A 45,162-nucleotide genomic window follows, 5' to 3' on the forward strand; every position below is an offset into this window, starting at 1 on the left:
GCTTCTAAAGGATTCAACTCAATATAATTAATTTGGTTAACTCGACAGAACCGAACCATAGCTCTTGAATATATACCTGTGGATTCAAAAATTAATTTTGGCTGATTTACACGATTCAAATAATTTAATAAATAATTATAACCATTTTTGTTATTTTGAATAGTAAATTCCTTTTGGAATTTTTCATCGATATAGTGTGCAATCACACTATCTTTTTTACTAATATCAATGCCTAAGTAATCGATAAATAAAACCTCCTTAATAAATTTGAGAAGTTATAACTTTACTGAACCTTTCTCATTTCACTTTCCTATACACGGTTTCAAGAACCCAACATACTACAATCGAATTTCAAAAGGCGAGAGTAAAGCTGACTAGTTTTTTTTACGGATTTCAAACCCAAGAGATCGCACAGTCTACTCCTCTCTATAACTATAAAAAATAGCTATGAAAAAATCTATCGTCATAGATTTCTTCATAGCTAATCTTAGTATGTTTTATTTTATCCTTCTTTAGTTCCGAATATATATGAAGCATTTGTTTCGCTAATCATAATCGTCTTACCATTTAAACTTAATTCTATTAATTGATTAAGTTCATCTTTCTTAGTGATTTCAACGATATCACCTATTAGTAATTCTTCATTACTTAAATAGTCTAATAGATTAACATAGTCCATAACACGTTTGATTTTTATTTTATCGCCTACTTCAAATGTACTAAGTGGCGTATTATAAATCTCTTCGATTTGATTTTCTCTCGGTATAATTCCACCGTGTGGACATGTTTTAGGATAATCCATCAATTTATCTATTTTCTCAATGAAGTGTTCAGAAACTCTATGTTCTAAAATTTCCGCTTCTTCATGTACTTGATCCCATGTGTATTCTAATTCCTCTATTAAAAATCGTTCTATCAGTCTATGACGCTTAATAATATTTGCAGTATGATTTAAACCTTTTTGAGTTAATTTAACACCTTTATATGGACGTATATCCACATAATCCTCTTTCTTTAAACGTAACATCATCTCACTAACAGATGAGGGTTTTATATTTAAATCTTGTGCTAAATTTTTATTAGATACATAATCTGTCGTCCCGTTTAAACCAAATATTGCTTTTAAATAATCTTCTTGTTCTTCAGTCAACATTTGTTCTGACCTCACTTTTTTTAGCATATTTTTATTGTACCACGATTTATTTTTCCTTGCTATCTCTTGACTTTAACATAATTTACAGTTATATTAAAAACATAGTTTAGGTTACCCTAAACTTATTTTCGGAGAGAGGTGATAACATGTTACAGGTTAAGAATTTGAATTTATCATTAGGACATCAGCACATATTGCATGATATTAACTTAACAATTGAATCATCGGGAGAGTTAATTGGTATCATGGGACCCAATGGTGCGGGTAAATCATCATTGCTTAAATCTATCCTTGGTGAATTCAAAGCAACTGGTGAAGCATTATGGAATGATAAGCCAGTTAAACAACAGCTGACGGAACTAACTTATATTCCGCAGAGAAATTCATTAGACTTGGATTTCCCTATTACTGTGAAAGACAGTTTAATTACTGGCTATTATCAAACTTCAGGTTGGTTCAGACCTATGAAGAAAGAAGCTTATATTAAAAGAGATGAATTATTAAATGAACTTCAGTTAACTAATTTAAAAGATAAAATGCTAAATGAGTTAAGTGGTGGTCAATTACAACGTGTTCTTTTAGCGAAAGCATTAATGAAAGAGAGTGACTTTCTATGCCTCGATGAACCGTTTGTTGGTATTGACTTCAAAAGTGAAGAAATCATGATAAATCTGCTGCGACAATTAAAATCAGAAGGTAAACTGATTCTAGTTGTTCATCATGATATTCAAAAAGCTAAAGAATATTTTGATAGAATAATCCTCCTCAATCGATCATTAAAATTCTTTGGCTCTGCTAACGAAGCATTATCTGACGAAAACATAAAAGAGGTATTTTTAAAGGATGGCGTTGTATTATGATGAATGAATTTATTTCATCACTCGTAAATTATAATTTTTTAAGTAGAGCTTTGATTACTTCAATCATCGTCGGAATCGTTTGTGGTATTGTAGGTAGCTTGATTATATTAAGAGGTCTTTCATTAATGGGAGATGCAATGAGCCATGCTGTATTGCCTGGTGTAGCGCTCAGTTACTTATTTAACATACCAATGTTTGTAGGTGCTCTTTTTACAGGTATGCTGACAAGTTTTTTAATTGGTTTTATTTCACAAAACTCTAAAACAAAAAATGATGCCGCAATAGGTATTACTTTCACAGCATTCTTTTCGATAGGTATTATTTTAATTAGTCAAATCAACTCCTCTACAGATTTGTATCATATTCTATTCGGAAATATATTAGCAGTAACAAAAAGTGCATTTTATACCACAAGTATTGTGAGCATTATTGTAATTTTATGTGTTGTGATTTTCTATAAACCACTGCACTTGTCTACTTTTGATCCAATTGCAGCTAAAATGAGTGGTCTAAATACAAGATTAATTCATTACTTTGTCATGATGTTATTGGCATTAGTAACAGTAGCAAGTTTACAGACTGTCGGTATTATCTTAGTAGTAGCGTTGCTTATAACACCTAGTTCTACTGCTTTCCTTATTACTAAGTCATTAAAAACTATGATGATTGTTGCAAGTACATTGAGTGCAATAAGTGCAGCCTGTGGCATGTATATTAGTTACCTATATAATTTGCCAAGTGGAGCTTGTATAGTCCTAGTAAGTTGTGCATTTTATATACTAGTATTTACTATACATAAACTTAAAAATAAAATTCAATTTAATTAGGAGGCATCTATGAAAAAATTATTATTACCTTTAATAGCAATTATTTTAGTTTTGGCTGGTTGTAATCAATCTAACTCTAAAGACGATTCAAAACTAAAAATTGTTACGACGAATTCAATACTTGGTGATATGACTAAAGAGGTTACTAAAGGTAACGCTGAAATTACTAGCGTAGTACCAATCGGTCAAGACCCCCACGAATATGAAATTAAACCTAAAGATGTTAAAGCTATTACAGATGCTGACATTATTATCTATAACGGCTTTAACTTAGAAAGCGGTAATGGTTGGTTTGAAAAAGCATTAGAACAAGCAAATAAAAAAATCACTGACAAAAATGTTATTCAAGCTACTGAAGATGTAAAACCAATATACTTAAAAAGTGGCGAGGGAGATGAAAAGAAAATTGACCCTCATGCTTGGTTAAGTATTAAAAATGGTATTCAATATGTTAACACTATCGAGAAACATCTTAGTAAATTAGATGATGAACATAAAGATGATTATAAAGATAACGCTGATAAATACACTGAAAAACTTGATAAATTAGACGATGAAATGTCGAAAGCATTTAACGACATTGATAAGAAAAAACGTGCATTTATTACAAGTGAAGGTGCATTTAAATACTTTGCAAAAGCTTATGACATTACACCTGGTTACATTTGGGAGATAAACACGGAAAAACAAGGTACACCTGACCAAATGAAACAAGCAGTAAACTTTGTACGTGATCATAATCTTAAAGCATTAACAGTAGAAACAAGTGTAGATAAGAAAAGTATGCAGACTCTAGCAGAAGAAACAAACCTAAAAATTCAAGGTGAAGTCTATACAGATTCAATCGGTACTAAAGATTCCGATGGTAATTCTTACTACAATATGATGGAACACAATGTCAAAGTGATCCATGACACAATGAAATAATAACCCCTCCTCCTCATGTATATAATAAACGAAAAAGGGAATGGAACAGAAATCTCATTTTAATAAACAGGTTTCGTAGTCCCATCCCGGCAAGGATGACTAGGATTGGAAAAAGCTTGATATAGGCGCATTTTCAATCCAGTCAGCTACTTGCATTATAATTAAAGAGGCTGAGACATATATTTATGTCCCAGCCTCTTTTTGCTAATTCTTAAATCTACTATTTTTCTTATGTTTATTGTTATTATAGTAACCTCTAAATCATATTTCACTTTAGATTTTCTTGTGAAGATATACGAAAGTGATTTATTTTCAGGTCTGAACCAGAAGTAAAAGTTAATTCGTGAGTTTAGGCATTACATAATCCAATAGAGGTGTGTGTAGTTGGATTAATGTGTTAGTAAATCCAACAAGGGTGTGTCTAATTGGATTATTGAAATAGAAAATCCAATAAAGGTGCGTGTACTTGGATTAATGTGATAGATAATCCAATAAGGGTGCGTGTACTTGGATTAATGAAGTAGTAAATCTAATAAAGAGCGTCTAATTGGATTTAAGTAGTAGTATATCCAACAATAATATCAACTCTAGCTTTTATTGATCAATTTCATCCAAAACGATCTAAGGATTTATGTCCCTAACTCGTTTTTTTATATTAGCAGCGGTTGACTCGATCGAACCATACACTAGACAAGCATGCACGAACAAAATTCTAATTCACATAAAAATAACATCTGATTTCTAACTGAATAAATCATTGAAATCAGATGTTATTTATTTTGAATTGATATTTATGTTCCAGCTGTTTTATTTTAAAGTTGGGTCGTCTTTTTTCATAACTTGCTTATATTTACTGAATGTTTCTTTATCATTTTTAGAGAAAGCTTCGTTCATAATTCTTCTTTTTTCTGCTCTTCTTCGTCTATCTTTTTTAGATTCTTTTCGGTCATATCTAAAGTTCAACGAAGTTCCTTTTTTTGTAAATTCTTTCATAAACATATATGAACCAGAATTATATGCCGCTCGTATAATCATATGACCAGCAACTGGCGATGTTAAATATAAAAATAGTATAGTTAATAAAGTACGAACACTAAAGTAATCTTTCGTTACTAAGAAATAAAAAAATACACCCGTTAAACAAAGTAAAACAGATAATGTAGAGCTTTTTGTAGCAGCATGACTTCTTAGAAAGGAATCTCTAAATCTCACAATACCTATCGAACTAATTAAAGCAGTTATAGAACCTAATAATATTGATATAGCTGCAATTAAACTAACGATCTCGCTTAGATTCAAAGACACGACCCCCTTCAATGAAACGAGAAATTCCAACTGTACTTAAGAAGGCTAAAATAGCAATAATTAAACTCGCTTCTAAATAACTGAAGGTGTCATAAACAATGCTCAATATACCTACTGTAGAAACTAAGATTGCACCCATAGCATCAAATGCTATAACTCTATCAGCAGTTGTAGGGCCAATAATTGTTCTAAATAGAACAATTACAATAGATATACCATATATAACTAATGCCGTTTTTATGATAAACATGATAGCTATTTCCATTATTTAAGCACCTCCCAGATTAATTTCTCATACTTCTTAATTTGCTTTGTTAAAATCTTTTTCTCTCTTTCAGAAACATCAATCGCATGTATAAAGAATCGTTGTCCATCTGGTGATAACCTTAATACGACTGATCCCGGTGTTAACATGATTAACAACGTTAATAATGTTATAGCCCAATCTTGTTTTAATGTTGTTTCATAAGTAACAAGTCCTGGATTCAATTTATTTGTTTTAAATAAAATATAATTAATTGTTGTAATACTGGATGTCACAAGCTGATAGTTATAAACACAAATAAATTTAAAAATAACCCATACTTTTTTCATATAAAAAACATGTCCGAAAAATCTATGCATTAAGTAAACGATGAACATACCAATCAAGTAACCTGAAATAAATGTCGATAAATGAAATGTATCTTCGTCTTGAAATAAAGTCCACAAGAAGGCAATTAAAATATTTAATAATAGTTGTGCCATTATTATTTAGCCTCCACTTCTACATTTGGAATAACTTCTTTAAAATATTCAAGCTCATTCATGTTAAACTGAGCTGCCATTTCAGAAATATTTAATACATATTGAGAAGCAATACCTAATATTATTGTTGTTACTGTTAATATTATCATTGCATATAATTTATTCTTAACAAAAACAACTTTACCAACTTGAGGTACACTTTCTCTGCCGAAATACATTACTAAAAATACGCGTAATAAACTATACATTGCAATGATACTTGAAATAATCATCACGATAACGCCAAATGTATAACCATTTTCAAGTGCGCCTTTAATAATTAATAATTTCCCAGGAAATCCACTGAGTGGTGGTACGCCTCCAATTGATAGTATCGTAATAAAGAATATGACACCTAAACTTGGATAATGTTTAATTAAACCACCAAATTGGTCATAATATCTTGTACCTGTTAATAATACAAAAGTACCTATGATTAAGAATAATAAAGTTTTGATGATCATATCATGTCCGACATAGAATATAGCACCGGTAATCCCTGCTAAATTGTTTGCGCTCAATCCTAATACTGCAAATCCAATAGATAGTATCACTTGGTACGCTGCTATTTTCTTAATATCTTTAAATCCAAGAACACCTATTGTTCCAATAATCATTGTAAGTATCGCCATAATGTAAAGTAAGAAATGTGTTACTTCTGGCTTTTGATCAAACATAAGTACCATCACACGAATAAGTGCGTATACACCTACTTTAGTCATTAAACTCGCAAATAAAGCAGCTAATTCTGTATTCAATGCTGCATATGCTTTCGGAAGCCACATAAATACGACAAGCGCTGCTTTACCTCCAAATACAAATATCATGATAATTGCGACTAAAGTAGTCGTGGTAGGTTGGTTACTTTCACTAATTCTCATTGCAATATGACCGAAGTTTAAAGTACCTAACGTACCGTATATATAAGCAACGCCCATTAAGAAGAACCAAGAGCTCACAACGTTAATCACGACGTAAATGATACTTGCTCTTAACTGTTCTATTGATTGACCTAATGTTAATAATACAAATGAAGCTAATAACATTATTTCAAACATTACATATAAGTTGAATATATCAGCAGTTAGAAAACTACCATTAACCCCACTTAATAAGAACAATATAAATGATGGTAAAAAGTAGCGGTTAGCTAACCTTTCTCTCTTACCAAAACCAAAGTATATAATCACTGTGACAACAAAGCAGGAAATAGTAGTGAATAATAAGCTGAGCTCATCACCAACAAACTGAATCCCAAATGGTGGTTGCCAGTCTCCGAAGTTGATAACAAGTGCTTTATTCATACTGACATCGACTAATAACCAACCACTTACAATCGTCGTAAGTGCTAGAAAAGTGATGGCGATACGTCTTGTTAACGCTAATCGTTCTTTAAAGAAGAACAATATTAAACCAATAAATAGTGGTACGAGTAATGGTATAAGTATTAAATTATTCATCTACGTCTTCATCCTCACCGCGTAACGCCTCTATTCTGTTGACTTTCGTCAATTTAAATGTTCTATACACTAAAACAAGTAAAAATGCTGTTATCGCAAAGCCAATAACAATTGCTGTTAAAATTAATGCTTGAGGTAAAGGATCGACATAGTCTTTTCCTTCACCATTTATGAGTGGTACATTTCGACCACCAAATTCGCTCATTGATAAAATCATTAAGTTAGCTACGTGTGTATAAATAGCTGTACCGATAACAATACGAATTAAGTTTTTAGATAAAATCATATACGTTCCAACGAAAGTAAGTACACCAATGATAATGACTAATATTAAATTCAACTGTTATCACCACTTATCGCAAGCATGATTGTTACAATGGATCCTACTACTGTAAGTAATATCCCGAGTTCAAATAATGTTACGCTTGAAAGATGAATTTCACCTAATAGTGGGAACGTAATATATCCATCTTCATGTGTTAACATTGGATGCCCAAAGAACATTGGTATAATCGCTGTGCTCATTGACACTAGACACCCTATAATTGTAACTGCTCTAAAATCTATCGGTAATGATTGAACAACTGTCTCAACATCAAATGCTAAGAACATTAAGATAAACGCAGAACTAAAGACTAATCCACCAATAAATCCACCACCAGGATTATCGTGTCCCGCAAGGAATATATAAAAGCCGAATGTCAGAATGATAAATATTGCGATTTTTGATATGGTTTCTAATACTACATCATTTTCTTTCATCAGGCTCATCCTTTCTTATCTTAAATTTAACGAGTGTATAAATACCTAGTCCGGCAATCAATATAACGATTCCTTCTAACATTGTATCTAACGCTCTAAAGTCTCCTAAAATACCATTTACGATATTTTTAACACCTGCTAATTCATCAGCGTTATCATAATAATAAGAAATTTTATCGAATAGATTATCTTGTTGCATCATGATAACAAAAATTACGACAAATACCGCCATTAAGAGTGCGATTGCTAATTTAACGATTTCTGCTAAAACATTTGGTTTATCTTTCTGCACGTTTGGCAAATGGAAAAATACTAATAAAAATAAGACTGTCGTAATAGTTTCAATAACCAATTGCGTTAAAGCTAAATCAGGTGCTTTCATAAATATGAAAACAACAGCAATCGAATAACCGATTACACCATTTAAAATAGTCATTGTCATTCTTTCTCTAATAAACATTAATGCTGTCGCTGTAATCACAATGTTAATCAATATAATAATCTCGAATGTTGAAGCTTCTGTAATATGGTAATACGCAATATCGTAAATACCGACATGATATATGCCATATGCCATAAGTACGAAAAATATTACATAAATGATGTGTAAATATTGATTCAATCTATTATTCATTACAATTTGAATTAAATATGCGCTTACCCGATCCAGTAAAGTCATACCTTTATTATAAATTGTATTGATTTCTATATTTTTTGATACTTTGCTATAAATAAATGTCCAATTTGGCCATATTACTAATAATGTACCTATTAAATATATTCCTATAGTTAAAAACAATTCAGTTGTAAATCCATGCCACGCTTGAATATGAGGTATATATTCCATTACTTTATCCGATTGGAATATATCACGTAACGCTGGACCTATTAAATATTTTCCTAATACATTTGGAATAAAGAAAAATAACGGTACAAATATTACAATTAAAACAGGCGCTATAAGAAGTCCCCCGCCATCATGACGTGGTACTTTAGGCAATTGTTTTTCTTTCATTTCCCCAAAGAATGGCTCTTTTATTAACTTTAAACAATAAACAAAAGTAAAAATACTACCTATAAATCCTGCTGCTATCATCACGAAAGACATCGTTTGATTGAAAATATCCACTTGTCCTGTCTCTACCAGACTAGTGAAGAACTTTTCTTTACTCAAAAAACCATTAAATAATGGAATACCTGCCATAGATAAAGCAGAGATTGACATTACAATTGCTGTAATAGGCATTACTTTTCTTAACCCGCCCAATTTATTAACATCTCTTGTCCCTGTTTCATGGTCTATAATACCTACTCCCATGAACAGTACACTTTTGAAAATAGCGTGGTTAATTAAATGAAATAAAGCTGCAAATAAAGCTGCAATAAATATTTCATGTCCCGCTTCAAAGCTTTGATTTAAAGCTAACAAGCCTAAACCAATCATAGACATAATCATACCTAATTGACTGATTGTAGAATATGCTAATAAAGCTTTTAAATCTTTTTTACTTACTGCAAAGAAAGATCCTACTAACATTGTAACTAACCCGACTGTTACAACTGTATACACGACCCATTCACTTTGACCAATAATAGGTGTAAATCTAAGTAATAAATACAAACCAGCTTTAACCATAGTAGCTGAGTGTAAGTAAGCACTAACAGGCGTTGGCGCTTCCATAGCATCTGGCAACCATATATGAAATGGAAATTGTGCTGATTTTGTAAACGCACCGAGTAAGATTAAAATGACTGCAAGTACAAACCATGGTGATTGAAACACTTCATCAATCATACCGACTTGTTCAGTAATTGTATTCGTACCCGTAATGCTATATAACAATATCAACCCTACGAGCATAGCCATACCACCAAAAACGGTAATCAAGAAAGATTTAAGTGCCCCTTCTTGGCTTCTTTCTCTTTGATACCAATATGCAATGAGTAAGAAAGAAGATATACTCGTTAATTCCCAAAATGAATATAGCAAAATTGTATTATTAGAAAGTACAACACCTAACATTGCCAACATAAACATTAGCAAGTATGTGTAAAATCTTGGGAGATTATCTTTTTCATGAGAAAGATAATAAATAGCGTAAAGGAATACACCTGCGCCAATGAGTGAAATAAGAAGTGCAAAAATTAAAGATAAACCATCTAATCTCAAATCTAAATTAAAATCAATTATAGGTATCCACTCTTTAAAAAAAGAAACAGTATGCCCACTCGATATGTATTTAATTTGACTCAAAAAATAAATGGAACTTATTAGCGGCGCGATTAAACTTATCCAACCAGCAAAGCGGCTAAATTTAGTATTCATAGTCATAAGGACAATAGCCATTACAACTAAGATGGTGAAGAACAACCATATTAAAGCCATACACGAACTCCTTTCTTTTTATATATTTAGTTCTATTGTTGTTTCTTTTTTTATTGTGGTTACATCTATAAATTTTAAAGTTTCTAACAACGATTGATGACCTAAATATTTTTGTATTATTGAAACTGATACACCCGATTTAAATGCATGAAACGCAAAAGTTTTCCTTAAGGAGTATAGACCAATATTTTTCAATCCAACTTCTTCTGCAGCAACATGAATGACCCGATATGCTTGTTGTCTAGACAATTGTTTCTTCGTCTTGATAGATCTAAATACAAAGTCTTCTTTTCCTAACATTTCCATACGTATATAAGATGACAAACTTGATCTTAAGTGCAATGGAATCACTACTTTAATCAAATCCTTTTTATCATTTACCCAGTTAGAAATAATGTCATTATCTTCATCTAGTAAATCTTGAACAGTTAAATTTAATAATTGATTTACTTTAATACCTGTATGAATAGCAAGACTAAATAATAAATAATCTCTTTCACTGTGTGATTTTAATACTTCATACATCGCTCTAATATCATCTTTATTCTTAATTGGAGATACTTGTTGCATGCATTTCGTCCATCCTTCCTAATTAAGGTACATATTAATAATAATATATATTTGAGTAACATGAAAGAATTTTTAACTAATTTGTGGTCGTTTTTTTAATCTCATTTCGATATATAAAGTGAAAGGAGGTTAGCAAAATGGCAACAGTTAAAGACATCAACATCATATTGTTACATCAGTACTTAGATGAGAATGCCAAAGTGAAAAATGTTCAAAGAAAATTTAAAGCAATTAAATTAAATGTAACAAATGAACAAGTTAAAACTTTTAAAGGCATTATCGAAACGTTATCTGACGAAAAGTTCAAAGATGCTTATATCGTCAAAACAATTCAGATAGAAGATTAATTCTATCCTCTCAATCTACCAAGGAGGTGAATTTCATGAAACTCGTATTAGAACTTACTTTTAAAACTTCAACAGATAAAACTTTCACATTACAGATCCAAAACCCAAAACGTGATCTCACTGAAGAAAACGTACGCCAGGCGATGGATAGTATTTTAAAATTAAATTTATTTGATTTATCTAAAGGTGAATTAGTTTCTATTCATTCAGCGCACTACGTAGAACGCTCAACACGTACTGTAATCAAGTAATTTTATAATATCCTTTTAAATCATTTTTAAATTCTATAGAAAAACCCAAAGAAAATCTTTTCACTTGAAAGGATTTCCTTTGGGTTTCTTTTTGAATAATTAAACCTATTGTTGTTTTATATGTCTTTTGCTATTTGTTCGTATTGAGCCTTTTGTTCGTCTTCCATGTAATAGTAAACTTTTCTTTCATCTAGCTCACTTCTATATTTATTAATATAATCTTTTCTATATAATTTAGCTAAATTTGTTCCAATGTTAGAAGGTTTCGTTTGAAGTTCTGTTAGCTTCCCGTTAAGTATTTCTTTAATTGTAATTTCTTCAGATCTATAGATTTCTTCTAATATTATAAAATCAACTAATGTTAAACGTTTTTCGTTTTTTAAATTTGCGATTTTATTCTCATAATCTATCATATCTTGAATAATCTTGTTGAAATTCCCTGTCATTCTATATACCTCCATTTTAATATTTTCCCCGTTTTTAATAGTTTACAATACAACAATAGCATTAAGTATTATTGTAAACCGTTTTAATTTCAGATTTTGATTAAATCAATTCATTTATTTGATTTATTATCATCTTTCTTATAAAAATTATTTAATAATCCAACTTTTTCTTACTTTTTTTGATATAATAGTTTAAAATGTAATAAAAATATGACATTATTTGATATAAAATGTAATATCTTAGTGAAGATGAGGTGAAAAAGTGTACAATTACGACATTTCATTGCATAAAGAAGGCATTATTAACCCTAAAAAGTTAGGTTATGGTGCATTATGTTTTGTGCTAGAAGGAAAAGCAATATTAACTTTAAATCAAAAAACATACACATTTACCGTCGGTGACTTATTTTATTTACAGGATAATGACAATTACTTACCAGTAATAAACGACGGCTTAGTCGCAGTATTACATATTGGATATTCAATGATGGAAAGTTTAAGTGGCGAAGAGTCTTACCTATATTGGATACCGAAAACTACAAAAACAAATCAATTAAATAAATATAAACATCAAATAAAGGATTTATTTATAAGAGCTATTTTAGCAGATTTAACGAATATAAAGATTAGACGTAGCCATTATATCGTTGAAATTTATAAAATTATGTATGAGCGTTTTAAAGAAGAAACAAATTATTATGGACAAACAAAAATGGAATTAACAGGACTTATACGTAAAGTGAAGCAATATGTTGATAAGCATTACCAAGAAAAACTATCACTGAACCTCGTAGCTGACTTTTTCTTTATTTCTCCTGAACATTTATCACGTGAGTTTTCTAGACAAATAGGTACGACGTTCACTCAATATTTAAAAGAAACACGTTTGTTCCAAACTACTTACGCCTTGTTATTTACACAATTTAAAGTCGAACAAATTGCAGACTATCATGGATTTTCTAGTTACCATAATTTCAATCGTCAATTTAAAGAACAATTTCAATTAACCCCTAAACAATATCGTTTAATGTATCAACAGAAAAAAATAAGTAAAAAAACTGAGACAATGACAGAAGATGAGCGTAAAACTTTAATTTCTAAATTGCAAAAAATGATGCATAATAAGTCTCTCGTTCATGAGTACAAACATTTAACTTTTAAAGATTTACCTTTACAAAAATTAAAGGCTAACCATAAAACTTATTTACATATCGGTGACGTTAATGATTTTTATACTCCATTCCTTGGTACAATATTGGAAACTGTAGAAAATATACCTCGTAAGCCTATCATTGTTATTCACTGTTCATTAAAATCATTTTTCTGCGATATAGAAAAACATAAGTATCGACATAATTTAGCTTTTTGTTTAAGCATGTTTTCAGATACAAATATAACGCCATGTATAAAAATATATGATTTTGATGTACAAGATCATATGTTCAAAAGTAAATGGTCAGAATTTATAGATGTTATACATAACTATTTCGTTAATAAACAAGGTGAATTTTACTTTGATATCAAGTATGACGAACTCACGCATATACAATCTCAAATTAATGACTCTAAAGAAAGCTTACCTGATTTACAAATAATGATAAATGGACCTGATCCATTTAAACATGATTACGAGCAACTTGATATAGATATGCAACTATGTAAAAATGTCGATTCTTTTGCAATATCTTATAGCTTTAATGAGTTATTCGACTTTAACAAAATGAATAATCATGATATAGCGAAAATAAAAAGTGACTATACTGAAAAGCTTATTCACAATTTAAAATTCATGAAGAACAATAATAAAAACGTAGTACCTATAGAATGGAATGTCATTCATGGCGATTCGAGGACGACGAGTGATTTTTATTTCAATGCTGCTATTATTGTAGATCATTTATTAAGTATCACAACTTATGTGTCTGGTTTAGGCTTCTGGTTATTAGAGGAAACTTCAACCGATCTCACAACTATAAATCAACCTTTATCACTACATTTAAAACACCACTGTAAAAGTCCTGTTAATTATTTAATATATATATTAACGTACTTTAACCAACAAGAATTCGAAAAGGGACAAAATTATATTAAGTTTGAGCAACATAATAAAATATTTTTCCTTTTATTTAATTATGAACTATATAATCCAAATGATATCAACTACCAGAATAATGTTGGTATTAGTCTTTCTTACCGTGACATACCTTTTAATACTTTTAGAGTAACTAACATTACATTTGATCAGGATAACGGTAATATCTTCAAAGCAATTAGAAAATTAGATAACGAACGTTTTAATATTGATTATTTCAACACAGTTCTATTAGATAAATACTGTTCTCCAGATATAGAAATGGCTGATTATAATTCTAAGGATGTAGATGAGACATATTATTTAAAAACTAACGCTATCAAATTGCTTATTATTCAAAAAAGAAGTTAAATACAAAAATGCACCTCAAAATTTGAGGTGCATTTTTTTAAAAAGATTAATATTTTCTAATATTATACTTTATTCCAAACCTAGATTTTCTCTATATGAGTCTACTATATCTCTCTTGCTAGCGTCACTAGGTACAAAGTAATATAATCCATCATCTAAAATTGAATCTTGTCCTTCTAACTGATTACGATCTACATTATCTAAAGCATCATTATATTTAGATCTTAAATCATTTAGTTGTCCAATCTTCATATCTGTTTTAACATTATCACCTAAAGTATCAAAGATTTGATTAATTTTAGGTAAAGATCCTACGCTAACTAATTCATTAGCTAGTGCTTGAATCACTAATTGTTGACGTTCTTGTCGACCAAAGTCTCCACCAGCGCCTTCTTCTTTTCTACTTCTAATAAATGCTAACGCTTCTTCACCATTTAATTTGTATTTTTGGCCTTTAACATATGATTTTCCTTTAACCGTAAACGTAGCATTACTTGTAACATTTACGCCACCTGCATAATCTACTAAATCTTTAACCCCATCCATATTAATTGTTGCATAATGGTCTACCGGTACGTTCATTAATTTTTCTACAGAGTTAATCGCCATTTTAGGGCCACCATATGCATACGCATGGTTAATTTTTTCTACAGAATCATTGCCAACAATTTCCGCTCTAGTATCCCTAGGAATACTAACCATTACAGTTTTCTTCTTATCTGGATTTATAGATAATAAAACGATTGAATCCGAACGCTCTCCTCCACCTTCTGCTGATCTTGTAGAGTCGGAATCAATTCCAAATAAAGCTATCGAAATAGGATCTCCATTAGTATCTACTGCGTTCTTTCTAAGTTCAGATTTATCTCTATCCAGTGGGTTATGTATCGTATTACCTAATGCAAAAAACTTATACACAAAATAGCCAATAATAATTAAAAACGCAATTAATAACACAATAATAATAGTTGTTACAATTTTAAATGCTGCTGATTTAGGTTTCTTTGCAGAACGCTCATATTGATTTGCCACGTATTCTCAGTCCATTCTTATTTTATTTTTTCTTTATTATACATTTATTAGATGTAATTTGCCAATATACACATAATTATTTCACACTATAGATTTCTTTAAAAAATATATAATATTATCATATTAAATGATATATCTTTTTTCTGTAAAATATATACATTTATGTTAGAGTACTTATATAAGTCTACAACGTTACTTATTTAAATTTTTTTAGACATATTAAACGGGAAAGAGGATGAGATTCGGCGATCTCATCCTCTCTTTTTTCTGTTCTTTTTAGATTTATTAGATTTAATAACTTTTGTGGTCATTTGCATATCTTCGTCTTCAGGATATCTAATCCTTACAACATCTCCATAGAAGAGTCTTTCTTCTCCGTATCTTTTACATAAAGATAATTCAGGGTATACTTCTTCTATTTTCGCAATATATTTATAAGATTTATCTCTCTTTAATACATCTATAAAATAGCCAGGTTCTAAATATCTATCTGAACCTGCATTTACAACAAACGAGGTATCATCTAATATTCTTATAATTTCTACTTGTTTCATAATAACACGCTAACTTTCCTTAATTCTTAAAATATGATGTTTATGATGAGCAATTAGTTGACTGATTTTAAAGTTTCATAAAGTTGAAGAACGTTTAGTATAAGATTTCTCTCTTCGTTTCTATCAATTTTCTTAGAATTTATTAATTTTTTAATTGTTTTCTTTTTAACATTACATAATTTGGCAATTGACTTATTTGGTAAATTATACTCTTTTTTCAATGTTTTTTCAATAAAATATTTAGTATACTTTAAAGCATCTTCGTGCTTACCAATAGATTCAAAATAATTTAAACGCTTTTCAATTTCGTTTCTTTGTTTGTCTGTTAAAACACCTTGATTCCCATGCATAAGCAATTCATACTTTTCTTTAGGCAAGTTTAATAGCTTTCTCATTTGCTTATCTTCTAGACTAAATGCATCAATTACATTGTTAATTCTACTGGTGTAATTTTTCTTCTTAGATTTTGCCATCATTATGCACCTCCACTCATAATATATATACCCCGTGACAATCTGTATAAGCGGAGAAAGTGTAATAAATTACTTTCTTTCATCTTTTTCAGTTCTTACATATTATTTAAATACACTGAGAGTCCGGGACATAAATTGTTGTCCCGGACTCTATCAAACATTTATTCTGTATATAATTCAACTGCATCTCTCGTTTTACTCATCGTTATTACATGTTCATCATAATCTCTTGATAAATAGCTATAAAATAATATATCAAGCGTCATCAATTGCGATATAAGAGAACTCGTAGCTGCTAATCTTAAACTTTCTTCTGAACTTGCATCATGTGTTAATTGATAGTCAGATTGTTGTGATAAAGATGAACTTTTTGATTGAGTCAGACTTATTACTTTAACATTATATTTATGTGCAACTTTAGCTAAAGATAATGTTTCACTATTCTCACCAGAGTTAGAAATTCCTATCAAAATACAATCTTTATTATGTGAAGCTATTGCTGTAGCTAAAAAGTGAGTGTCTAAAGAATGAATAACTTGTTTACCAATTCTAGTAAATTTTTGATATAAATCTTGTGCTACTAAACTTGAAGCACCTACACCAAAAACTATAATTGTTTTTGCCTCATATAATTGATTAATAATGGCATTTACACTGTTACTCTCGATTAATTTTTCAGTCATTTCAAGTGTATGTGATGCTCGTGTAATAAGTTTCTTACTAATAGACGATACTGTTTCATCTTGTTTAATTTCTTGATATATACTTTTTTCATGTTGAGGCATATACCTAGAAATAGACAGTTTCAAATCAGTAAAACCTTTAAAATCTAATTTGTGCGTACAACGTATAACGGAAGCAGCACTTGTGTTTGTTATCGTGCCTAACTCCTTAGCGCTTAATTCAATTATCTTTTCAGGATAATCGACAAAGTACTGTGCTATACGCTGTTCTCGTTTAGTTAAGCGAGACATATTTTCTTTAATAAACATAAGTACGTGTTGATGTTCGCTCATATTAATCCTCATCCAATTCTTGTGGTGCTGTCATTTCTTTGTTCGTTCCAAATAAATATGTGAAAATAAAGCCTCCTAAATAAGCTGCTAATAAACCTGCAATATATCCTACATACATATTATGAGATATTAACGGTATAAGGGATACGCCACTCGGCCCAATTGCACTTGCACCAATATGTCCGATGGCGCCTATAACTGCACCTCCGACTCCACCACCGATACAAGCTGTAATAAATGGTCTACCTAGAGGTAAAGTTACCCCGTAAATCAATGGTTCTCCAATTCCTAAAATTCCTACTGGTAGAGCACCTTTTAGAAGGTTAATGATTTTTTTATTTTTTCTACATCTAACCCATAGGGCAAATGCTGCACCTACTTGACCTGCACCAGCCATAGCAAGTATTGGTAATAAGTAAGTAGCACCTGATTGATTAATCATTTCTATATGAATTGGTGTTAATACTTGATGCAATCCAAACATAACTAAAGGTAAGAACGTTGCACCTAATATAAATCCACTAAATGCTCCACCTATATTTAAGACCCAATCAATTACGCCTAACAAGCCGTTAGAAATAAAACCTGCTATAGGCATGATTACAAAGATTGTTCCTAACCCCATAATAAATAATGTAATCGTCGGAGTAACAATAATATCTACAGCAGTCGGTACAATTTTGTGTAATTTTTTTTCAATTAAAGATAGCAACCAAACAGCTATAATAACCCCAATTACACCACCTTGCCCTGCTTCAAGTGGTTCGCCATTAAAAATATTTTTCAGTGGACTTTCTAGATCCATGCCAGTCAACATAGTTGTACCACCAATTACACCACCTAAGCCAGGTGTTGCACCAAATTCTTTTGCAGCATTAATACCTACATAAATGACTAAATAAGCAAAAATACCATCTTTTATAATATTAAATACTAATACAAATTGTTCCCATGATGCTCCATCGATTGTGCCGGCTGTTAACAGGTTAGAAAGTACAGCAGAAATACCACCAATTAAACCGGCACCCACAAATGCAGGAATAAGAGGTACAAAAATATTAGCTATCGATCTCAACACTCTTTTGAAAGGTGTTTGATTTTTCTTGTTAATATTTTGTTTAAACAGATCCGCTTCTTGTTCTACTTTCTCTTTATTACTTTGATTTTTCTTAATTGTTTCGCCTAGTGGTACGCCAATAATAGTACTCATTTCATTGGCTACTTTATTTACAGTCCCCGGTCCAACTACCACTTGAATCATATCATCTTCTACAACCCCCATCACACCTTTGATATTTTTTAAACCTTCAATATCAACTTTAGTGTAGTCGACGATACTCATTCTAACCCTTGTCATACAATGAATGACTTTTTCTAAATTGTCTTTCCCCCCAACTTTATCAAGTATCTCTTTGGCCATTTCTTTTTCTTTAGACATATACATACACCCCTTGTTTACGTATTTCTCACAAACCCTTTAGCTTTTTCTAATTTCTGAATGGCTTCTTCTTTACTCACATTGTGCATGCCCATAACAATTGCCACTTTTACTTGTTCATCGCTTTCTTCAAAAAGTTTCTGGCTTTCTTCATATGAACACCCTAAAACTTCTTGAATCATATTAATAGCACGTTGTACAAGTTTTTTGTTGGTTGGTTTAACATCAATCATTAAGTTTTCATAAACTTTTCCTATACCAACCATCGCACCAGTTGAAATCATATTTAAAATGAGTTTTTGAGCTGTGCCTGCTTTCAACCTTGTTGAGCCTGTTAAAACTTCTGGACCAACATCAACTTGAACCGGAAAATCAGCGTAATTTCCTACTTCTGATTGTTGATTACATGTTACACAACCAGTAGGAACGCCTATGCTTTGGGCGTATTTTAATCCACCTATAACATATGGTGTTCTTCCACTAGCAGCAATACCTATAACCGTGTCATTTTCGTTTATATTTAAATTTCTTAAATCTTGTTCCCCTAATTCTAAATCATCTTCAGCCCCTTCTACTGCAACCGTCATTGCTTCTGGGCCACCTGCAATTAAACCTATTACGACGTCTGGCGTGACACCAAACGTTGGGACACATTCCGCAGCATCCAATACCCCTAATCTTCCGCTCGTTCCTGCTCCCATGTAAATTAACCTTCCACCATTGTTTAAGCCCGTAATAGCTCTTTTAATCAATTCGGCTATCGCATTATTCTCTAACTTAATTTGCTCGGCTACTTTTTGTTCTTCTGTATTCATCACTTCAACAAATTGTTCTGGCGTTAAAGTATCTAGTTTTGATGAATATTTATTTCTTGATTCAGTAGTTAGTTTTTTTATGTCCATCACATTATCCCCTTTTAATAAATTGGAAAGCCTGTCCAGCACCAATCATATTTATACAATCTAAATTGCTACTAGAAACATGCCCAATAACATTCACGGCTTCATTTGCTTCTAAATCTCTCTTGACGATTTGCAGTTCGTTCATGTATCGCCCATATTTCAAGTTATCTAATGTAACGGTCCCCTTAACTCTTTCAGTCGTATTATCTGGTTTAACTTCCCCTTGAAAACTCATCCTTGCCTCTTCCGCTCTTACTACATCTCTCGCTTTGTCTTTCCTATTATGAAAAATTCTCCCTGTTACATCTTTTAAAGCAGGTGTTTCCTCTTCAATATAAAGACTTACGATTCCATTATTAAAATAATCATGAAATTGATTTATGATATCTAAGTCTATGCTTGTGTCCCCAATACAAACAACGTCGATATCATATTTTAATAATTGATAAGCAGCATATAAAGGATGTATATTTCTGTGTGCTTCAAGTGTTGGTAATCCTCTAAAGATAGGCCCTCTTAATTTAGTACCAGGGACAAATGCCATAATTTTCACATCCGGAAAAACATCCCTTATTTCTTTGTTTTTAGAAATGAAAAACTCATTTTCTAAACCTGTTTCCGGTCGTGGGTAATAATTATGTGCAACCATCACTTTTGATATGTCTATATCTTTAGCTTTAAGTTGATAGAGCAATTCGACAGCGTCAGTACTTGCGTTACATACTACATTAACTTCATTTAATAAAGATATAATATCTTCTATCTCCAATGATATATCTAATCTTATAAAATCTATTCCAGCATCTTTTAAAGTAGTAGGCTTTTTATATGACAATCCTAAAGTCTTAAACGTTTTAGGATTTGCATCTGCAATAATCTCTGCTCTACCATTTACTATTTTATTTAACTCTTTTAATTTGGTTAAATAAAACATTGGATCATCTTCTGGTATTTGCAATGAAGTAAATACATATTTGGCACCTTCATTAAGCATTGTTTCAATATAAGTCTTATCAAATGGTTCTCCTAAATAAACAGAAAAGCCTAGCATTTCAACACACTCCTTATTGGAATCGCTTACATTATCTCACTTTTGGAATGGAATTTCAATATAATATTAAAATATAACTAGAAACGAAATGAAATTACAAAAAGCTTTAAAGTTCAAAATAAAAGTTCTGAACTTTAAAGCTTTTTAGATTAATAATAGTATTAAGGCAAGTATATTCTTGACATAGCCACTTTATAATATGATTTCATTTTCATTCTCATGAATCATTTCAATAAATTCATTACGTTCATTCATTACTGCTACTTTAGGTGATAAATTTTTAGCTTCTTCGTTTGTAACTTGTACGTAATTCATAATGATAATAACATCATCTACTTGAACTAAACGTGCAGCTGCACCATTCAAACAAATCTTACCGCTTCCTCGTTCACCTTCAATTACATAAGTTTCTAATCTTGCACCGTTATTATTATTAACGATTGCTACCTTTTCATTCGGCAAAATATCTACTGCATCAAGAATATCTGCATCTATAGTAATACTACCTACGTAATTTAAATTTGCTTCAGTTACCCTCGCACGATGAATTTTTCCATACATCATAGTTCTTATCATGCTTTTCATCTCCATATGTTTTTTTTTAGTTATTATCATCATACAATTATATTTTCATACGTCAACAATTAAATTCTGAGACGTCTTTCTTCTATTGTATAGTTGTTAGAGTGTATTCAAATATCATAATAAATGAAAAAGCACTAACTCGTTATATATAATTCAACGAATTAGTGCTCAAAATTTATATTAAAAAATATTTATTTCTTTTCCCACCATCTATCATTTTTGGCATACCTGATAGAAAGTGTACGACATCACTTTGGTGAATTGCTATTAACTTATTGTAAGTATCATTTATAAAGTTTAAGTCTTTATTATCCAAATACTTAAGAATCGGACTATAACTCTCATATAACGTACTTATATTTACATTATCTTCAGTTATTTTATTAACTAAATAATCATACAGATAAGTTCTAATTTGACTCTCTTTTCCTTCAATATGAAGGCCAATTTCCAAATTAGATTCAATTTTCAAATCATATTTTTCTAGATCTATACGTATTTGCTTCATATCTTTATCCATTGTGCTTTTTGATATTTCAAGTTCTTCGCATAATTCATAAACTTTTTTAAAACAAGTTTTATCTAAAGCATTTGTTATAATATATTCTCTTCTAAATGCTGGATTATATACTTGTTCTTCTATGTCATCAGAAATTAAAAATTTTAACTTTTCCTCCTCTTTATCCGATAATTTCAAAATATATGAACCACGATTTTTCCCCATTTCGTTAAGCTGATTAAGTAACAAAAATTCATTAATATCTTTCAAATCATTTCGTATAGTTCTTTCAGTCTTTTTGAAAATAATACTTAATTCTTTTGTTGATATACTCTCATTTCTACTAAGAAAAATATTTAAAATATTGAGCGGCCGACTTTTTAACATTTTTAACATCTCCCTTGTTTATATTGTAGTTTTATAATTAAACATTTGTTAGTATTTTTAAATTCATAAGCAATTCGGAAATAATGTAAGCGCTTAAATAAATCTAAGTTATACACTACCATTCAATTTGGTTTTCATTTCGAATTGTAAAAAAGCTGTCTCTTTCAATACAAAAACACTCCATTCAAAGATTTCGCTTTGAATGGAGTGTTTTATTATTATATAATGCTGCTTTATATCACGTCTTATGAATACTTTGTTCATTCAATGATAATGTTGTTAATGGTACTTTGTCTGTTTTCATAAGCATTGCTCCTAAACAAACTAAAACACCGATTATAACTGCCATTACTAAATACGTGTATTGGAATCCTATTTCTACATATAATCTACCGATTACAATTGAGAAGAAAGCGACTCCAAGTTGCTTCGCTACGTTAAAAGCTAACATATAAACTGTTGCTGATAATCTTACATCGAAAACGCTAATTATATATTTCATAATTGAAATAAGCATCAATGGCATTTCAATTGCTGCTAATAATCTAAAGAATGATAATAGCCACACTTCATCTGTAAATGCAGTTCCCACAACTCTAATGAATAATATAACGCCGTATAAAAACAGGCCATTTTTTGCACCTATTCTATTAATAATCCATGGCATAAATACCATCACAATTGCTTCAATGAATATTTGAGTAGATGTAAGTCTACTAAACAGTGTTTCACCTGATGAAGTATCATCAAAGAATCTGATAAAGTAATTAGGAAATTGTTGATCAAATACATCGTATAAACTTGCACTACCGATTATCAATAAACAAAGACCCCAAAAACTTTTGTTTTTAAATAATTTAAAGATACTTTCTTTGTTTACAAAATCTTTTTCATCTTGTACGTTATCGTCTTTTTGATAATTTAGTTTCTTAACTTTAATGCTCCAAAGTATAACACCTAGTAAAAGTGCTGATACTGAACAAACCCAAAAAATGCTGAATGGATTTTTTATAAACATAATTCCACCTATAAACGCAAATGAACCTCCTGCAAGTGAACCGAATAGTCTAGTATGTCCATATTCAAATTTATTGGCACGGCTTGATTTTTCACAATATGCTTCAACCACGCCTACACCACTATATAAACACAAACTTAGGAATGAACCTCCAATAATACTTCCCATTAGCACGTTCATATCTAATAAAGGTATAAATAAATATTCAAAAAACGGTCCAATTAATGCTAAACAAAAAATGACAAATGCAAACAGATACTTTTTCAATCCTAATTTATCTTGAATAATTCCATAAATCGGTTCTAATATAATCGCTACTACTGACATTGTAGCGAATACAATACCCGCTTGTGATGCATCTAAATTAGCTACTCTATTTAGCCAAAGTGGCAAAAAAGTTATTATTAAAGTCCAAATAGCAAAATAAAAGAAATTAATGCCCCCAAATCTCCAGAACACACTATCCTTAAATTTATTCATGGACTTCGCCTCCTAATACTTCCGGAGTTTCTGGTGTCCAACGATTATCTGGTAACGGTACCCCAAACTGAGGGTTATTATTTTCATCCCAATTAATTACCTGAGCTCTAGCATGACGATTAGGGTCAAATAAAGGGTCTCCTTTGATGTTTTGATAATTCCTTGCGTGATAAACGATAATATCATGTTTACCATCTTCAGATTTAGTGAATGAATTATGACCTGGACCATATTGTTTATTTTCAATACTACTTTCAAACACTGGTTTTTTATTTTTAGTCCAAGACTCAGCATTCAGCAAATCACTACTAATATCGGCACTTAACATCCCTACACAATAATCGATACCTGTTGCACTTGCTGAATATGTTAAAAATATTTTTTCATCTTTTATTAAAATAGCTGGTCCTTCATTCACCCAAAAACCTTTGATTTCCCACTCGAATTCAGGAACAGTTAGTAATGTGATTTTACCTTCTAAAGTCCAAGGATTTTTCATTTTAGAAATATAAATATTTGAATGTCCTTTAATGTTTAAATCTTGTTGAGACCAAACATAATAAAGTTCATTATTTAAAGTAAATACTGTTGCATCTAAAGCAAAAGTTTCCCATCCTGTATCAATTTGCCCTTTGTCTACCCATTCACCTTCTAAAATATTATCTGATTCATTTTCTAATACGTACATTCTATGGTTAAAAGTATCATCATCAATATTAGTATTAGGCGCAGCAGCATAATATATGTACCACTTGTTATTAACTCTATGTAATTCAGGAGCCCATATTAATTCGCTCTTAGGTCCTTTGGAATCTTTCAACCATACTGTGTATTCCTTTGCATCTTTCAAACCGTTTAACGAATTCGATATTCTTAAAATAATACGATCATATAAAGGATACGAACCTGTGAAATAATATTGGCCTTCATGTTGTAATACAAATGGATCTGCCCTTTGTAACACTATAGGATTATTTATATCTTCCATAAAAAATGCCTCCCCTTTTTGTAAACGCTTTCTAAAATGATAATATTACATGTACGTACATATGTCAAATGTTATTTTATTGTACGTACACGTTAAAATTTTAATTGTATGGTTGAAATAATAAGAAGCTATATTGAATGTAAGACGTGTATTACAACATTCGGGGGCTATGTAGCAGTGGACCTCGACTTACAACTTTCATAAGGTGCATCATCACATCATAAGCAGATTTTAAAACAATATTTATTTTTAAGTTATACTTTAGTTAAGAGTAAAAGGAGCGTGGTTGAATGAATTATAGATTAGCGACAGTAGAAGATGTTGAAGGTATTATTTACGTATGTTCTGAAGGTTATAAAGCCACATACAAAAACATTCTTCCTCAAAAATATATCACTCAAATTATTAATGAGTTTTATAATAAAGTTCGTGTAACAAATGAAGTTTTAAATATTAATCATTATTGGAATGGTTGGTTTGTAGCAGCAGATAAAGGTAAAATTATTGGAGCTGGTGGTGGAGGTTTTCGTAATGATAGTAGTTCTGAACTGTACGTCCTTTATTTAGATCCTACTCGTAAAAGAGAAGGTATTGGAACAAAATTATTACATAAAATCACAAGCGATCAAATAGAACGTGGTGCAAAAGAGCAATGGGTATCAGTATTAAAAGAAAACTACATCGGGATTCCTTTTTATGAAACAAACGGTTTTCAATTCCAATTTGAAAAACCAATGAACACACTCCCTAAAGAGGAAGGCTATCTTTCATTAAAATACAAACGTAAGTTATAAATAAGATTTATTCATAAAGGAGCGTGGTTGAATGAAACTCAGTGTACTGGATCAGGCACCCATTTCTAAAGGTGACACGCCTGAGGAAACATTAAGGAAGACTATTGAATTAGCTAAATGGACAGAGTCGTTAGGTTATCACCGTTATTGGGTTGCGGAACACCATAATACGAGTGGATTAGCGAGTTCTTCACCAGAGATATTAATGACAAATATAGCCGCTTCGACAAATCAAATTCGTGTTGGTTCTGGTGGTATTTTGTTACCTCAATACAGCCCTTATAAAATTGCAGAAAATGCTAAGACATTATCAGCATTTTTTCCTAATCGTATAGACATCGGATTTGGTAATTCACCTGGTGGTTCGCCTTCTACACAAAAGGCTTTAACGGATAATCACATTAAACCTATTGATGATTTCCCTAGACAAGTTAGTGATCTACAAGGTTTCTTATATAATTCACTTCCCCGAGATCATAAATTCAGACTTGTGAAAGCTGGACCTCGTATCGATAATCCTCCTCCAATGTGGTTATTAGGATTAACTGAAAATGGTGCAAAAAATGCTGCGAATTTAGGAATTGGTTTTGTATTTGGTCATTTTATCAATCCTAAGTATGGAAAAATAGCAATGGAGCGATATTATAATGACTTTAAACCTTCTGTTAGTCAGCAATCACCTTCTAGTATTGTATGTATTTTTGTAGTATGTGCTGAAACTGATGAAAAGGCTGAAGAACTTGCTCTAAGCCAAGATAAATGGTTAATTAATGTTAGCAAAGGTCGAGGGACTAAAGTATTGTCTTCTGAAGAAATCAACGTTGAAGATTTTACAGATGAAGAACAGGATTTAATTAAGAAAAATAGAAAACGTTGTATTATCGGGTCTCCAGAAACAGTCGTAGCAAAATTAAAAGAACTTGAAACATATTATCAAACTGATGAATTCATGATTATTACTAATATTTATAATTTTAAAGACAAGAAAAAGTCTTATAAATTACTTGCGGAAGCAATAACTGAATAATCACAATTTTTAGTCATTTTTAATAAAAGTTATATGCTTTTTTGTATAATTATACAAAAAACTTGAATTAATAATTTGATACAATTAAAAAGGAAAAGTGTAAAGGAGAGAACTTAATATGAGTGAATTGAAAATAGCAAAAAGATTAATTATGACACCAGGTCCTGTAAGTGTGGACCCACGTGTTTCACAAGCAATGAGCAACTCTATACTTGGTCAATTTGATCCGGACTTACAGCTATAATGGATGAAACAATGGAACTGATTAGAAAATCATTTTTAACAGAAAATACATGGTCATTCCCTGTTGATGGTACGAGCAGAGCGGGATTAGAAGCTGTTATTTCAAGTATCGTCGAGCCAGGAGATCGTGTTTTAGTTCCAATTATAGGTAGGTTTGGACATTTATTCGCAGAGCTAGTTCAACGTGCTGGAGGTATCGTACATACTATTGAATGTCCTGTAGGAGAAGTTCTACCACAAGAAGAAATTATTAAAGCATTAGATATCGTAAAACCTGAAGTATTAGCAATTGTTCACGGTGAAACATCTACCGGACGCCAGCAACCTATTGATAAGATTGGTAAAGCTTGTAAAGAACGAGGCGTTTATTCAGTAGTGGATGCCGTTGCTACATACTTAGGTACAACTATACCAGTTGACGAATGGGATTTGGACGCTGTTATTGGCGGTGCTCAAAAATGCTTATCTATACCGTCTGGCATCACACCAATTACTTTCAATGAGCGTTTTAGTGAAGCAATTAATACTAGAAAACGTGTTGAAGAAGGTATTAGAACAAACGAAGAAACAGAGAAAGAAGTTTTCATAAGAAGTAATTACTTTGATTTAACACAACTTCAAGATTACTGGAGTCCTAAACGTTTAAACCACCATACAGAAGCAACAGCTATGGTTTATGCATTAAATGCCGGCTTAAAAATTGCTGTAGGAGAAGGCGTTGAAAATAGAGCTGAACGTCATGCTTACCATCACGAAGGTTTAAAGCTCGCACTAGAAGCACTTGGATTAAAAATTTATGGAGATGCAAACCATGAAATGAAAATGGTCATTTGCGTTGAAATCCCTGAAGGTGTAGAGCCTAACGAATTTAGAAAATCATTATTAGAAAATTACGGTGTAGAAATCGCTGGATCATTTGGCGAACTACAAAATAAAATATGGAGAATTGGCTTAATGGGCTATGTAGTAGAAAAACAAAACATACTTACATTCTTATCTATTTTTTCTTTATTTTTACAACAACAAGGCGTACAAGGATTAAATCCTGTTAAAGCATTAGATACACTTGTTAAATATTATGAATCATAATTTTGATTAAAATAGGTAGTAGGACAGAAATCTCATTTTAATAAATAGATTTCGTAGTCCCACCCCGGCAAGGATGACTATGGTTGAAAAAAGCTTGATATAAGCGCATTTTCAATCCAGTCAGCTACTGCCATTATAATAAAAGAGTCTGAGACATGTATTTATGTCCCAGACTCTTCAACTCTTATTGGATTTTCTTTTTTATTAATCCAAGTACATGCTCTCTTATTGGATTTTCTACAACAATAATCCAAATAACCACACCTTTATTGGATTTTCTATATCATTAATCCAAGTACAACAAAAAACTATTACAATCCCTAATTATAAACAAATACTCCTAATCCGTTAAATCGGATTAGGAGTATTATTTTATAACTTTTATTGATCTTCTACATATACATCTTGTGCTGCTTGTATAGCAAATATAAACGTTAAAACAGATATAACAAGTAATGCGATTATACCTACGTCCCATCCGCCGAAGTAATCATGTAAATATCCAACGAAGAACGGTCCAATTGCTGCAATAAAGTATCCGATAGATTGTCCGAATCCAGACAATGACATGCTACCTGCACTTGTTCTTGCTCTTATTGAGAAGAATGTCATACATATACTGAAACATGCACCCATTCCTAGACCCGCTATAACCATACTAATTGCTAGTAAAACAATTGATTGGCTAAATAGTAAACTGAAGCCAACTAAGAATAGCACCGTTATAATTGTTACGAGTATTTTTTGATTTTTCATTTTAGAAGCAATTATTGGAAATAGAAATGTCATAGGTACTTGTGAAAATTGGTTCAACATAAGGAAATATCCAGCTGTAGTTGGTGATAGTCCTTTATCTATTAGGATGGAAGGGACCCATGCAACTACTGTATAAAACACCATAGATTGAAAGCCCATTGTTAACGCAACAACCCATGCTAACTTTGAAGTTACCATTTTAGGTTTAGGTCCTTGTGCTTTAGCTTGCATTTCTTTAGTAGCTTTAATTTCCTCAGCTTTTCCACCTTTAACTTGAGGCATCCATAATATAAGCGCTAATACTGCTAATATAATCCAAAACGCTAATGACAAACGGAATCCTAATGGTGAGATTTGGGATAAGGGATAACTTAGTCCACCACCCAGACCAGCAGTAAAGTTCATCGTCGCACTATAAATACCGGTGAATAAACCTATTTGTAATGGGAATTTCCATTTCACATAACTAGGTAGACAAACGTTTCCGAATGCGATAGCCACACCAATTAAGATTGTACCGAAAATAAATAAATTAATACCGCCAGATACACGTAAGAATAAACCAATCATTAATAAAATTAGTGCATAAACAATTGCACCTGACATCGTTAACTTAGTAACAACTCTCGATACTAACGGAGATACAATCCCGAATATAAGTAAAGGTATTGTTGTTAAAAATCCAGCCAAACTATTATTGATTTCTAATGTAGATTTAATTGAGTCAACAACCGGACCAACAGAAGTTAATGGTGCCCTTAACGTAGAAGCTACAAATATCATACCTAATAAAACAATCCAAATATCTTTAAAATGATATTTTTTCATTTGTTCTTCCAAATCCTCACCTCCATATAAAATTTTTAGAGTCTAAGACATAAATAATTGTCTCAGACTCTTTCATAATATTGACAGTAGCTGATTATTTTACAATGCGTGTGCCAGCTTTGCCTTCTAAAGCATCTACTGCTTCGCCTAATGAACAAATAATAGCTTCATTACCTGTCTTAGCAAATTCAATAGCAGCTTCAATCTTAGGTAACATACTACCTGCTGGGAATTGTCCTTCGCTCACATATTGTTCAGCTTCTTCAACTGAAATTTGTTCTAATTTCTTCTCATTCTCTTTACCATAATTAATATAAACATTTGGTACATCTGTTAACATCATGAACACGTCTGCTTCTACTTGTTCAGAAAGTTTTAAGCCTGATCTATCTTTATCGATTACAGCTTCTACACCTTCAAGATTTCCTTCTTCATTACGATATACAGGGATACCGCCACCGCCTGAAGAAATAATAATTGATTTACTTAGTAAACTTTTAATTTCTTCAACGCCATGAATAACAAGTGGTTCTGGAGAAGGTACTAATCTGCGGTAACCTCTACCTGCATCTTCTCCCATTGTAAAGCCTTTATCTTGTTCTAGGCTTTTTGCTGTATCTTCATCAAAGAATACGCCTATTGGTTTAGATGGGTTGCTGAACGCTTTGTCATCTTTATCCACTTCTACCATAGTTAATAATGTACTAACGTTTGCATTAATTTTATCTTTATTCAAATGATTTTTCAATGCCATTTCCATCATATAACCAATCATACCTTGTGATTCTGCACTACAAACGTCTATTGGTAATGCTGGAACGTTATCTTTAGCATACTCATTTTGAGCAATAATATTTCCTACTTGAGGTCCGTTACCATGTGTAACAACAATTTCATGGCCTGCTTTTCTTATTTCTATCATTTTCTCTGTAGCTGTTATGACATTGTTGTATTGATTGTCATATGTTGCTTCTTGTTTAGGTTGTAAAATAGCATTTCCGCCTAAAGCAAGCACGACTCTTTTACCCATTAATTCCACTCCTTCTGTAAAGCTAGAGAAATACCATAAAGTGTATCCATTCCTGAGGATGAATCAACTGATATTAATTCTTTTATCGCTTTTTCCGATGCTTCATGTTGAAGCTTTGTAATTTTCGAACTAAACAACCCGTCTAAAGCACAATTTAAAAAGGCTTCACTAACGACTGTTGTAAGATGTTCATTCAATAATTGTTTTAATTTTAATAAATTTGATGTCTCTATAAATGGTGTTAATTTATTTGGAAAAAGTATTCCAGTTATAATATCATCACCTGTTGGCGTCAGACCTTGTCCTCTACCAATGTAATATCTTAAATAAGGTTCAATATCTACTTCTTTCGAGCTCAGTGCTACTAAAAATTCATCTATTTTTGAACTTGTAAATTCTGATTCTTCATAATCTGCAAAAGAAAATTTATCCAATTGTTCTTTTAATAACGGTACATTACATTGATCAAAATCTTGTTCTAAATCGAGCACATCAACTTTCCAGTTTAACTTTAAATGATTAATGTTTAAGGTATGATGTTGAACTTTCAGTTGTGCCCCAATCTCAATTTCAGAAATGAGCTGATCTCTCGTAAATGAATCGACAAGTATACCGAAAGGGAACCGACCATTTTCGTCAGTACCTATGAATATTAAATCTTGTTGATCCGTTATGATATTAAAGCCTTTTTTAAATATACTGTGCACATAAAAAGCATCATGCTTTCTTAATAAATCAAGTGCGACACTACCTGTCGCACTTGCATTTAAAATCATCTTAGAATCCTAATTTCTCAGCATAAGCTGTAATTGCTTTTTCGAAACATTCGATTGGAGGATGTACAGTACCCGCTCCAATTTGTCCAAAGCCTGCTACTTTATGTGCAATACCAGTATTAATAACTGGAGTAATGCCTGTTTCTACTACTTTTCTAGCATCAATTCCTAATACAGCTCCTTTGAAATTCCAAGTTGGAATAGCAAAGTTAGGATTTTCACCAATAGTGATTTCTGTCATTTCATTACTTGTTTGTAATGCATCATCAAAGCCACCTGTGCCTACAAAGCGTGTCACTGCAGGAGCAGCAATCATTGCCATGCCTCCTACACCTATTGTTTCTGTAATTGCAGAGTCTCCCATATCTGGGTTTGCATCGTCTGCTGAGTAACCAGTGAAATACAGTCCTTGTGGTGTGTTTACTGGCCCAGTGAACCATTCGTCTCCCATACCAGCGATACGGATACCGAATTGATTACCGTTACGTGTCATAGCTGTAACTACTGTACCAGATTGAATAGTTCTTGCTGCATCCATCATTGCTTTACCAGTTGCCATAGCAACGTTCAAGAAGAATTGGTCTGTATCAGATAAGAACTGTATTACTTCTGTACGTTTTTCGTTATCAATGTGGTCTAATGAAGATATAACTGGTGCTATATCACGTAAGAATGCGTATGAAGAAGCAATATTACGTTGGTGGAATTCGTCACCCATAGCGATAGCTTTTGCGATAAGCACGTTAACGTTCATACCATCTTCTAGTGAACGAATTGCTTCACCTAATACAGGACCAAGTACATCTTTCATCCAATGTAGACGATTAATAACTTGTTCATTGTATGCACCGAAACGCATAACCGCACCGATACCTTCGTTCATTTGGCAATATGCTTCGTTACCATTTTCTCTGTTTTCTACAACAAGTACTGGCATGTTCATTGAAGTAATACCGCCCATTGGACCCACCGCGTTTACGTGGTGACATGGTATCAATGTAATTTCATCATTTTCTAACATTTTTCTAGCAGTTGCTTCGTCATCAGCCCATTCTTCAAAAAGAATCGCACCGACACATGCACCTTGCATTGGATCTGTCATATCGTCATATGTCATTGGAGGCCCTGCATGTAAAAGAACATTCTCTTTTAATTCTGGAATTTTAGTTTTTGCTGGGACTACATCTACTAAGAACGGTGCAGCAGCAACCATTTTATCTATAACGGCTTGATTGGCTTCATCAATTGTTTTAAATCCCATTATACTGACTCTCCTTCATAATTATTTAAAAATTGTAAGACTTTCATTAATTTTTCATTTCCACCTGCTATTGGACGCCAGTTAAATTGAACAACTTCTGATCCACTGTTTTCAACCGCTTCAGCGAAACTTTTCAGTCCTATGTTAATAACACTTGGTTTCATATTGATAAGGTTCATAATTTTTTCATCAACTGTTAAATCAACTTTAGTTGCTTCAAATGTTTGAACTTGTAATTCAGGTTGTTCTACTTTTCCACCTACTAATTCAATAGCTGTACGAACCATTTGATCGTTTGTATCACAAATAATTGCACCAGCTTCACGTAATGTTTCTTGTTGTTGTTCATAACCTTGATGATCATGTTCAGTACCAACTACAGTAGCTAAGATTGCAATATCTCTACCTTCTGATTGATCTTTAGATTTAATACTTGAGATTGTTGGTGCTAATTCATTTGCCATATCATCATGGCTACCATATCCAATTACGTTATCAAGCATAATGACAGCAGTTGTTTCTTGATCAGCAGATTTTTCTAACATTTCGATACGTTTTCCAGGATCAATCATTGGGTGTGGTCTACCTTGAGTATACATATCATCACCTAAGTCTATTACTTCGTGATTATTTGCTTTCAAAGTAAATCCTTCAGCTTCTTCACTTTCAACGTTTAAAGCATCTTTAACTAACATTGCTGCTTCAGAAGCTAAAGTACCGCCTGAATAATAACCTTTAATACCAGTTTGATTATCTTTTAGTTCAACATTAATATCTTTAAGTGTAGAAGCTGCAAAGTTCGGTTCTTCGCCGTTAGATAACTGTACAGAAACACGAGCTGTTTCTTCTAATGTGTATGCATGATGAATATTTTTCTCAGTAAATTCTGGTTTATGACCTGAGAATAGTGTTACGACTGGTTTTTCAATATTACGTAAAAGATTTAATACTTTTTCTTCTACTTCTTTAGCTGGGGGCTTAGAAATTACAGTTATCACTTTTACTTTAGGATCTTGGTTTAAAGCTTTGATTGAATCTAACATTGTAACCGCACCAACTTCTGTTGATAAATCACGGCCACCTGTACCGATTGCGTTTGTAACACCTTTGCCTTCACGGTCAATAATTGTTGTAACTTCTTGGATACCAGTACCAGATGCTCCTACAACACCAATGTCGCCTTCGTTCACGATGTTTGTAAATGCTACAAGATATTAAACACTTCACTTCACCATATATGTTAATACTGACAACTGCTATGAATTATCAAGAAGACCAAGATGGATTAATACAACTCATCAGTGATTTAAATGAAATTCAAACAGCTGGTCTTGGAATTAAAGTGTCACGTTTCTTAAAATCTATAGATCAAAAAGTTATAGATTATGCAAATTCCATAGAATTCCCTCTGATTGAGATTCCAGAAGCGTGGAATTTAGGAGATATTACACATCATATTTCATCATATATTTCAGATGATGAATCGGAAAAAATGAACTATGCTTTAAATATACAACAAGAATTAAATCATATGTTAATAAAAGGGTACGATGCTAACTTAATGGTCGAAAGATTCAGCAAGTTACTAAAGGTACCAATCATGTTAATTAATCCTTTTGATGATGTTGAAGCGGTTAGTCATCACTATACTCATAACAGACAATTACTAAATGAAAACTTAAAGTATTTTAAGCTTTATATGTCGACTCAAGACATCAAACAAAATACTAAATCTTCTTTTAATGAAAAGCATGTCATATTTGAGGTACCAGCTTTTAATTACTTTCCATATTATTTAATGGTTTCAAACGTTGATACTTTAAGCTATCCATTTAGTTTATTAACAATAGAACAAGCTGTTACAACGATAAGCTTTGCTATATATAAAAACAGTCGTATTAAAGCTACCGAACAACAAGATGTAAATAGATTTTTTGAATCGCTTATGACTGAAAATACATTATCTATTAAACAGCATCCAGATTTGTTCAAACGTTATAACATCCATTTATCTGATTTCTATCAAATTTTAATTTGTGCAATTGATAGTGAAGATGGCGTAGAAAATAGTGTTTATCTTAATGAACGATATCAAATGACATCTGAATGGTTATCAAATATGTTGCATGATATCGACAACACTATTTCTGTATTTACATTACCAAGTAACTATAGATTTGCAGTATTACTACAAACAAAACATCAATATTACTTGGATTATTGTAAATTCATACAAAATGAATACACAAAGTATTTCCGCGGAAATATCTCTATAGGTGTAGGTAACGCAGTATCAGAGTTTTCACAACTGCCTTCTTCATTTTTCGAAGCTAATGAGGCATACGAAGATGAAGCTGAAAAAGGTGAAAAAGCTTTCTTAAAAGTTTATAAATCAAAAAGTGTCCAAGAACTATTACAACTTATTCCTGAAAGTAAATTAAAACCTTTCATTACTTATACTTTAGGTCCGTTGGCATATCCTAAAAAGACAAAAGATAAAGAATTAAAATATACATTAAAAGTTTATATGGATAATCAATGCGATATCACTAAAACAGCAGATGAAATTTTTATTCATAGAAACACTGTGAAATATAGAATTAAAAAATGTGAAGAAATCATTGGTTACCCGGTTGAAGATCCCGTAAGATCTTTAGATATACGAATCGCTTTATATGCATCAGAACGTATCAGTTTTCATTAATAAAAACCCCCGCTCGTTAAATTATTCATAACGAGCGGGGGTTTTAAAGTTACATTGGATATTTATAATCCACTTACTTTATTATATTAAAATTGTTCTGAAAGAATTTTTTGCTCTAAGAAGTTTAACATGTAGTCTGGGCTACCTGTCTTGGCATCAGTTCCTGACATTTTGAATCCACCGAATGGGTGGTATCCTACTACTGCTGCAGTACAACCTCTATTCAAGTATAAGTTACCTACATCAAAGTCTTCACAAGCTTGTCTCCAATGTTCACGATTATTTGTAATAACTGCGCCTGTTAGACCATAATCTGTATCATTAGCTACTTCTATCATTTCATCAAAGTTTTCACATTTAGTAAAGCCTACGACTGGACCAAAGATTTCTTCTTGCATAATTTGATCGCTAGATTTTAAGCCTGAGAAGATTGTAGGGTTTACGAAGTAACCTTTACTATCATCAGTTTTACCACCTACTTCAAGCTTACCTTCTTTGCTACCAATTTCGATATAATTTTTAATTTTATCGAATTGTTTTTGGTTGATAACTGGTCCCATATAAACATCTGAACCTTTATCAGTATTACCTATTGATAATTCTTTAGTAAGGTTAACAGCTTTTTCTAGAACTTCATCATAAACTTCTTTATGCACAATTGCACGAGAACATGCTGAACATTTTTGTCCAGAAAAGCCGAACGCTGAGTCTACTATAGATTGTGCAGCTAAATCTGTATCTACATTATTATCTACAAGAATAGCATCTTTACCGCCCATTTCAGCGATAACACGTTTTAAGAAGTTTTGCCCTTCTTGTATTTTAGCAGCTCTTTCGAAGATTCTCGTACCAGTCGCTCTTGAGCCTGTGAACGTTACGAAATGAGTGTCTTTATGATCCACTAAATGGTCTCCGATTTCTTTCGGGTCACCAGGTACAAAGTTAACTACACCTTTAGGTAAGCCTGCTTCTTCTAACACTTCAATTAATTTATAAGCAATTAATGGTGTGTCCTCAGCTGGTTTAAGCAACACTGTATTACCTGCAATTATAGGTGCAACAGTTGTACCTGTCATTATAGCGAATGGGAAGTTCCAAGGTGGTATTGTAACGCCTGGCCCCATAGGTTTATAGATATACTGGTTATGTTCACCTTCTCTATCAAATACCGGTTTACCGTGAGCAAGTTCCATCATTGAACGTGCATAGTATTCAGTAAAATCAATGCCTTCATTTGTATCACCATCTGCTTCATTCCATGGTTTACCCGCTTCGTAAACCATCAGTGCAGAAAATTCATGTTTTCTTCTACGAATAATGGCAGAGACACGAAGCAATAATTCCGCTCTTTCATGAGGCGTCCATTTTCTCCAAGTCTTATATGCTTCTTTAGCCGCTTCCATCGCTTGATCAACTTGCTCTTTAGAAGCTTTTGAAACACGACCTAACACTTGTTGATGATCAGCTGGATTTACAGAATCGTACTTATCATCAGTGAAAATTTTCTCTCCGTTTATTACGAGAGGAATTTCTGTTCCAAATTCAGCTTGAACTTGAATTAATGCATCTTTAAATGCCTGTTGATTCTTTTGATTTGTAAAATCAGTTGCAGGTTCGTTACGAAATTCTACTACCATCCTTCATACCTCCTAAATATAATCAACCCTTTATAAGGTAATAAATACCTCTTATTACTATTGTACTATCGCAAAGTTTTTATATTCAAGTAAAGGGCTTACATTATTGATTCTACCCTATTTAGCACGATTTAAAAACCAATATACATCATTAAAATAAATTATCTTTTTCACCTTGTTAATAAGTGTAATAATACAAAAAATTCAATCGTAAATTAAGATATAAAGTTATAGAATTTGTTTAATTTAATAAGGATTTTTCTAATTTTTCTTGAATTGTTTCTTGATTATCTTCTACAGGATCAAAATCAAATCTTTCTCCATTAATGAATACTGTCGGTATACCCGTTATATCTTTTTCAAACGTTTCTCTATTAATGGCTAATGATCTATCATCTGCATGTTTTTGTGGCGCTAACCTTAATTCATCTTCCATTTTTCTTTCAATCGTTTCAAAGCTTACTGTCCATTCTTCTTGTGTTTCATATAAATCACGTATATATTTTATCGCTTCATCAGGGTCATCATAATCTAAATGGATGTTCGCTACCGTTCCTTTTAAAAGATGTTGCTTCGTCTTATCAAAATGTTTAACGATATATTTTACGTCTCCATTTTCTATATAAGGTGTTAACACTTCATCTGCAGCAAAAAAGTAATGTTTACAATATGGACACGCAAAATTAATAAAAGCTTCTACTGTAATATTTGCATCTTCTTTACCAAAAGTTAAATGTTGTAATTCTGTCATGATATAACCCCCTTTATGTCGTTAACTTTATTAAATCATTAAATATGTAATATTACCATTATAAAGGGTGATTAACTTTCTTATAAAAACAAAAAAGCATGAAACCATCATAATTGATGATTTCATGCTTTATATTTAGAACGATAACGTCCCAAACAGATCATTAACAGAAATATTAGTTTTTGTTAACGTTAACTGCTTGAGGTCCACGTTGACCTTCTTCGATATCGAAAGTAACTGATGCACCTTCGTCTAATGATTTGTATCCTTCAGTTTGGATTGAAGAGAAATGTACGAAAACGTCGCTTCCGTTTTCTCCTTCGATAAATCCGTAACCTTTTTCTGCGTTAAACCATTTTACTGTACCTTTATTCATATAAAAGTCCTCCTAGTGCTTATGCACAATATATTTGCAATAATCAATCTTCAAACTTAAATGGACTTTCATTAACAATGAATAAAACTACCAATTAATTTAATCTCGAAATATCACTTGTCTATTACTATACGCTACATATTATGAAAAGTAAAGCTTTTTGTTAAATTAAACTTTTATTTCCCTTTTATCTCTATAAATAGTATTTATCAATGACTTTCAATTCATCATCTAATTCATAGATAAGTGGCGCGCCAGTTTTAATTTCTAACTCTGATATTTCATCATCAGGTATATCTTCTAAATATTTAATCAATGCACGCAGTGAATTACCATGGGCTGAAACAAGTGTCGTTTGACCATTAACGAGACTCGTTGAAACGTGGTCAATCCAGAACGGAATCACTCTATCTAAAGTGTCTTTTAAACTCTCTGATAGTGGCATTACTCTACGATCTAACATTGCATACCTTCTATCGTTTAAATATTCTTCTTGCAACGCTTTATCAGCTTCAGGTGGTTTTGTATCATAAGAACGTCTCCATATATGTACTTGTTCTTCATCAAATTCTTCTCTTGCTTCGTCTTTATTTTTACCTTGCAAGCCACCATAGTGACGTTCATTTAAACGCCAAGTTTTATAAACGGGAATCCATAATTAATGAGAGTGTTTCAACAATAAATAAGTTGTTTCAATCGCTCTTGTTAACAATGAAGTATAGACAACATCTATTTCTATTTCTTGTTTTAATAATTTTTCCCCTGACAATTTCGCTTCGTTAAATCCTTGCTCAGATAATCCTACGTCAGCCCAACCAGTAAACAAGTTTTTCTTATTCCAATCACTTTGTCCATGTCGACATAATATTAATTTTGGCATTTCTCTCACTCCAATTTTTTCTATTAGTTTATTCTATTGAAACACTATTTCTTATTTTTTTAAAATAATAAGATAGACTTAATTTATAAAAATACCATTTTAAAAATAACCAATGCATTCTATAATTGAATGATATATGACAAACACAAAGTACTATAAAATACTTTTTATAAGGATATGAATAAACATGATTTTAAAGTCCATTAAAGTAATACTTCAATTATGCTTAATATATTTGATTACCTTATGTGGAAATTGGATTCAAGAAACATTACACATACCAGTTGCAGGAAGCATTATAGGCCTAGCTCTCTTTTTCTTATTATTACAATTTAAAATCATCAAGACAGAGTGAATATCTAGTGGTGCCAATTTATTATTAGGTACGATGATTTTCTTTTTCATACCTTCTATAGTTGGTGCTATGGATTTAGCTGAACAATTCAATTCGAAATACATAGCATTAATCATATTAATTATTGCGAGTACATGTATTGTCGCTCTCACTTCAGGTTATGTGGCAGAAAAAATGTTAAAATCCGCTCATAAAAAGGACGGTGACAACATTCAATGATGATTAAAACAATATCAATGATTGTCTTAACTTTACTCATGTACTTACTGGCAATATTTATACAGAAAAAGTTGAAAATAGCGATATTACACCCAGCGCTAGTATCATCAATTGCTATTATTTGCGTACTGCTCATTCTTGGCTATGACTATGATGATTATATGGTTGGTGGACATTGGATTTATGACTTCTTAAACTGTACAGTCGTGTGTCTAGCCTACCCTTTATATTTATATCGAGATATGATTGTAAAACATTTCAGAGTAATATTAACGAGTGTACTTGTTGGTATATTAACTAATATTGTATTAGTTTTTACAACCCTTAAAATACTCGGTTATTCTAAAGAAATGATTGCATCATTATTGCCGAGATCAATCACAGCTGCAGTTGGTATCCAAGTTTCAGAACAAATTGGTGGCGTTGATACTTTAACAGTATTATTCATCATGTTAACTGGACTTATCGGCAGTATGCTTGGACATTACTTAGTTAGACTAGCAAATTTTCAAACTTCCATTGCAAAAGGTCTTACATTTGGAAATGCATCACACGCTATAGGGACAGCTAAAATATTAGAAACTGACATTGAATCAGCAGCATTCAGCTCTATCGGAATGATACTAATAGCGCTATTAAGTTCTGTTATATTACCATTATTCATATTGTTTATATATTAAGAAGTAATATAAGAAAAAGAACTTGGTATATAATCTACAATTTTGTTCGTGCATGCTTGCCTAAGGGCATGGTTCAAGCCTGTAGTCTCTCACTCCTACTACTCCCTCGGGCTTCAGCACTTTACAAAATCGTGGAACATACTCTCTTCTTATCTTTATAAATAATAAGCTACTCTCGCTTATATAACACAAAATCCGAGACAATTGTTATGTCTCGGATTTTTTACCTATTCTAAATTCGCATGATTATTTTGCATTGTTGTTTCGGATACGTTTATTTCTTTCATTATTTCCATAATGATACTATCTAAAAATATTTGACTGCTTTGTTCAAACAAACTTCCTAACGGTTGTTCAGAGCCTTTTTCGTCATATTTAGTACCTGCTGGTAGTGTAATAACTTCTTTTGATAATTCAGCGATTTTTGACTCGCTTTGAGTTGATATTAAGATAATGTTTGCTTTAGCTTGGTTTGCTATTTCAGATAAAAGTTGTAAATGCGCTGTTTTACCTGATCCAGAAACAATTAATAAGAGATCATCTTCTTGAATAGATGGTGTTGTTGTCTCTCCTACAACATAGCTACGTTTACCTAATTGGTTTAAACGCATTGCAAAACTATTCGCAACAAATGAAGAGCGTCCTTTTGCTGCAACAAAGATTGCATTCGCTTTTAAGATTTCGTCTAAAAACTTTATATTCTTTTGCTCATCCACTTTATTGAGTGTATGTTCAATTTCACTAAGAATCAGTTTATATTGTGACATCTTGTTTGCCATCCATAATATTTCTACACGTTTTAGCTGCTTCTACAGGATCTTCAGCATTAGCAATTCCGCCACCTACGATAACTAAATCTGGGCCTTCATCTACAACTGATTGAATCGTTTCTGGTTTTATACCACCTGCTACCGCAAGTTTAGAGTTTTTAATAACTGATTTAACAGTACGTAAACTCTCTAATGGAGATACACCTTCTGCTTGTAAATCGTAACCTGTATGAATAGCGATATAGTCAGCGCCTAATTCGTCTAGTTCTTTCGCACGTTTTTCTAGATCTTGGACAGCAATCATATCAACTAACAGTTCTTTGCCACTTTTATGAGCTTCTTCGATTGCAGCTTTAATAGAAGCATCTTCAGCAACTCCTAAAATCGTTACAATATCAGCACCATATTTGACTGCTTGGCTTACTTCATAACCAGCTGCGTCCATAATTTTTAAATCTGCTAATACTTGTGCTTTTTTAACAGATTGGCTCATTAATTCAACTGCACCTAACCCTTCATTAATAACAATTGGTGTACCGATTTCTACAACATCTACATATTCCTCGACTTGTTGAGCTAATTTAGCTGCTTCTTCTTTATTTAATAAATCTATCGCTAATTGTAATTTCATATTTTATTTATCTCCTTAATATATATTAACTTGCACTTACAATCATGATACAATGGTTAAAAATACGCAATACTGACAAATATGTCACTTAGTGAAGAAATGGGGTTATATCATGCTTTTAATTAACTATAAAGAAACAGAATATTATAATTCGAAAGACCTGGCACTATCGGTAATTGGAGGTCGTTGGAAGATACCTATCATTTGGCATTTACTTCAAGAATCACCACTTAGATTAAATCAATTAGAAAAAAGATTACCTGATATTAATCAACGAATGCTCATACGACAACTTAGAGAGCTAGAAAATGATTACATTATACATCGAGAAGTTTACCCGGTTGTACCACCTAAAGTAGAGTACAGTTTAACTTCAATAGGAAAAGACTTAGAAGCGGTTGTCAACGGTATTTGTGACTGGGGTGACGAGTATTTGGCGTTTTTAAAAGAAAATCATGAAAACGAATAACATATTACTTTAAATAACATTCGTTTCTGGTAAACTATTACAAAAAGGAGCTATGACTATGTCATCAAACAAACTATCGCAAGAAGAACAACAACAACTTATTACTACTTTAAAAGAAAGATTTGAAAAATTTACAGAAAGACACGAAGGTATTAACTGGTCAGATGTAGAAGAAAGACTACTTAATAATTCTGAGCTATTATGGTCACTTAATGAAATGGAAAGAACTGAAGGTGAACCTGATGTTATCGGAATAGAAGATGGAAAATATCTTTTTGTAGACTGTTCAAAAGAGAGCCCTAAAGGACGTAGAAGTGTTTGTTATGACAGAGAAGCATTAGAATCAAGAAAGAAGCATAAGCCCGAAACAAGCGCTATTGATTTAGTAAATGAAATGAAAGTATCTTTATTAACAGAATCACAATACCGTCATCTTCAAACGTTAGGAGAATTCGATAAGAAATCTTCTAGTTGGATTGAGACACCAGATAAAATTAGAAATTTGGGAGGCGCACTATTTTGTGACCGTCGCTATGATACAGTATTTACATATCATAATGGTGCAGAATCATACTATGGAGCAAGAGGATTCAGAAGCATGTTGAGAGTATAAATAAAGAGGTTGAGACATGTGTTTATGTCTCAACCTCTTTATTTATTGGATTCCATACATTTATTTTACTCATCTTCATCAGGTTCAAGTTCCATTATCCAACTACTTATTAAATGTGAGAAAGTGAAAAATTTTGTATTTTCATGAAATATCTCATGTTCGAACTTAGGGAAGATATGCAACGATTTATGTTCTGAGCCGATTTCTCTATATAAATCAATTGAATCTTCTGGTGATACTGCTCCATCATTTTTTCCGTGGAGTATCATGATAGGGTCAACAAAGTCTTTAGCGTGTTCTTTTAAGTATTCGACTCCTTCCAGTAAGCTGTGTACTAAGCCTCCTGAAATATGTTTTTTAATTAGTGCATCAATTTTATATTCTTCAACAACTGATGCTTTACTGCATAATCCTTCTCCCATTTCATTAGGGAAGTATTCTTCTGGTCCTAATGACTCAGCACCCTCAAATAATTTCGTATGGTACCTAGTTAGCGCACCACTTGTAATATATCCATCTACGGTCCCTGGATACTTAGTGCCATACAGTGTTACTGCAAATCCACCCATACTATGACCAATTAAATAAATTTTAGGTCCTATGTTTTCTTTCACATAGTCTACAACAGCTTTAACGTCCTCAATAATTTCTTCATAAGAACCATAGTAAGTATCTTTTCCTTCAGAATGCCCATGTCCTCTATGATCAAACCTTACAATGTTACTACCAAACATATTTAATTCATCTACAAACTCATCATAACGTTCAGCATATTCAGCTAAACCATGCACAATAATAATTGTTGAATCATGCTCCTCTGAACGATTTACCTTAGTATATAATTTTGTTCCATCCTTAGATTCTACATAAGTAATATATGACATAAAATCACTCCTTTCATTCATTGTATCTTATATATAACTTGAAGTTAATTTTTCACAAAAAAGTTTGAAACAAAAATCTATTACCCTGACAAAGATAATTAGAATTGAAAAAAATAATCTAGATATAAACAAATTTGATTCACTTTATATTCTCTAGCATTATCAGCAGTCGATGATTGTTTAAAAATAATTAATGATTCTAATTCCTTCCCTTTAAAAATCTTTATATACACATTATTAATAAACTGTTCAGGATAAAGATAGTCTTCGTAAAAACGATCATTTAAATTTGCTTTCAACACTGTTAAGTCATAACAATCAATCACATTATACATTCGTTTCCTAACAATCCCCTTTTTACCATTTGTACAAAAGCCTTCAATATCTGTAATTTCAAAAGATAATTTAACCACTATTAACATCCTCCAAATAAAAAAAGCGTGTCCTCTGTTAAAACAGAAAACACGCCCTCTTCCCATATACTACTAAGTCTCCTATCACGAAAAAATCGCGATGATATATGCTACAACATAATAAATTAATATATTTTTATTGATTAATAATAATTATCTTAATCATTTTTGTTCCATCAATTTCTAAGAACTTACCAACTTTAAATAATTTAAAATAAAAGTATCGACCATTTATACAAAAATAAAACATCACAAATTCAAAAGCGACAAAATAAAATAGTTTTAGTCAGACATGAATTTTTAAATTGTTCAGAAATCCAATAATATAGTTTTGTAACCACACAATTCTATAAAGAAGAAATGAACACGATAATCTTTAAATATTATATTTAATTAAAATTATAAGAACTATGGAAAGAAAATGAGAAGAACAAAATATGCAACCTAGTCAAAAGAGTATGGTTTAGAACTTGTATGTTTATTGCCTAAATATACAAGCTTCATAATTACTGTAAAGACTAGAATTTACAGTAGAAGCGAGAACTTAATATAACCTTTACTAATAAAGCAATTAAGAGCTGAACTTTGAACGATCATTTAAAAAATCATTAAAACTTACAGAAAAGATTTATAAGTATATTAACAACAATTAAACGATAAATTATATAATCATCATGATATCTTAGCAATCATTATATAAACAATTACAAAATTCAGTGTATAAATGTTTATTCATTCCCCTTAAATAGAGGTTCAGTGAGATTACACTTAATATTATATATAATCTTTTTTTGATGTCAATACATTTATTTAATTTTTTTATAGAATTTTTAATAAAATCTATATGCTCAAATATCGAAAAAATAACCATCTTTTTCTACAGAAATATCATACAATGAAATATATTTCAGTAAACAGAATACCAACAGCCTCCGGATAACTCTTAGATTACTGTTTACACTTATATTATATAACCCAAAATTCAATTTCAATTATTTTTTTATAAAAATAACATAGAATATCTGTAAAT

The 45,162-nt window shown here is 31.6% G+C and carries 45 protein-coding genes and 4 pseudogenes; 14 read left to right on the forward strand and 35 right to left on the reverse strand.

The features are described 5' to 3' along the window. Together CD135_RS08935 and CD135_RS08945 are read right to left on the reverse strand one after the other, a co-directional pair. The coding region (locus CD135_RS08935; protein ID WP_338141522.1) for an IS110 family transposase at positions 1 to 245 on the reverse strand (245 nt) is incomplete at its 3' end. Between the two features lie 257 nt (positions 246 to 502). Then, positions 503 to 1,153 carry a metal-dependent transcriptional regulator gene (locus tag CD135_RS08945; RefSeq protein WP_064211718.1) on the reverse strand — a complete coding sequence of 217 codons (651 nt, stop codon included), beginning with the start codon at positions 1,151 to 1,153 and terminating at the stop codon, positions 503 to 505. 146 nt (positions 1,154 to 1,299) lie between these two features. Here CD135_RS08945 and CD135_RS08950 point away from each other — a divergent pair, with 146 nt between their 5' ends. From CD135_RS08950 to mntC, 3 genes are read left to right on the forward strand one after another with little or no spacing between them, the layout of a single operon-like run. Beyond that, positions 1,300 to 2,013: a metal ABC transporter ATP-binding protein gene (locus CD135_RS08950; RefSeq protein ID WP_017001212.1), complete on the forward strand. Its 714-nt coding sequence runs from the start codon at positions 1,300 to 1,302 to the stop codon at positions 2,011 to 2,013. Beyond that, entirely contained in the window at positions 2,013 to 2,840 is an 828-nt protein-coding gene (locus CD135_RS08955) for a metal ABC transporter permease (RefSeq protein ID WP_026023754.1), read from the forward strand. Before CD135_RS08950 ends, CD135_RS08955 begins: the two co-directional genes overlap by 1 nt. Positions 2,841 to 2,849: 9 nt before the next feature. After that, positions 2,850 to 3,767, forward strand: a complete 918-nt coding sequence (gene mntC / locus CD135_RS08960; RefSeq protein ID WP_103269275.1) for a manganese ABC transporter substrate-binding lipoprotein MntC — start codon at positions 2,850 to 2,852, stop codon at positions 3,765 to 3,767. An 807-nt stretch (positions 3,768 to 4,574) separates the two neighbouring features. Here mntC and CD135_RS08965 read toward each other — a convergent pair. The 8 genes from CD135_RS08965 to CD135_RS09000 are packed head-to-tail and all read right to left on the reverse strand — an operon-like array spanning position 4,575 to position 11,036. Continuing rightward, a complete protein-coding gene (locus CD135_RS08965; RefSeq protein WP_064211717.1) occupies positions 4,575 to 5,066 on the reverse strand; it encodes a Na+/H+ antiporter subunit G in 492 nt (163 codons plus the stop codon). Beyond that, positions 5,044 to 5,337: a Na(+)/H(+) antiporter subunit F1 gene (locus tag CD135_RS08970; RefSeq protein ID WP_017000804.1), complete on the reverse strand. Its 294-nt coding sequence runs from the start codon at positions 5,335 to 5,337 to the stop codon at positions 5,044 to 5,046. Before CD135_RS08970 ends, CD135_RS08965 begins: the two co-directional genes overlap by 23 nt. Further along, on the reverse strand, positions 5,337 to 5,819 hold the full coding sequence (locus tag CD135_RS08975) for a Na+/H+ antiporter subunit E (protein WP_017000805.1): 483 nt from the start codon (positions 5,817 to 5,819) through the stop codon (positions 5,337 to 5,339). The genes CD135_RS08970 and CD135_RS08975 overlap by 1 nt, the downstream gene beginning before the upstream one ends. A 2-nt stretch (positions 5,820 to 5,821) precedes the next feature. Continuing rightward, positions 5,822 to 7,318 carry a Na+/H+ antiporter subunit D gene (locus CD135_RS08980; protein ID WP_103269276.1) on the reverse strand — a complete coding sequence of 499 codons (1,497 nt, stop codon included), beginning with the start codon at positions 7,316 to 7,318 and terminating at the stop codon, positions 5,822 to 5,824. After that, the gene (locus tag CD135_RS08985; RefSeq protein ID WP_017000807.1) at positions 7,311 to 7,658 is read right to left on the reverse strand and encodes a Na(+)/H(+) antiporter subunit C; all 348 of its coding nucleotides are present in this window, start codon (positions 7,656 to 7,658) and stop codon (positions 7,311 to 7,313) included. The genes CD135_RS08980 and CD135_RS08985 overlap by 8 nt, the downstream gene beginning before the upstream one ends. Continuing rightward, positions 7,655 to 8,080, reverse strand: coding sequence for a monovalent cation/H+ antiporter subunit B (locus tag CD135_RS08990; RefSeq protein ID WP_017000808.1), 426 nt, complete (start codon positions 8,078 to 8,080; stop codon positions 7,655 to 7,657). The genes CD135_RS08985 and CD135_RS08990 overlap by 4 nt, the downstream gene beginning before the upstream one ends. Continuing rightward, entirely contained in the window at positions 8,067 to 10,466 is a 2,400-nt protein-coding gene (locus CD135_RS08995) for a DUF4040 family protein (protein WP_103269277.1), read from the reverse strand. The genes CD135_RS08990 and CD135_RS08995 overlap by 14 nt, the downstream gene beginning before the upstream one ends. 18 nt (positions 10,467 to 10,484) lie before the next feature. Then, positions 10,485 to 11,036, reverse strand: coding sequence for a tyrosine-type recombinase/integrase (locus CD135_RS09000; RefSeq protein ID WP_103269278.1), 552 nt, complete (start codon positions 11,034 to 11,036; stop codon positions 10,485 to 10,487). A gap of 137 nt (positions 11,037 to 11,173) precedes the next feature. Between CD135_RS09000 and CD135_RS09005 the strand changes: the two genes are divergently transcribed. Further along, entirely contained in the window at positions 11,174 to 11,383 is a 210-nt protein-coding gene (locus CD135_RS09005; protein ID WP_017000811.1) for a DUF1659 domain-containing protein, read from the forward strand. Positions 11,384 to 11,418: 35 nt separating this feature from the next. After that, positions 11,419 to 11,634, forward strand: coding sequence for a DUF2922 domain-containing protein (locus CD135_RS09010; RefSeq protein ID WP_017000812.1), 216 nt, complete (start codon positions 11,419 to 11,421; stop codon positions 11,632 to 11,634). A 116-nt stretch (positions 11,635 to 11,750) separates the two neighbouring features. Here CD135_RS09010 and CD135_RS09015 read toward each other — a convergent pair whose 3' ends face one another. Next, complete coding sequence (locus tag CD135_RS09015) at positions 11,751 to 12,080, reverse strand: transcriptional regulator, SarA/Rot family (RefSeq protein WP_017000813.1); 330 nt, start codon at positions 12,078 to 12,080, stop codon at positions 11,751 to 11,753. A gap of 262 nt (positions 12,081 to 12,342) precedes the next feature. On the opposite strand from CD135_RS09015, the gene CD135_RS09020 reads away from it, so the two are divergent. After that, positions 12,343 to 14,523, forward strand: coding sequence for an AraC family transcriptional regulator (locus CD135_RS09020; RefSeq protein ID WP_103269279.1), 2,181 nt, complete (start codon positions 12,343 to 12,345; stop codon positions 14,521 to 14,523). A gap of 69 nt (positions 14,524 to 14,592) precedes the next feature. On the opposite strand, the gene CD135_RS09025 is transcribed toward CD135_RS09020, so the two are convergent. From CD135_RS09025 to CD135_RS09075, 11 genes are all read right to left on the reverse strand, one after another. After that, positions 14,593 to 15,555 (reverse strand): LCP family protein, encoded by a 963-nt coding sequence (locus CD135_RS09025; protein ID WP_103269280.1) that lies wholly within the window; start codon positions 15,553 to 15,555, stop codon positions 14,593 to 14,595. A 251-nt stretch (positions 15,556 to 15,806) separates the two neighbouring features. Continuing rightward, positions 15,807 to 16,109 carry a hypothetical protein gene (locus tag CD135_RS09030; RefSeq protein WP_017000816.1) on the reverse strand — a complete coding sequence of 101 codons (303 nt, stop codon included), beginning with the start codon at positions 16,107 to 16,109 and terminating at the stop codon, positions 15,807 to 15,809. Positions 16,110 to 16,162: 53 nt separating this feature from the next. After that, positions 16,163 to 16,585: an HTH domain-containing protein gene (locus tag CD135_RS09035; protein WP_103269281.1), complete on the reverse strand. Its 423-nt coding sequence runs from the start codon at positions 16,583 to 16,585 to the stop codon at positions 16,163 to 16,165. Between the two features lie 158 nt (positions 16,586 to 16,743). After that, entirely contained in the window at positions 16,744 to 17,598 is an 855-nt protein-coding gene (locus tag CD135_RS09040; protein WP_103269282.1) for a MurR/RpiR family transcriptional regulator, read from the reverse strand. A 1-nt stretch (position 17,599) separates the two neighbouring features. Then, positions 17,600 to 19,036: a PTS transporter subunit EIIC gene (locus CD135_RS09045; RefSeq protein WP_103269283.1), complete on the reverse strand. Its 1,437-nt coding sequence runs from the start codon at positions 19,034 to 19,036 to the stop codon at positions 17,600 to 17,602. 17 nt (positions 19,037 to 19,053) lie between these two features. Beyond that, positions 19,054 to 19,938 (reverse strand): N-acetylmuramic acid 6-phosphate etherase, encoded by an 885-nt coding sequence (murQ, locus tag CD135_RS09050; RefSeq protein WP_103269284.1) that lies wholly within the window; start codon positions 19,936 to 19,938, stop codon positions 19,054 to 19,056. 4 nt (positions 19,939 to 19,942) lie between these two features. Further along, the gene (locus tag CD135_RS09055; protein WP_103269285.1) at positions 19,943 to 20,989 is read right to left on the reverse strand and encodes a MupG family TIM beta-alpha barrel fold protein; all 1,047 of its coding nucleotides are present in this window, start codon (positions 20,987 to 20,989) and stop codon (positions 19,943 to 19,945) included. A gap of 192 nt (positions 20,990 to 21,181) precedes the next feature. Beyond that, positions 21,182 to 21,565 carry an aspartate 1-decarboxylase gene (gene panD / locus CD135_RS09060; protein WP_103269286.1) on the reverse strand — a complete coding sequence of 128 codons (384 nt, stop codon included), beginning with the start codon at positions 21,563 to 21,565 and terminating at the stop codon, positions 21,182 to 21,184. Positions 21,566 to 21,749: 184 nt separating this feature from the next. Further along, positions 21,750 to 22,460 carry a helix-turn-helix domain-containing protein gene (locus tag CD135_RS09065; RefSeq protein WP_167543684.1) on the reverse strand — a complete coding sequence of 237 codons (711 nt, stop codon included), beginning with the start codon at positions 22,458 to 22,460 and terminating at the stop codon, positions 21,750 to 21,752. Positions 22,461 to 22,698: 238 nt separating this feature from the next. After that, on the reverse strand, positions 22,699 to 23,958 hold the full coding sequence (locus CD135_RS09070) for an oligosaccharide MFS transporter (RefSeq protein WP_103269288.1): 1,260 nt from the start codon (positions 23,956 to 23,958) through the stop codon (positions 22,699 to 22,701). Next, entirely contained in the window at positions 23,951 to 24,946 is a 996-nt protein-coding gene (locus CD135_RS09075) for a glycoside hydrolase family 43 protein (protein WP_103269289.1), read from the reverse strand. Before CD135_RS09075 ends, CD135_RS09070 begins: the two co-directional genes overlap by 8 nt. A 290-nt stretch (positions 24,947 to 25,236) precedes the next feature. Between CD135_RS09075 and CD135_RS09080 the strand changes: the two genes are divergently transcribed. From CD135_RS09080 to CD135_RS09090, 3 genes and pseudogenes are all read left to right on the forward strand, one after another. Next, positions 25,237 to 25,740, forward strand: coding sequence for a GNAT family N-acetyltransferase (locus CD135_RS09080; RefSeq protein WP_103269290.1), 504 nt, complete (start codon positions 25,237 to 25,239; stop codon positions 25,738 to 25,740). 31 nt (positions 25,741 to 25,771) lie between these two features. After that, the gene (locus tag CD135_RS09085) at positions 25,772 to 26,767 is read left to right on the forward strand and encodes an LLM class flavin-dependent oxidoreductase (protein ID WP_103269291.1); all 996 of its coding nucleotides are present in this window, start codon (positions 25,772 to 25,774) and stop codon (positions 26,765 to 26,767) included. A gap of 118 nt (positions 26,768 to 26,885) precedes the next feature. After that, positions 26,886 to 28,099, forward strand: a pseudogene (locus CD135_RS09090) (pyridoxal-phosphate-dependent aminotransferase family protein). A gap of 381 nt (positions 28,100 to 28,480) precedes the next feature. On the opposite strand, the gene CD135_RS09095 reads toward CD135_RS09090, so the two are convergent. The 5 genes and pseudogenes from CD135_RS09095 to fdrA all read right to left on the reverse strand — a co-directional run. Further along, on the reverse strand, positions 28,481 to 29,695 hold the full coding sequence (locus CD135_RS09095) for a CynX/NimT family MFS transporter (RefSeq protein WP_239705424.1): 1,215 nt from the start codon (positions 29,693 to 29,695) through the stop codon (positions 28,481 to 28,483). An 82-nt stretch (positions 29,696 to 29,777) separates the two neighbouring features. Then, the gene (gene arcC, locus CD135_RS09100; RefSeq protein ID WP_016999009.1) at positions 29,778 to 30,713 is read right to left on the reverse strand and encodes a carbamate kinase; all 936 of its coding nucleotides are present in this window, start codon (positions 30,711 to 30,713) and stop codon (positions 29,778 to 29,780) included. Next, positions 30,713 to 31,489 carry an oxamate carbamoyltransferase subunit AllH family protein gene (locus tag CD135_RS09105; protein WP_103269292.1) on the reverse strand — a complete coding sequence of 259 codons (777 nt, stop codon included), beginning with the start codon at positions 31,487 to 31,489 and terminating at the stop codon, positions 30,713 to 30,715. The genes arcC and CD135_RS09105 overlap by 1 nt, the downstream gene beginning before the upstream one ends. Position 31,490: 1 nt before the next feature. After that, positions 31,491 to 32,750 carry a YlbE family protein gene (locus CD135_RS09110; protein WP_016999007.1) on the reverse strand — a complete coding sequence of 420 codons (1,260 nt, stop codon included), beginning with the start codon at positions 32,748 to 32,750 and terminating at the stop codon, positions 31,491 to 31,493. Further along, positions 32,750 to 33,958, reverse strand: a pseudogene (gene fdrA / locus CD135_RS09115) (acyl-CoA synthetase FdrA); the annotation flags it as partial. The gene CD135_RS09110 and the pseudogene fdrA, both read right to left, overlap by 1 nt. On the opposite strand from fdrA, the gene CD135_RS09120 reads away from it, so the two are divergent. Continuing rightward, entirely contained in the window at positions 33,952 to 35,454 is a 1,503-nt protein-coding gene (locus CD135_RS09120) for a PucR family transcriptional regulator (protein WP_103269293.1), read from the forward strand. The pseudogene fdrA and the gene CD135_RS09120 overlap by 7 nt on opposite strands. An 86-nt stretch (positions 35,455 to 35,540) precedes the next feature. Here CD135_RS09120 and pruA read toward each other — a convergent pair whose 3' ends face one another. From pruA to CD135_RS09140, 4 genes and pseudogenes are all read right to left on the reverse strand, one after another. After that, a complete protein-coding gene (gene pruA, locus CD135_RS09125; protein ID WP_103269294.1) occupies positions 35,541 to 37,091 on the reverse strand; it encodes an L-glutamate gamma-semialdehyde dehydrogenase in 1,551 nt (516 codons plus the stop codon). 241 nt (positions 37,092 to 37,332) lie between these two features. Continuing rightward, a complete protein-coding gene (locus tag CD135_RS09130; RefSeq protein ID WP_103269295.1) occupies positions 37,333 to 37,842 on the reverse strand; it encodes a thioredoxin domain-containing protein in 510 nt (169 codons plus the stop codon). A gap of 175 nt (positions 37,843 to 38,017) precedes the next feature. Continuing rightward, positions 38,018 to 38,218 (reverse strand): cold-shock protein, encoded by a 201-nt coding sequence (locus CD135_RS09135; protein WP_016998994.1) that lies wholly within the window; start codon positions 38,216 to 38,218, stop codon positions 38,018 to 38,020. A gap of 193 nt (positions 38,219 to 38,411) precedes the next feature. After that, positions 38,412 to 39,098, reverse strand: a pseudogene (locus CD135_RS09140) (2,3-diphosphoglycerate-dependent phosphoglycerate mutase). Positions 39,099 to 39,285: 187 nt separating this feature from the next. Here CD135_RS09140 and CD135_RS09145 point away from each other — a divergent pair. Continuing rightward, a pseudogene (locus CD135_RS09145) lies at positions 39,286 to 39,672 on the forward strand (CidA/LrgA family protein). Further along, positions 39,669 to 40,352, forward strand: a complete 684-nt coding sequence (locus tag CD135_RS09150) for an LrgB family protein (protein WP_103269296.1) — start codon at positions 39,669 to 39,671, stop codon at positions 40,350 to 40,352. The pseudogene CD135_RS09145 and the gene CD135_RS09150 overlap by 4 nt, the downstream one beginning before the upstream one ends. Before the next feature lie 227 nt (positions 40,353 to 40,579). Here CD135_RS09150 and hxlB read toward each other — a convergent pair whose 3' ends face one another. Together hxlB and hxlA are read right to left on the reverse strand one after the other, a co-directional pair. Next, positions 40,580 to 41,131 carry a 6-phospho-3-hexuloisomerase gene (hxlB, locus tag CD135_RS09155; RefSeq protein ID WP_103269297.1) on the reverse strand — a complete coding sequence of 184 codons (552 nt, stop codon included), beginning with the start codon at positions 41,129 to 41,131 and terminating at the stop codon, positions 40,580 to 40,582. Continuing rightward, positions 41,106 to 41,753, reverse strand: a complete 648-nt coding sequence (gene hxlA, locus CD135_RS09160) for a 3-hexulose-6-phosphate synthase (protein ID WP_064205327.1) — start codon at positions 41,751 to 41,753, stop codon at positions 41,106 to 41,108. The genes hxlB and hxlA overlap by 26 nt, the downstream gene beginning before the upstream one ends. Before the next feature lie 112 nt (positions 41,754 to 41,865). Here hxlA and CD135_RS09165 point away from each other — a divergent pair, with 112 nt between their 5' ends. Beyond that, on the forward strand, positions 41,866 to 42,222 hold the full coding sequence (locus CD135_RS09165; RefSeq protein ID WP_016998988.1) for a winged helix-turn-helix transcriptional regulator: 357 nt from the start codon (positions 41,866 to 41,868) through the stop codon (positions 42,220 to 42,222). 58 nt (positions 42,223 to 42,280) lie between these two features. After that, entirely contained in the window at positions 42,281 to 42,835 is a 555-nt protein-coding gene (locus CD135_RS09170) for a DUF4256 domain-containing protein (protein WP_174700873.1), read from the forward strand. 65 nt (positions 42,836 to 42,900) lie between these two features. On the opposite strand, the gene CD135_RS09175 is transcribed toward CD135_RS09170, so the two are convergent. Both CD135_RS09175 and CD135_RS09180 read right to left on the reverse strand, forming a co-directional pair. Continuing rightward, on the reverse strand, positions 42,901 to 43,719 hold the full coding sequence (locus tag CD135_RS09175) for an alpha/beta hydrolase (RefSeq protein ID WP_103269298.1): 819 nt from the start codon (positions 43,717 to 43,719) through the stop codon (positions 42,901 to 42,903). A gap of 98 nt (positions 43,720 to 43,817) precedes the next feature. After that, complete coding sequence (locus CD135_RS09180) at positions 43,818 to 44,132, reverse strand: hypothetical protein (protein WP_064211764.1); 315 nt, start codon at positions 44,130 to 44,132, stop codon at positions 43,818 to 43,820. Positions 44,133 to 45,162: the final 1,030 nt, after the last annotated feature.

Origin of the sequence: Mammaliicoccus lentus (assembly GCF_002902755.1) — a bacterium.
Classification (GTDB): Bacteria; Bacillota; Bacilli; order Staphylococcales; family Staphylococcaceae; genus Mammaliicoccus; species Mammaliicoccus lentus.

Excerpts from the sequence above, each read along its gene's own strand:
- CD135_RS09170 (WP_174700873.1), top strand. The coding sequence starts at position 42,281 with ATGTCATCAAACAAACTATCGCAAGAAGAACAACAACAACTTATTACT.
- hxlA (WP_064205327.1), bottom strand. The coding sequence starts at position 41,753 with ATGAAATTACAATTAGCGATAGATTTATTAAATAAAGAAGAAGCAGCT.
- CD135_RS09035 (WP_103269281.1), bottom strand. The coding sequence starts at position 16,585 with ATGATGGCAAAATCTAAGAAGAAAAATTACACCAGTAGAATTAACAAT.
- CD135_RS09070 (WP_103269288.1), bottom strand. The coding sequence starts at position 23,958 with ATGAATAAATTTAAGGATAGTGTGTTCTGGAGATTTGGGGGCATTAAT.
- CD135_RS09005 (WP_017000811.1), top strand. The coding sequence starts at position 11,174 with ATGGCAACAGTTAAAGACATCAACATCATATTGTTACATCAGTACTTA.
- CD135_RS09055 (WP_103269285.1), bottom strand. The coding sequence starts at position 20,989 with ATGCTAGGCTTTTCTGTTTATTTAGGAGAACCATTTGATAAGACTTAT.
- CD135_RS09085 (WP_103269291.1), top strand. The coding sequence starts at position 25,772 with ATGAAACTCAGTGTACTGGATCAGGCACCCATTTCTAAAGGTGACACG.
- pruA (WP_103269294.1), bottom strand. The coding sequence starts at position 37,091 with ATGGTAGTAGAATTTCGTAACGAACCTGCAACTGATTTTACAAATCAA.
- CD135_RS09105 (WP_103269292.1), bottom strand. The coding sequence starts at position 31,489 with ATGATTTTAAATGCAAGTGCGACAGGTAGTGTCGCACTTGATTTATTA.
- CD135_RS09075 (WP_103269289.1), bottom strand. The coding sequence starts at position 24,946 with ATGGAAGATATAAATAATCCTATAGTGTTACAAAGGGCAGATCCATTT.
- CD135_RS08950 (WP_017001212.1), top strand. The coding sequence starts at position 1,300 with ATGTTACAGGTTAAGAATTTGAATTTATCATTAGGACATCAGCACATA.
- CD135_RS09065 (WP_167543684.1), bottom strand. The coding sequence starts at position 22,460 with ATGTTAAAAAGTCGGCCGCTCAATATTTTAAATATTTTTCTTAGTAGA.
- CD135_RS09015 (WP_017000813.1), bottom strand. The coding sequence starts at position 12,080 with ATGACAGGGAATTTCAACAAGATTATTCAAGATATGATAGATTATGAG.
- CD135_RS09010 (WP_017000812.1), top strand. The coding sequence starts at position 11,419 with ATGAAACTCGTATTAGAACTTACTTTTAAAACTTCAACAGATAAAACT.
- CD135_RS08955 (WP_026023754.1), top strand. The coding sequence starts at position 2,013 with ATGAATGAATTTATTTCATCACTCGTAAATTATAATTTTTTAAGTAGA.
- CD135_RS08995 (WP_103269277.1), bottom strand. The coding sequence starts at position 10,466 with ATGGCTTTAATATGGTTGTTCTTCACCATCTTAGTTGTAATGGCTATT.
- murQ (WP_103269284.1), bottom strand. The coding sequence starts at position 19,938 with ATGGACATAAAAAAACTAACTACTGAATCAAGAAATAAATATTCATCA.
- arcC (WP_016999009.1), bottom strand. The coding sequence starts at position 30,713 with ATGGGTAAAAGAGTCGTGCTTGCTTTAGGCGGAAATGCTATTTTACAA.
- CD135_RS09000 (WP_103269278.1), bottom strand. The coding sequence starts at position 11,036 with ATGCAACAAGTATCTCCAATTAAGAATAAAGATGATATTAGAGCGATG.
- CD135_RS09080 (WP_103269290.1), top strand. The coding sequence starts at position 25,237 with ATGAATTATAGATTAGCGACAGTAGAAGATGTTGAAGGTATTATTTAC.
- CD135_RS08945 (WP_064211718.1), bottom strand. The coding sequence starts at position 1,153 with ATGTTGACTGAAGAACAAGAAGATTATTTAAAAGCAATATTTGGTTTA.
- mntC (WP_103269275.1), top strand. The coding sequence starts at position 2,850 with ATGAAAAAATTATTATTACCTTTAATAGCAATTATTTTAGTTTTGGCT.
- CD135_RS08990 (WP_017000808.1), bottom strand. The coding sequence starts at position 8,080 with ATGAAAGAAAATGATGTAGTATTAGAAACCATATCAAAAATCGCAATA.
- CD135_RS09030 (WP_017000816.1), bottom strand. The coding sequence starts at position 16,109 with ATGAAACAAGTAGAAATTATAAGAATATTAGATGATACCTCGTTTGTT.
- CD135_RS08970 (WP_017000804.1), bottom strand. The coding sequence starts at position 5,337 with ATGGAAATAGCTATCATGTTTATCATAAAAACGGCATTAGTTATATAT.
- CD135_RS09165 (WP_016998988.1), top strand. The coding sequence starts at position 41,866 with ATGCTTTTAATTAACTATAAAGAAACAGAATATTATAATTCGAAAGAC.
- CD135_RS09135 (WP_016998994.1), bottom strand. The coding sequence starts at position 38,218 with ATGAATAAAGGTACAGTAAAATGGTTTAACGCAGAAAAAGGTTACGGA.
- hxlB (WP_103269297.1), bottom strand. The coding sequence starts at position 41,131 with ATGGCAAACAAGATGTCACAATATAAACTGATTCTTAGTGAAATTGAA.
- CD135_RS08980 (WP_103269276.1), bottom strand. The coding sequence starts at position 7,318 with ATGAATAATTTAATACTTATACCATTACTCGTACCACTATTTATTGGT.
- panD (WP_103269286.1), bottom strand. The coding sequence starts at position 21,565 with ATGATAAGAACTATGATGTATGGAAAAATTCATCGTGCGAGGGTAACT.
- CD135_RS09040 (WP_103269282.1), bottom strand. The coding sequence starts at position 17,598 with ATGAGCGAACATCAACACGTACTTATGTTTATTAAAGAAAATATGTCT.
- CD135_RS09150 (WP_103269296.1), top strand. The coding sequence starts at position 39,669 with ATGATGATTAAAACAATATCAATGATTGTCTTAACTTTACTCATGTAC.
- CD135_RS09120 (WP_103269293.1), top strand. The coding sequence starts at position 33,952 with ATGCTACAAGATATTAAACACTTCACTTCACCATATATGTTAATACTG.
- CD135_RS08975 (WP_017000805.1), bottom strand. The coding sequence starts at position 5,819 with ATGGCACAACTATTATTAAATATTTTAATTGCCTTCTTGTGGACTTTA.
- CD135_RS09175 (WP_103269298.1), bottom strand. The coding sequence starts at position 43,719 with ATGTCATATATTACTTATGTAGAATCTAAGGATGGAACAAAATTATAT.
- CD135_RS09045 (WP_103269283.1), bottom strand. The coding sequence starts at position 19,036 with ATGTCTAAAGAAAAAGAAATGGCCAAAGAGATACTTGATAAAGTTGGG.
- CD135_RS09110 (WP_016999007.1), bottom strand. The coding sequence starts at position 32,750 with ATGGGATTTAAAACAATTGATGAAGCCAATCAAGCCGTTATAGATAAA.
- CD135_RS09130 (WP_103269295.1), bottom strand. The coding sequence starts at position 37,842 with ATGACAGAATTACAACATTTAACTTTTGGTAAAGAAGATGCAAATATT.